Below are 57,671 nucleotides of genomic sequence, written 5' to 3'. Positions count from 1 at the left end.
CTTGCTCCAAATGTTAACACTATAGCAAATGATTTTCCTATATACTTTTGGGATAAATCTACAGTAGTTGAAGAAGACTTTGTAAGAGCCTCTAATCCGCCTTTAGTAATTCCAAATCCTATAACTTGAGCATAGCTTACAAAAATAAAGAACAATCCAGTTACTATAACCGTACTTGCAAGAGCAAAAGGTATTACTTTTTTAGGATTTTTACTTTCCTCTCCTAAACTTGATGCTCCTTCAAAACCACCAAAACATAAAAGTGCAACAACTCCAGCACTACCTATACTTCCAATGCTATTTCCATTAAGTTTAAAAGGCGCCAAGCTTAAGCCTGTAGTCATAGCAGTTTTTGCAATTATTACAACAGAAAGCACAAGTATCATTAATATTGTTATGCCTTCAAATGCTAACATTACCCTTGTACTTATTGCTACTTCGTTAATTGAAATGTACCACATAGTAATGCCACATATTATTGCAACTGGTATCCATGGGAGGTTAACTCCGCTAACTTGATTTATAAATTCTGTAAAAAGTCCAGAAAAGGCACAGCAGCATCCAGTAAAGAACATAAAATATGCCAAAAGTAGTATCCATCCCGAAGCTGTTCCTGCTTTCTTACCCAAGGATTTTTGAACAAAAGTATAAACAGAACCTGCAGTTGAAATATACTGATTAAATTTTACAAAAGCTATAGCTACACATCCTATCACAAGTGTGCTTACAAAAAACACCAATCCAGTTGAATATGAGGCAATACTAGCCATTAAAGTTACATTCATAGACATAGCAAAGGTTGGCGCTATAATAGCAACAGATAGTGCTACTACCTCAAGATAATTCAATTGGTTTTTCTTTAATTCATTCTTAGCCAATGCAATTCCTCCCTTAAATTTAATATCTTAATTACTTAACACTTGATTTCATTAATACAAGGATTCTGTAACCTTAATAATATTGGTAAGTGTACTATTTATAGGTGTTAAAACATTGTACTTTTTGCCAAGCTCTACTACTGTCCCACCAAAAATCTCAATCTCTGTTTTTCTCTTAGCCAGCATATCCTGGCACATTGAAGTTTTTCCCTCAGGTGACAGTTTATTTAAAACCTTCACCCAGTCTTCTATATCTTCTTCTGTAAGATTAACTCCTGCCTTTTGAGATACTAAAATAACTTCTTCCATAGCATTTCTCATTATATTTATGGCAGCTTGTTCTCTTTGAAATACACCATAATTTGCCTTTAAAACAGCTGAGGTTTGGTTAATGCCTACATTAACCATGAATTTCCACCACAATGATCTAAGCATATCCTTTGGAATCTTGTTTTCAATTTTAGACTTATTGAAAAATTTTTTAAGGGTTTTTACCTTATCCGTTAATGTATCATTTCTTTCTTCACCAAAATCTATATATCCAATATTTTTAAAGTTTACATTTTGATGCCCTTCCCTCACAGCATCTATTCCTGCTGATATTGAATAAAGCACTTTATTTTTTCCATAAACTTCTCCAAGTATCTCTTCACTGGTAATTCCATTTAACAGAGATATTATAATGGTATTATCACCTACATGATTTTTAATCTGAGTAACTGCTTCTTTTAATTGATTATACTTTACCGCAACTATTATTAAATCTGCAGCCTCACATTTTTCATCTGGTTCTGCAACATCATAAAAGTATTTCTCTCCATTTATTACAAAGCCACCTTTCCTATACCTCTCAGCTCTTTTTCCTTCGGCAATTATCTTTACGTTAATATCTTGTATATTTTTAAAAATTTGGCTTGAATAAGCACATCCCATTGCACCCATTCCAATTATAGATACATTTTTTATTTCTCTAATCATTACAATAGGAACCCCTTTTATTTATTTATTTGAAAATGCCTTATTACTCATTAACTATTGCAAAAGCACGTACTGGAAATCCTGGAGCATTTTTAGCCTTTGGAACCACACAGAAAATTATTGATCCTACTGGCGGAACCTTATCCAAATTTGTCATTACTTCGATTTGATATTTATCTTGATTTAATATATAATTTTCACCTTTAAAACCATATTCAACTTGTCTTATTGGAGCATCTGTATCAAATGGTTCATGTCCACTTGCTGCTATCTTTCGTGTTTCATACAAAAACTCCAATGTTTCATATGCCCATCCTGGATAATGAAGATTTCCTTCACTGTCTGCATTTGAACATTTTTCTTGATCTGGCCAATTTTTACCCCAATCCGTTCTCATTGCCACAAAAGAACCTTCTGGAATAATGCCGTACTCAGCTTCAAATGCAAGCAAATCTTCAAGCGTAAGTTCATAATCAGAATTTTCTTTAAATTTTTCTGAACAATCAATAACTACAAGAGGAAGAACCATTTCTTTAAGTTCTATATCCTCAATAAGTCTTTTACCTTCTGCAAAGTGTCCTGGGGCATCCATATGTGTTCCATACTGTCCTGGAAAAGTATATTGATTGACAAATATACCATCCTTCTCAATTGTAAAAAGAGTTTCAATTTTTTCAGCCTTAAAGCCAGACCACTTTGGCGTATCTGAACCAAAGGCATGTGTTAAATCAACCCATTTGCATTTTTTTAAATCAATTAATGTTTTCCATAAATCTACATTTATTGTCATTTTTCATCTCTCCTTTGCATTTTTATTCATATTTTGTAAAATATTCACGAATCGTAAATCTTTATTATAATATATATCCATTTATCAAAATAGTCAATACTTTTTTGATAAATTATCACTATTAGCTTATATAAATTTTGCTATTATTAAAAAATGCATAGTTACATTGATAATCAGCAAATGTAACTATGCGTTATAAATTAATATATATCACTATATTTTATATAATTTTTTAGACATACTAAAATGATACTGAATTGATTCCAAGTTCCAGCACTTGTATTTCCATTTCATACTCATATTTGGTTTTTGCCCTTAAATCAAAACGTTCAAAAATCTGTATAGCCGTATCAGATAAATTAATTCCATTATTGCTTGCAAATTTAATAAGTTCATATATAACCTGACAGGAAAGTTTCTCCGAATATCTAAATTTACAACATAAATAGCGACCTTCAGGTAAAATGACATATTCTATATTTTTAAGACGTTTATCTGTAAAGTATCCAATCTGTGATACTAGTAAATCATGGGTCTCAGGTTTATAATCTTTTTTCTTGTATATATAGCACATTGTATTTCCTTCGGCTGAAATAGCACTTTCAAATAAGTCTTCATTTCTTCTACAATATAAATCGATATCATAAATTGAAACATTGACATTTTTAACTGCAACATGGCGTGACATAAGATATTGCTCATATATTTTCAAATCCATAGCACTGTTATCTCTATTTTTAAGGTTATTAATTGCCTCTGTAATAACTTCATTTGAATATTGCAGTTCTTGAATCTTTTTCTCAACAGATACTTTATGCTTAGATAAACACTCTAGAAGGATTTCATAATCATCAGAAGAATTCAACATAAATTTAATCTCTTCTAACGATACTTTTAAACCTTTATTCATATAGCGAATCAAATCAATATAAAAAAACTGATCATAAGCATAGTAACGATAATGTGTATTTTCATCAATACGAAAAGGTTTTAATATACCCATTGAATCATAAAGACGTAATGCTTTAATAGGTATACTCATTAGCCTAGATACTTCACCCGTAGTATATAAATCTTTCAATTCAGATACCTCCCCTGAAAGCAAATTCATCTAATCTTTATTATATAATGCTTTATTTCCTTAATCAAACCATTTAAAAAATATATAAAAAGCTATTGACTCTTCCCCTGGGGCAGACTATATAGTTTAATTGTTAAAACAATAACTTAACAACTTGATGAAATATAATGAAAATGGAGTGAAAACTATGAACACAGTATCAATTACAATTGATGATTATACGTTACAAGTGGATTCAGAAAAAAGTATTCTAAGTGCATCACTGGAAGCAGACATATACATTCCTCATTTATGTCATCATCCAGATCTACCTGACATTGGTGCATGTAGATTGTGTGTTGTTGAAATTGAAGGATGTAACGAAATAAAAACAGCATGTACTACTAAGGTAGAAGACGGAATGATAATACACACAAAAACAGAAAAATTAAATGCAATGAGAAGATTATCAATGGAATTAATGTTAGCCAATCATGTTGACGATTGTACTACTTGTCCTAAATATCTAAAATGTGAATTACAATCATTAATTCAATATTTGGGAGTAAGTACTTCTCGTCTAAGAAGAACACTAAACAGTGTACCTGTAAACACATCTAATCCGCTTATTGTAAGAGATCTAAATAGATGTATATCCTGTGGACGATGCGTAAGAATGTGTAAAGAGGTTCGAGGAGTAAACGTTCTTAACTATGAAATAATGGAAGATGATAGAATCATGGTTGATATTCGCAACCATAATTCTTTAAAAGAAGAAAACTGCCGCTTCTGTGGAGCTTGCGTAGAAGTATGTCCTACAGGTGCACTTCAGGACAAAGAAGGAGTATTCAAGAAAAATTTAAATCGTGAACTAAATCTTATCCCGTGTAAAGCAGAATGCCCAGCAAATATTGATGTTCCAAAATATATTCGATACATTAGAGAAGGAAAATATCAGGATGCTATTGCAGTTATTCGTGAAAAAGCACCTTTTCCACATTCATTAGGGTATGTGTGCATGGCATTTTGCGAAAGTTCCTGTAGAAGAAAAGAAATCAATAAAGCTTTATCAATTAGAGAATTAAAAAGATTTGCAGCAGAGCATGATGAAGGTCTATGGCGTGATAAAGTTACCTTTAAGCCTAAAACTAATAAAAAGATTGCAGTTGTAGGCAGCGGACCAGCAGGTTTAACAGCAGCATACTATTTATCAAAGTGCGGACATGAAGTTACAGTATTTGAAAAATTACCAGCAGCTGGAGGAATGATGACATCTGCTATTCCAGAATATCGTCTTCCAAGAAAAGCCGTTCAGGATGAAATTGCAGAAATAGAACGTGCAGGCGTTACTATATTGCCTAATACAAAAGTAACTTCACTTGAAAATTTAAAAAGTAAAGGTTTTGATAAGATTTTATTGGCAATAGGAACAGGAAAAGGTGTCCGATTACCAATTCCAGGAGCTAACTATAAAAATGTATACGAAAATATAGAATTTTTACAAAGCGTTTCTCTTAAAAGACCATTAACTGTAGGAGAAAAAGTAGTAGTTTTAGGCGGTGGAAATGTAGCATTTGATTGTGCAAGAGTAGCAAAAAGGTTAGGAGCAAAGGATATTACAATAGCTTGTTTAGAGAATAGAGAAGCTATGACTGCAAGCGATGATGAAATACAACAAGGATCAGAAGAAGGAATTAAAATTCTTAATTCTAGGACATTTATTTCCATCGAAGGCAGCTGCAATATTACTGCAGGAGTAAAGTGCCAGGAAGTAGCATCCTTTAGTTTCGATGAAAATAAAAGATTGAAGCTTGAAATAGCACCTGATTCAGAACATATAATACCCGCAGATACAGTTATTTTTGCTGCAGGTCAAAGACCAGAAATACCAGAAGAATGGAATATAGCTACTGGACGTGGAAATTCAATTGTTACTGAAGATGGAATGAAAATCAGTGATAGTAATATGTATGCAGTTGGCGATGCAGTATATGGAACAAATTCCATAATTAGAGCAATAGCAGCTGGACGTAAAGTTGCATCTGCTATAGATATTGAACTAGGTGGAGACGGCGTAATTGAAGATAAATTAACAGAAGATATTGTTCCTAATCCTTATATAGGTAAAGACGAAAATTTCTTATCCATAGAAAGAGCAAAAAATGAATGTGAAAATGTCCAAAGTCGTATTAAAAATTTCAAGGAAGTAAATCATTGTTTAAGTGAAACTTCAGCTTGTAAGGAATCAAATAGATGTTTACAATGCGATTTACGTACACAAATTAGGAAGCCAAAATTATGGGCTCAGTATAAAGTTAAATAGAAAGGAGTGGAAAAGTATGGCATTAATGCAAAGAAAGTTGTGGAAACAGGCATCTTTAGAAGAAATAAAAAATTTTATAATTGAAGAATATAAAAAACAGTCAAAAAATCCATGTTCTGTTGATAAAATGAGAGTATTTACTGATAGTACAAGACGTACAAGCTGTGGAGAATGTGTAATCTGTCGAGAAGGAATATTACAACTTAATGTAATAACAGAAGCAATTTCTCAAGGTAAGGGTCGTGATGAAGACATTGAAATCATAACTGAAATATCAGACGATTTAATCCTAGGATCATGCTGTGACTATGGTAAGGAAGTTGGAAAAATTACTAAGAAAATAATTGAAGAAAGCAAAGAAGAATTTGAGAAGCATATAAAAAGAAAAAGATGTGATGCTTTAGTATGTAAGAAATTTTTCAGTTATTATGTTGCACCAGAAAAATGCAGCGGCTGTAATAAGTGTGTAGAAAAATGCCCTCAAAAAGCAATTGCTGGAGATAAGAATTTGATTCATGTAATAAATTCAGATATTTGCGATAAATGTGGAAAATGTACAGTAATATGTGAAAAAGCAGCAATTCAAAAGGCAGGCACAGTTGTACCTAAGCTTCCACAAGAACCAGTACCAGTTGGAAGTTTTAAGGCTGAACCACAAAATGGTGGAGGATTAATGGCTGGCAGAAGAAGACGCAGAAGAAGCTAATAATACAAATTTCATATATCAATAATATTATTAAAGGAGGAAAAAGTAATGAGAGAATTTGAAACAGATGTTGTTGTTGTTGGAGGAGGAGCATCAGGGCTTGCTGCAGCAGTTACCGCTGCTGAAAATGGTGCAAAAGTAATGGTGCTTGAAAAAGCTAATACTACAGGTGGATGTGCTAATATGGCAATGGGTCCTCTAGGTGTTGAAACAAGAATGCAAAGAGAAAGGCTCATAGATATATCTGTGGATAGAGCATTTAATAAGTTCATGGAATATTCTCACTGGAGATCAGATGCAAGATTGATAAGAAGATATTTAGAGCAGTCAGCAGGAACTATTGAATGGTTAGAAAATATGGGAGTAGAATTCGCATTACCTTCAAAATATTTTCCAGCTTCAGAAGCAACCTGGCATATTGTCAAACCTAAAACCGGAAAACCAGGACTCCGTGCAGCTGCTACTATGATTAAAATTATGACAGAAAGAGCAGAAGAATTAGGCGTTAAAATATTATTAGAAACACCTGTAAAGAGTATTATTAAAGATCAAGGAGAAGTAATTGGCGTAACAGCTAGTGATAAAGATGGTGAATTAGAAGTATATGCTGGAGCAGTTATAATTGGTACAGGCGGATTTGGTGATAATCCAGATTTTATTAAAAAATATGTTGGACTTGAATGGGGAAAAGATTTGTTCTCATATAGAATTCCTGGATTAACTGGAGATGGAATCCAAATGGCTTGGGATGCTGGTGCTTCAAAAGATTTTATGACTATGGAAATGGTATTCTTTGCTCCTAACACTGGTGGATATGCTCCTATAGAGTTACCTTTCCGTCAACCTAACCTTTTAGTTAACTTGGATGGTGAAAGATTTATAAATGAAGAAGTTATAGAAAATCCTGTATTTACCGCAAATGCTATCGAAAAACAAAAAAAGAAAGTTGCATATTCTATAATAGATGAAGAGCTAATCAAACATTATGAAGAAAAAGGATTAGATCTTATAAATGTAGTTACTTCTAGTATGGATATGAGTTATTTTAGACAAGAAGAAGAAGAAGCAAAGAAAAATGGAAGTGATGTATTATTTATTGCTGATTCTATAGAAGAGTTAGCTGAAAAAACAGGCATTGATGCAGAAAATTTAAAAAATACCATTGATACTTATAATTCCTATTGTGATTCAAAAGATGAGTTATTCCATAAAAATCCTAAATACTTATTACCAATCAAAGGCCCTAAATATTATGCATTAAAACTTGGTTTAAGTGCATATGGAAGTGCTGGCGGTATAAAAATAAACTATAATACTGAAGTTCTTAATGATGATTTAAATGTTATAAAGGGACTTTATGCTGCTGGAACTGATGCTAATTCACTATATAATCCTGATTATGCTTTCGTACTACCTGGAAATTCCCTAGGTTTTGCTTTAAACAGCGGAAGAATAGCAGGGGCTAGTGCTGTTGAATATATTAAAGCAAATCTTGTGGAAGAACAATAAACTTCATATAAAATATGCATATTTAACCTGTAATCCAAATTTATGAGCGAATAATGTCCGCCTATTGCCAGTTAAGGCTTAGTGTGATGTTATTCGCATTTTTTGCTACTTATTAAAATTAACGGCACTAATCTTGTTATTGTTGATTATATAATAATATAATGATATCATTTATATGGACTTCAGTTACGTTTTCTAGTAAAGATCTTACTAAATCGGAGGAAATTTATGTTATCTAAAAAAGCTATAACTACTTTAATAATTTCTACAGCACTAATATTTTCAAAAACTACTGTAATCAATGCTCAGTCTCAAAGTCCAACTATAACAAGATTATCTGGCCCGAACAGATACTCAACTAATATGAAAATAGCTGACTATGGCTGGAGTGGTCACTCTGATTGTGCGATTATTGTTTCAGGTGAAAATTTTCCAGATGCAATTTGTGCGGCACCTTTAAGTATCAAGTACAATGCACCTTTATTAATGACATATGGAAACACTTTAAGTCCTGAAATACAATATAAATTGACAAGCCTAGGTGTTAAAAACATATTTTTAATAGGTGGGACAGGTGCTGTTTCAAATGAAATAGAAAATGAATTAACACAAAAAAATTTGAATGTAAAAAGATTAGGTGGAGCTACGAGAATTGAAACTTCTATTGAAATTGCAAAAGAAATCGGCGGTAATCAATTATTTGTTGTTTCATCAGAAAGTTTTGCAGATGCATTATCCATTTCATCCTATGCTTCAAGTAAAGCCGAACCTATTGTTTTAACTCCTAAAAGTGGTGTTCCTGATGTACTTAAGGACTATGTAAATACTTTAAAGCCTTCAAAAACCTATGTGATTGGTGGACAAGGTGTTATTCCTGACGATACAGCTTCTTACTTTGGCGATTATGAAAGACTAAGTGGTCAAACTAGATATGATACAAATGCAAATGTAATTAAAGAATTTTATAATCTTTCAAAAGCACAAAAAATATATGTAGCAGCAGGAATAAATTATCCAGATGGACTATCTATTTCTCCTCTAGCTGCCAAGAATAACTCACCCGTAGTACTCGTAAATGACAATATGTCTTTCGACCAGATTAGAATGGTTAGAAGTAACAAGACTACACTAAAAGAATGTGTAGTAGTAGGCGGAGAAGATGTTACTCCAAACTATCTATTAAATAGATTTTTTACAGATTCACAAAATATTACGCCTAATGACTTCATAGATTCTTATAATAAGCAAGCTTCTTCTGATGAACTAGCTGCTTTTAAGAATATAGTTTTAGGTATTTCATTATATCCTAACGATTATAATTTAAAGATGGCTTTTGACCATGACGCATATAATTTATTAGATACTGCAGTAAACATTCATAATCAGGGAAATTATGATTCAGCTTTAAACATCTATAATTATTTACTTCAATTACCAGTTCCTCAAAATATTAAAATTAATGCTACTATATATAAAAATGTTGCATTGTCAAAAAATCCAATAGCAAGTAAGTATGTTTATAAAGAAAGTTCTAAAGCAATAGTTCAAAATGCTGTTGAAGTATATAAGAATTTTAATTTTAATTTTGATAATCTTGTTAAATATGAAGCTATGTCAAAGTATATAAATTCTATAAGCACCAATTTATTAACATTTGATAACAATGGAATTCCAATGGTTAATTATAGAGAATGTGGAAATCAATATAATTTTGCTACCATATGTCAATATGCACTTTATCTGCATACAAAATATTTAGATGGGGATACTTCTGTATTAAACCAATTCATAAAATGTGCTGATTTTCTCATAGATCACATGGATACTGATGGAAGTTTCAGATATGAATTTCCTTACTATTCATATGAATCACTTGGAGTTGGTTGGACATCTAGTATGACTCAGGGACAGGCTTTAAGTGTCTTTTCCCGTGCTTATGAAATAACACAAAATCAGAAATATATAACAGCAGGAAATAAGACATTTAACTATTTAATAACACCGATAAGTCATGGTGGAGTTATGGATACTCTTGGAAGTTTTGAACCTAGATTTAAAAACGATATTTTTTTTGAAGAATATATAAATACAATACCTACCTATACCCTAAATGGATTTATGTTTACATTACTTGGTATATATGATTGGTCCCAGCTTTCAAAAACAGTCCCTGCCATCAGTAGTGATGAAACAAATTATTACTTCAATGAAGGCATTAAAACCTTGAAAATAGTATTACCTTATTATGATATAGGTGGTTTCACCAGTTATGATTTAAGCCATCTAATGACATCTAGGGATGCTAATCCTGCTTTAGATTATCACAAAATTCATATAGATTTACTAGAAGCAATTTACTCTATAACAAGTGATAATTACTTTATGAATATTAGAAATCAATGGGTTAACTACATTAAACATTAATTCACAATGCACTATGCACAATTCACAATTAAGGATAATTTTCTTCCGTTAAAACTTCAGAGAATCTAAAATATAGCACTATTGAAGCAAAGCTTCAATAAGCTTAAAATTTTAAATTTTTCGCAGCACAACGGAGAAAACTCTACCAAAATTGTGCATTGTGAACTGTGAATTGTGAATTACCTTTGGGGGTAATAGAATGGATGTAATACTGGACTTTGATTTTAAATTAAACAAAGATCAAGTAATGCAAACTTTAAAGTCCTATGGTAGTATAATAAAAAATGAAGAAATGGAAGGTTTATATGAGAAACTTCTTCCTATTTTATATGAAAATATAGAACCAACAGGAATATTTGAAATAGAAAAAAAGGAAGATAACTTTAACTTTGAAGCTGTAAAAAATTATGAATATATCGTGTATTGCATTATAACTATGGGTGATAATTGTACAAGTAAAGTAAATGAATTCTTTTCATATGGAAATATGAAGGAAGGTATGATGCTTGATGCTATGGCTTCATCTTATTTGTTTGAACTCAGCTCACAACTCTTTAGCCACATATATACTAAAGTTAAAGAGTTACACCTAGGATTGAGCTGTAGAATATCTCCTGGAGATGGAGAGATTCCTCTTAAATGTCAAAAGTATATACTAGATAAACTAGATGCGGAGAATTTCTTAAATTTGACTGTAAATGAAGACTATATGCTTTCTTCCATGCGTTCTATGGCATATATATATGGAGCTGATAAAAATATAAAATTAAGCAAAAAAGATCATGACTGTTCCAGATGCCCAAATAGGAATTTGTGCAATATGAGAAAAAGTTAATGCTAAAAGGTCTGTACAATTTATATACAGACCTTTTAGCATTAACTTTTACTTTTTCTTATCATTATGTTTAAATCTCGTTCTTTTATATATAAAATCCCAGGTAATACCTACAAGTAAAACTGCTGGTAACATTATTTCTAGTCTATTACCAAATGTAGGATTTATAAAAATAATTAATTGGAATATTAATATTATTCCTCCTAGTATAATTAAAAAATTAGCCTTAAAATTAACATATTTTTTATCTACACCTTCTGCATCTAATTTAAATTTTGTCCTCACAGCTTTGCTATATTTCATTCCAAGTCCCTGCATAACACCCATGAATCCCATAAACATAAGTAATCCTGTCATAGCTGAATCCATCTAAAATACCTCCATTTAAAATTATCTTAACGTAAAAATACCTATTAAAAATTATATCATTATAAATCCTTAATTTCAAAATTTCATTTCATATTGGGAACTATATTTGCTTTAAAGATAAAATATGTTATCATCTATGTATGCAAAATAATAATTCAAATATTTCAAGGAAGTGTTTTCAATGACTTTAAATAAGATAAAAGGAAATACCTATTACATAGATGCTCCCACTAACTGTGGAGTATTCATATTTAAAAATAAAAACTGCCTGATTGTAGATACAGGCATAAACAACACTGAAGCAAAAAAAATAGAGAATTTGCTTATAGAAAACAGCCTACATCCCAAATACATAATAAATACACACAGTCACTTAGATCACTGTGGTGGAAACTTATACTTTAAGAAAAACTATCCAGGCTGTCTAGTGTATACATCTAAATTAGAAAAATTATTTATGGAAAACACAGAGATCTTCCCATCTATTCTTTCCTCATCCTACCCTTCAAAAGCATTTGATAGGAGTAATAAACCTCTAGAGGTAGATTTCATTTTAGAATATGGTATAAATAAATTGAATGACGAGAAATTTAACATTATTTCGCTTTCCGGACATTCAATAGAGCAAATAGGAATAGTAACTCCTGAAAAAGTATGTTTCCTTGGAGATTCCATATTCAGCAGCGAAATACTGGATAAATACTCCTTCCCATACTTATATAATATAGAAAATAGCCTCCTGTCATTGAATAAAATTAAGGACATTGATGCAGATTACTTTGTAATAAGCCACTCCAAAAAGGTACTGAATAAAAGTGAAATAAATTCTTTAGTAGATAAAAACATCAAAAATATAGATAAATATAAAAATCAAATTCTAGATCTTTTAGATCAACCGCTCACTAGAGAAAACATATTGGAAGACATAACTATTTTAAACAATTTATCTTTAAATTTTCATGAATATCATTTGAATTTTGGAGGAATATCTGCATTCATATCCTATTTATACAATGAAAAACTCATAGACTATTCTATAGAAGACGGTAACTTATACTATTTTAAATCCAACTAAGGCATTTTCAAAGAAATAACTAGCATAGCCGCTAGTTATTTTCTTTCAAATGTCTAAAATAGACTATTTGTTAGCTTTTTGCCATCCTGGCTTATTACTCCATATTTATATACAGATATAAAATTTCCTGAATACTTGGTAACTTTGCCTGTAGTAATATCTTTTACCTGACTATTTTTTGAATCATTTATATATATATTGCCACTTCTTGTAACATATATATTATTTTTATTTACAGCACCTGAAAGCGTATATTCCTTCCAGCTGCTTTTATTAGTTTTAAGATTTGCCACAAATATTTTATTAACTTTATTGTCTTCCCCATTTCCTATGTAAATATTGTCGTTGTTGTCTGTGTTCAACAAATAATGCATAGCATTTTCACCGGTAGCTATTATTCCACCCCTGCTAGTTCTTATTCTATTGGAAGTCCTGTCTTCATATATAAGTTCATCACCATTTGTGCCATTTATAGCAGCCATATTTCCAAGCTGGCATCTTACAAAATTGACTAAATTCATCCTGATCATTACATCAATTCTATATATTCTACTGCTGCCCTCTCCATTAGTAGCACTGCTGACATAGATTACATTGCTAGCTCCAGAAAAAGCTATATGTTTTACATTATAAGAATTATCTGGAAGTAATATTGAAAGTTCCTGCTTCTTTTCCTCATTTTTTAGTGGATAAGTTGAATCACGTTTTGCATCATAAGTCTCAAATTTTAAATTTCTTGATTCTGATCCACCACTTGTCTTTTCTGCTATAAGTATGTTATCTGTATCCAAGTTCCAGGTATAATAGGATAAATCATTTTGTAAGTCCACTTCTTTTTTGTTATTTTTTAATGTATCAATTACTTGTAAAGATTGGCCATCATAATATGATATGTAATTTCCACTGTGAGATACTTTTACCATCTTTGCATCTTCAGGTATTTTTACACTAATTTTGTTAGCTGTCTGTTTTGAAGTAGTATCTACCTTTTTTATATTGAAATTAGAATCGCCACCAAAATAAAATTTATCTACTAATAAAAGGCCTGCTAATTCCATAACTATAGGAATCATTGTCCACACAATTATTCTCTTAAGTTTTTTCATCTACCACACTCTCCTCTAAGGTTTTACATATATAGCTGTAGCTACAGTTCTCTCACCGTTCCAATCACAAGGATTATTTATTACTTCTCCATTAAAGTACATTGTAGTGGATGAACCTCCATCTAAATTGCTTGCATTAATTACACCTTGCTGCAAAAGTATATTTTGTACTTCTTTTAATGAAGCTCCCATCTTCAATCCTTTTCTACCATCTATAGCCAGCATGACTATTGTTCCATCTGCCTTCTGACCTATAGCTGTTCTAGGATTTAAACCTTCATTTTCTACTGATACAGTCTTGCCATTTATTATAAGTGAGTTTCTAAAAGAAATTGCCTCCGTTACACCATCGGCAAGGAGTTCCTTAAGTGTGTGGTCTCCAACTATAAGTCTTCCAGTTGGAGTAAAAGCTGTAACATTTATTTTCTCATTAGATTTTACATCACTGTATATTACTTTACCACCAGATATTATAATTCCCTCTGGATAACCTCCTGTTCCTACCCAATATTTTCCACCAGATTTATCTGTAAATCCACCTCCATTTATAGCTGCAACAGCTCCATTTCTCTGGGCTATTTCACTTGTTCTTTCTCCAACTTCCCTCAATTTACTAGTATATCCTATACGTATTCTCTTAGGATCTTTTATCTCTAAAATATAGCCATCAAATCTTGTGCTCGGTATATCATACCTTTTTATCTCCTTATCACCTACATGATTTATATTTACATCATTTAAATCTTCAGCTTCCTGGCTAGTAGTTTGACCACTCTTGCCTTCTTGAAGTATTTTATTTATTTCATCCTTTGACAAAAAAAGAGTAGCTATGTATTGATGAGTAAAAGTAGCCATAGCCGTACTTACTATCTGGTTTTTTACATTTTTAAATGGCCCATAAAATACTAGTAAAGGGCTAGTAACTACAACTACTATAAGCTCATAAATTATAAACAAAAAGAACAGTCTAGGAGAAAACTTTTTCTTTCTCTTTATATTTTTCCTTCGTCTATTTCTCGAATCATTCATTTAAATTAACCTCCATACAGTATAGAACTATTTTACTATTATTTTTAAATTATTTCCACTGAAAAATCTTTTACATTCTGTTAATTTAAAAAAATGACCTGCCTTATGAAAATTAAGGTAGGTCATTTTTTCTAAATTTTTTACTAAAATTATAATTTACTTTCCTATATCTGTTCTAAAATACATACCTGGAAAACTTATTTTTTTCAAATTACAGTAAGCAACTTCCACAGCAGAATTCAAATCATTTCCAACTCCATAAGCTACTAAGACCCTTCCACCAGATGTCTTAAACTGTCCATTTTCCTTTTTAACCCCTGCTGCAAAAACATTACTGGACTTTTCTATACCTTCTATTTTAAAACCAGTATCATACTTTAAAGGATACCCTTTAGACGCAGCTACAACACAGCAGGAGGCTCCCTTTTTCCATTTCAAATTAAATTTATCAAGTTTTCCATCTATAGCATTTTCTATAAGTTCCACAAAATCACTTTTCATAAGTGGAAGTACAGCTTGAGTTTCAGGATCACCCATTCTAACATTATACTCTAACAAATAAACTCCATTTTTTGTTATCATAATGCCGAAGAAGATTATTCCCACATAATCTAAGTTTTCCTGCTGTATTCCTCTTAAAGTAGGTTCCATTATATTTTTCTCAAAGTCTTTTGAAACTTCCTCCGTGCAGTATGGATTTGGAGCTATAGCTCCCATTCCACCTGTATTTGGTCCTAGACCCCCATCATATATTTGCTTATGATCCTTTGAAGATATAAATGGAAGAATAGTATTTCCATCTGTTATTGTAAGTATTGAAGCCTCTACTCCCTCTAGGAATTCTTCAATAACTACATTTTTTCCTGCCCCTTTAAATACGTCCTTTACCATAAAATCATTTAATGCAATACTTGCTTCCTCATAATTCTGGCATATGGAAACACCTTTTCCTGCTGCTAACCCATCAGCCTTTATAACTACCGGATATCTACAATTTTCTATGTATTTTAAAGCACTGTCTTTATCATCAAAAGTGCAATACTCAGCAGTTTTAATTCCATACTTTTTCATGAAATCCTTGGAATAGATTTTACTTCCTTCAAGCTCAGCAGCTTTTAAACTTGGTCCAAATATTTTAAGTCCCTTACTTTTAAATTTATCCACTATACCCTCTGTAAGTGGTCCTTCCGGGCCTACCACAGTTAAATCTATATTTTCTTTAGATGCAAAATCTATAAGCTCATCCATATCTGTTATGTTTAGATTGCTGCATTTATCTACTATATCCGTTCCTCCATTTCCTGGAGCGCAAAATATTTTATCCACCTTGGGACTTTGAGATATCTTCCAACAAATAGCATGTTCTCTTCCGCCGGAACCTATTACAAGTACCTTCATTATATAAAATCCCCCTTTTCATAGTAGGCATTTTCAAATAAATAACTAGTCAGTATACTGGCTTATTTTTCAAATGCCTTAAGAACTAATGTTTAAAATGTCTTACCCCTGTAAACACCATAGAAATTCCATTTTTATTACATTCATCTATAGAATCCTTATCTTTTATGGAACCTCCTGGTTGTATTATAGATTTTATTCCATGTTTTGCTGCTTCACATACTACATCACTAAATGGGAAAAATGCATCTGAGGCAAGTACTACCCCATCTCCTGCCCTATCAAGTGCCTGGCATGCAGGCCATATTCTATTTACCTGTCCTCCGCCAATTCCTTTAGCCATAAAGTCTTTAACTACTACAATAGCATTTGATTTTACATATTTACAAACCTTCATTCCAAATATCAAATTGTCCATCTCTTCTTTTGAAGGTTCCTTTTCCGTAACTACTTTAGTCTCATCTACCAATTTATCATCAGAAGATTGTACAAGTATCCCACCATCCAATTTTGATATTTCAAAACTATTAGTAGGTTTTACATCACATTTAATTATTCTCAGATTTTTCTTTGCCTTTAATATTTCAATTGCATCCTTATCAAAATCCGGTGCTATGACTATTTCAACAAAAATTTTAGCTATTTCCTCCGCAGTCTTTGCATCTAATTTTCTGTTTACAGCTATAATACCTCCAAAAATAGAAGTAGAATCACATTCATAAGCTTTTACATAAGCTTCATGTAGGTCTTTTCCAAGAGCCACACCACAAGGAGTATTGTGTTTAACTGCAACGCAGCATACTTCCTCAAATTCATTTACTGCCTTCCAGGCCATATCCATATCTCTCATATTATTATATGAAAGTGCTTTACCATTTAACTGTTCAAAATCTTTCATAGGGGCTTTTCCTACAGTTTCTGTGTAATAAGCTGCACTTTGATGTGGATTTTCTCCATATCTTAAGCTTTGAGATTTTTTATAAGACAAGCTTAAGTATTCTGGATATTCATCTTCAAGTAGGAAATTACTTATAGCTCCATCATAAGCAGACATCAAATTAAATACCTTACCTGCAAGTTTTCTCCTAAATTCATATTTTACGTCTCCAGAAGTTTCTATTTCGTTAATTATTTGTGAATAGTCATTTACATCTGTAACAACTATTACATCTTGAAAATTTTTGGCTGCAGCTCTTATCATAGTTGGACCACCAATATCAATAAATTCTATCTTTTCATCAAAAGTTATGTTATCACATACCTTGTCGAAAAAAGGATATAAATTTACGACTACCATATCTATTGGTTTTATGTTCTTGCTCTTTATAGTGTCCATATGTTCTTTATTATCTCTTTTGGCAAGTATACCGCCGTGTATAACTGGATGAAGTGTCTTTACTCTGCCATCTAGTATCTCGTCAAATCCAGTAACTTTAGATACTTCTGTAACCTTTATATTATTTTCTACAAGATATCTATAAGTTCCACCTGTAGATATTATTTCAACTCCCCTATTTATCAAAAATTTTGCTAAATCCAATAATCCATTTTTGTTATAAACACTTATTAATGCACGATTTATCATAATTTGCGCCTCCAATTATTTTAATTACAAACTTTTACTATTCTGTTTTTCACCACTATTTTGTTTTCAGAAATAAGTTTGATAACTTCAGGAAGGGCTTTATGCTCTTCTTCTAATATTCTCTTTTGAAGCATTTCTGGAGTATCTTCAAAATGTACAGGAACTGTCTTTTGAATTATTATAGCACCGCTGTCTGTACCCTCATCTACAAAGTGTACAGTGCAGCCTGATACTTTAACTCCATACTCAATTGCCTTTTCATGAACCTTTATGCCATACATACCATCTCCGCAAAAGGATGGTATTAAAGAAGGGTGTATATTTACTATTTTATTTCTGAATTCTGAAATCAGCTCTCCTTTAAGTATGGAAAGCCAACCTGCACATACTATTAAGTCAACTTTGTCTTTAAGCATCTTTAATATTTCCTGAGAAATATTAGACTTATATATTTTCTTATCTAATACATAGGATTTTATATTATGCTTTTCAGCTCTTTCTAAAGCATAAATTCCAGGTCTGTCACCTATTACAGCTTCTATACTGCAGCTTTTTATATATCCGCTCTCAACTGCATCTATTATAGACTGAAGGTCAGTACCTCCTCCAGAAACCAAAACTGCTATTTTAAACATACTGCTTTTTCCCCTTTTTTTACGCTTCCTATTACATATGCCTTTTCACCCATTTTATTTAATTCTTCCACTACGTTTTTAGCATCTTTATTATCTACACATAGTACAAATCCTATTCCCATGTTATACGTATTGTACATCTGTTTTTCTTCTACTCCTAATTCCATTAAATGCTTAAATATAGGTGGCACTTCAAAGCTTTTCTTATCTATAACTGCAGTAAAATCATCTTTAAACATTCTAGGTATGTTTTCAAAGAATCCCCCTCCAGTTATATGAGCCATGGCCTTAATTTTAAATTTATCCAGAAGTTTAAGTACAGGTTTTACATATATCTTTGTAGGTGTCAAAAGTACTTTTCCTATAGGCGTACCTAAAAAGTCCTCATCAAAATCTTTTACAATTTTCCTTACTAATGAATATCCGTTACTGTGAACTCCACTAGATGCTATCCCTACAAGAACATCTCCTTCTTCTACTGTACTTCCATTTATTATATTATCTCTTTCCACAACTCCTACAGTAAATCCTGCCATGTCATAGTCTCCCTTGGAATAAAAGCCAGGCATTTCAGCAGTTTCTCCCCCAATTAGGGCACAACCTGCTTGAATACATCCATCTGATACGCCTTTAACCAAATCTGCTGCAACTTCTGCTTCCAAATTAGAGCAAGCTAGGTAGTCTAAAAAAAACAGGGGTTTTGCACCATGACACAAAACATCATTTACACACATGGCCACACAATCTATTCCCACTGTATCATACATTTTCATTTGAAATGCTATTTTTAACTTTGTTCCTACTCCATCTGTTCCAGATACAAGTACTGGATTTTTACATTTACCAAGTTCAAACATACCTGCAAAACTTCCAAGTCCATTTAAAACTCCTGGTATAAAAGTCTTAGATGAATATTCTTTCATAAGTTTTACTGACTTATATCCTTCTTCAATATTTACACCGGAATCTTTATATGTTACCACAGCAAATCACCTCTTACTCTAAATAATTTTTATCTTTTTCTATAGGTACAGATATTGGATATATTCCATTAAAGCACCCTAAGCAATATCCTTTTGACTCAGTACATTGAAGGGATTTTAAAATCCCATCTATACTTATATAACCTAAACTGTCTGCTCCTATTTTATCTCTTATTTCCTCTATTTTTGCATTAGACCCTATAAGTTGAGACCTATAAGGGGTGTCAATACCAAAATAGCAAGGATATTTAACTACAGGAGATGAAACTCTAAAGTGCACTTCAGTAGCTCCAGCTTTTCTAAGTATTTCTACAAGTTTTCCACTGGTAGTTCCTCTAACTATGGAATCATCAACAATTACTACTCTTTTTCCTTCTACATTTACCTTTAAAGGGTTTAATTTTACAGCTACTGCTTTAGACCTAAGTTCTTGGGATGGAGCAATAAATGTTCTTCCTACATATTTATTTTTTATGAATCCTATAGCATAAGGTATTCCCGATTCTTCTGAATATCCAAGAGCTGCTGGTATCCCCGAATCAGGAACACCTATAACTACATCTGCCTCCACTGGATTTTCTCTATAAAGTATTCTTCCTGCTTTAACTCTTGACGTATATACATTTATATCATCTATAGTACTATCTGGTCTTGCAAAATATATATATTCAAAAGAGCAGGTTTCACATTTTGTCTTTTCTGCAAAATTTATAGATTTAATTCCATCATCGTTTATAATTACAATTTCTCCAGGCTTTACATCTCTTATAAAATTTGCTCCTATAGAATCCAGGGCACAGCTTTCAGAACAGAGTATATAATCTCCGTTTATTTCACCTATACAAAGCGGTCTTATCCCATTTGGATCTCTTACACCTATAAGTTCATTTTCCGTTAAAATAGTAATTGCATAAGAACCTTTCACTGCCTGAACTGTATCTACTACAGCTTTACCTATATCTCTCCTAGCCTCTCTTGCAATAAGACTTAAAATAACTTCTGAATCTACAGATGTCTGAAAGATATATCCTGCATCTTCTAAAAGTCCTCTTATGACATCTGCATTGACCAAAGTACCATTGTGTGCTATAGCAATAGATCCAAGTTTATACTTCACCATAAGCGGCTGGGCATTGTTTAAAGTACTTGAGCCTGCTGTAGAATACCTTACGTGACCTATAGCACTTTTTCCTTTAAGTCCTTCTAATACATCCTTATTAAATACATCTGCTACAAGTCCCATCCCTTTATGATACTTAAATTCACTTCCATCAGAGACCACAATACCTGCACTTTCCTGTCCCCTATGCTGGAGAGCATATAGTCCATAATAAGTTAAAGATGCTACATCTATATTGTTCTTAGAAAATATTCCAAATACACCGCATTCATCCTTGAATTTATCTTCCTCCAAATCAATACAGGAGCAAGTATTAAATTTATCATTTAAAGTGCACATCAAAAATTCTCTCCTTTTAACCATAAAATTAAGGCAGCTGCTAATTTTTACTTATTCTCTTCAATATTTCTACATAAGCTTCTTTTACATTTCCCATATCTCTTCTAAATCTATCTTTATCTAATTTTTCATTAGTCTTTGCATCCCATAGTCTGCATGTATCTGGTGATATCTCATCAGCTAAAACTATTTTTCCATTAAACTTACCAAATTCCAATTTAAAATCTATCAATTTTATTCCCTGTTTCAAGAAAAATTCTTTTAAGATATTGTTTATGGATTCAGTCATCTTATATATAGTTTTAAGCTCATCAAAAGTAGCAGCTCCAATTCCAACTGCATGATAATCATTTATAAGAGGATCTCCAAGTTCATCATTTTTATAGCTTAATTCATATACTGTAGTTTTAAGTGCGCTGCCTTCCTCTAATCCCAATCTCTTTGCCATACTTCCTGCTGCTACATTTCTAACAATTACTTCTAAAGGAACTATTTCTACCTTTTTACAAAGTTGTTCTCTATCATTTAATTTTTCTTCAAAGTGGGTTTCTATACCATGTTTTTCAAGTAACTCAAAGAGCATTGAAGTAATTGTATTATTTAATACTCCTTTATCTGATATCTGTCCCTTTTTCTCTCCATTAAAAGCTGTAGCATCATCTTTATAATAAATTATTACTTTGTCCTTGTCTTCTGTTTCATATACCTTTTTTGCTTTTCCTTCATATATCATTTTTCCTTTTTCCATTTTATAATTCCACTCCTTTTCCGTTTTCACTTATAAACTTTTCTTTCATATTTTTTCTATATTCAATTAATTTCTTTTTAATTTCAGAATATTTAAGTGCTAAAATCTCTACTGCCAGCATGCCTGCATTGTAACTGTTATTTATTCCAACTGTAGCTACAGGTATGGATTTTGGCATCTGTACTATTGAAAAGAGAGAATCAAGTCCAGAAATAGCTGCATTAAGTGGAACTCCTATAACTGGAATAGTTGTATTAGCTGCAATAACTCCTGGAAGATGTGCTGCAAGACCAGCACCTGAAATAATACATTCACAGCCTTCTTCTTCTAATTTTTTTACAGTTTCCAAAAGCTTTTCCGGAACCCTGTGAGCTGATAAAATATATGCCTCATATTGAATATCAAATTCTTTTAAGGCTTTGGCAGCTCCTTTCATCTTGTCAATGTCGGAACTACTTCCAAATATAATTGCTACTTTCATATTCGTCCTCCTTAAACAACAAATGTTAGATTATATTACCAAAAGTATAATAAAAAGGTTTCAATAAAATCTACAATTGAGAATCTATGTGAAACCTTAAGCTAGTAACCTTAACTAAAACTTGATATAAAAATATCCAGCTTTAAATAAAGTTATCCATAGCTGTGAGAATTTTACGGTTCTCTGTAGATACTCCTAAACCTCATTATTAGGATTATATGGATATTCTATTCATTTATTTATGATATACTTATATTATCATATCAAATTGTATAATTCAATACGTTTAAACTAATTCACTACATAATATTCGTATATTTTAAGATTGTAAGGAAATATATGATAGTAATGTTCATACCATATCGAACATTATTTTACGTTTTAAAAATTGAAAGGAGATGGCATAACTATGAAAATGGTATGTATAGGAGACAGCTTAACTGCTGGATATGGTGTTTCTAACAGTGAATGTTTTGTATCCATTCTAAAAGAAAAACTTCAAATAGATATTTTAAACAAAGGAGTATGTGGAGATACAGCTTCAGGATTGTTGTCACGTTCTTATAAAGATATAATTCAAAATAGCCCTAGTCATGTACTCATTACAGTTGGATGCAATGACTTTATGACTGGAAGGACTCTAAAACTAGTAACAGATAATTTAAAGGAGCTCGTAAAGGAATCCCTATCTTCAAAAATAATTACAATAATAGGTATAGAACCTCTTGTATACAAAAAATTAGCTAAGGAAAAATGGGATAGCACTTTAGATTATGAGAAAGTAAGTAAACTAGAAAGTGAATACAGAAATTGGATAATAGATTTTTGCACTAAAAATAATCTTTTTTATGCAGACTTTTATAGTTGCTTCCAAGAAAAATTAGGAGCAAACACCAATGACGATTTATTTATAGATGGAATTCATCCTACAGCACTAGGCCATAAATTAATGGCCGAATGTATACAAAAAACACTTACTCTAATAGAAGCACAAAATGTATATAAAAAACTACTTTCTTTCAAAGAATCACATAAAAAATAGTGTGCTATAGGCTAGTCTTTATTGAATTTTTTTGCGCATAATGCTATACTAAATATAGGAATTCAGCATATGTATTACACTTAAAAAGTTATATGTCATATAATATATTAAATGTTAGTACTATATTATAAGGGGGATTTGTTAAAATGAATACTACCTACTGTTTTTCTAAAATACCAGAGGACTTACAAAAAGAAATTGAAGGTTTGATAGAAAAATCCGGAATGCCTGCAAAAGAATTCATAAATGCATTAGCTGAACACTATGATGTAAACTATTCCAATGTATCACCTGTAGCAATTGATTATTCAAATTACTGGAATAGTTTTGTAGACTAAAATATATAAAGACTTTACTTCGAAAAGTTTTTAAGTTGATAGTTGATAGTGGACAATTGACAGTGAAGGAAGATTTTTTGTAGTGTAACGAAAAAAATCCACATTAACTATTAATTCTTCATTCTTAACTATTAATTAAAAAAATAACTGGTTAGAAAACAAATTTTTCTAACCAGTTATTTTTTATCTTCAATTATGAAAGCATAGCAAATCTAAATATAAATAGAGCTGCAAGTACATATACTATTGGATGAACTTCCTTATATTTTCCTGTAACTATTTTAACTATTGGATAAAATATTATTGCTGCTGCTATACCATTTGCTATACTGTAACTAAATGGCATAAATGCTATAGCAAAGAAAGCTGGAAGTCCTTCTGTAAAATCACTAAAGTCTATTTTAGTAACTACTCCTATCATAAGCGCCCCTACAATTATAAGTGCTGGAGCTGTAGCTTGGGTAGGAACTATTCCAACTAGTCCACTAAAGAATAGTGAAAGTATAAATAATATTCCGACAACACATGATGTAAGTCCTGTCCTACCTCCTGCAGATACACCTGAAGTGGATTCTACATATGTATTAACAGTACTTGTTCCTAACATTGAACCAATAGTAGTTGCAAGGGAATCTGCAAAAAGAGCCTTGTGCATATTTTTAACTCTTCCATTTTCATCAACCATGCCAGCTTTTTCAGCTGTTCCAACAAGTGTTCCTATAGTATCAAACAAATCTACTAAAGTAAATGTTATGACTACCATAATTATGCTAGTTAAACCTCCTACTACACCTGCTTTTCCTATTCCCAAAAGTCCTTTAAAATCAAAAGCAAAGAATGTAGGTGCAAGTGATGGTGGTGCACTTATAACCTTTATTCCTGTAAGATGTGTCACTCCTAAAGGTATACCAACTATAGTAGTTAATATTATTCCTATTAAAATTGATCCTTTAACATTTCTTGCCATAAGTATAACTGTAATTAAAATACCTATAATTGACAGTAAAACAGGTGCACTAGTTAGTTTTCCAAAAGCAACCAATGTAGAAGGATCTGATATTACAATTCCTGCATTTTTTAATCCTATAAGAGCTATAAAAAGTCCGATACCTCCTGATATAGCAAGTTTTAAATTAAATGGAAGCGCATCTACAATTTTTTCCCTTATAGAAGTTACCGTTATTATAATAAAAATTATTCCTGATACTAAAACTGCTGCCAGTGCTTGATGCCATGTATAGTGCATACCTAAACAAACACTGTAAGTAAAAAATGCGTTAAGTCCCATTCCTGGTGCCTGTGCAAAAGGTAGATTTGCATAAAGTGCCATTATGAAAGTTCCAACAGCCGCTGCTATGCAAGTTGCCGTAAATATAGAGCCTACAATAGGGTCGTTTATTGCAGATACCCCAGCTTTAACCGCTGCATCTCCCATAAGCCCATGTACATTCATTCCTGCCTGCATAAGTATAGTTGGATTTACAAAGATTATATAGGCCATAGTAATAAAAGTAGTAACACCTGCTAAAATCTCCGTCCTTACAGTAGTATTGTTTTCCGGCAATTTAAAAAATGATTCTAAAAAAGATAAATTGCCACCGTCATTTTTGTTCGCTTTTTCAACATTCATGTAATTCCCTCCAAAATTAAAAAATTTCTAACATGAATTATGGGATAATCCAAGTTAGAAAATAGTTAAAAAAAAATACCATTTCCACGGAATCCACTCATAGTCAAGGATTTTTGGTACCTTGGTAGATACTCTTGAACCATATTATCAAGATTATACGAATGTTCTGTTAAAAAGTTTATTTAATGTACGTTTTTATATTATCATCTTGTTCATAATAAGTCAACATTTTTATAAATAAAAACTATTTCTTACTAAAATGTAAAAATCCAAGTATAACAACAAATATTAAAAAAGGTAGTGAAAATACTATTTTAAAAACAAATCCTATAATAGCCATTATAAAAGCTAGAAATATAACTATACCTACAAATGGAAGCACTATAATCCCTAACAAAGAAAATACAATAAATATAGCAAAAACCGCAAATAAAATGCCAAATAATGTTATCACAAATTATTCCCCCTATCACCTATTTTATTTGGATACTTATTAAATCTAGAATATATTAGAACTTAAAATTTTTCATATTCTTCACCATCCTTAATAAATATATTAGGGAGAAAATAACTAAAAATCAAGTACTTTTTTGTATGCAGAATGTAAAACAGCACATATAAAATTTTTAAATTGTGAAAGTTGAATTAATTTTTTTCAATATCACTTAATATAATACTTCTATAATTATTATCAATATTATATAATTCAAATATCTTGTCATCTAACATTTTCTTCAACATATCTCTTTCATCATTATCATTCATAATTTTATGAACTAATTTTTCTATATCTTCTTTAGTTTGTCTGCTGCAGTGTCTTATTGGTATTTCATCCAAATTGCATTTTTTAATTTGTGGAATAGAATTAGAGTTAGTAATTAAAAAATTTAAATAATACCACTGAATTAGCTCTGAGTTCAATATTGCCAAAATATACTGTGGAGAAACTTCCTCATTTGTGCTTATTATTCCATATAAGGATTGTTCTATTATACGTCCCTTATCATCCATGGCTGCTATTAAATTTTTCCCAGTTTTCCTTATTACTATTTTATTTTTAAAAGTAAGCTTTTCTATATTCTTAGTCCCACCTATTATGTTTTCAGGTACAAAATCATAATAATAATTGTTTAAAACTTGAAATTTTTTTATGTTTTCCCCTTTTAATACTTCAACCTGATGTTTATTTTTTTTAACAGAAGTTATTTTTTTACTATAACCTATAAATCCTGTAAAAGTATTACAAATGTTTTCTAATTTGCTGCTATTTTTCTCTATACAATCCTTTATGTTTAAGTTTTCATTATAACAACAATATGTAAACTTAAATTTTGAATTTCTCAGATATTCATGCTGATACATTTCATATACTCTTTTTTTATAAATATCTATTTTCATTTTATTTACTTTTTTATGCTTATTCTCTACTATTATAATCATAGAATCTGTATTTATTTCCGGAAAATCTATCTCAAATACAAGATTTAATATGTTGTACTTTTTGAGTAAACTCTTTCTAAGTTCACTGTATTGAAGATTTCGTGACAGCCTATCAGGAACTACAAAGCCAAACCTTCCTCCAGATTTTAATATTTCCATAGACCTTTTTATAAAATACTCATACAAATTGGGCAAATATGTATTTCCATTATAATTTTCACTATAATACTTTAATAATTCATCCTCTATATTCATCTTATTCTTTCGACTTAAAGATACCCAGGGAGGATTTCCCAGTACATAATCATATTTTCTGCTCCAAAACTTAATAGCAGATTGAATATTAGATTTCTTGTATTTTCCCATATTATCAATTTCATTCCACTTTATAAGACTGTTGCAGCATATTATATTGTCCTTCATATTAATGTTTATACCACTGACTTTACTTAAATTAATTTTTGTAAGCTCTACAGCGGTACTGTCTATATCTGCACCATATATACATTTCTTTAATATATGAAAGCTTAAATTTTCCTGCTGCCAATAGTGAAATCCGTCTATACTCTTTAATCCATCTTGAGTTTCAATGGTATAAGTTTTATTTTTAAAAGTATTTCTAATGGTCTCTAAATTTTTACTGAATTTTTCCATTAAAATTTCATATACTCTTACTAAAAAATATCCACTTCCACAAGAAGGATCTAATACTTTTATACAAGGATTTTTCTTAAGATCTAAATTTGACATAATATTTTTCACTATATAGTCAACTATGTAATGAGGAGTATAAAAACTCCCCTTCCGTTTTCTTTCTTCCTTTTCCATTGATCTTTCATACATTTCTCCAAGTATAGATGAATCACACCACTTATGCATACCATACCTCTCTTTTTTAATTCACAGTTAACAGTTCACAATGCACAATTATTGCGAATTGATTACTTTGCACATTATGCAGATATTTCTGCTGACTTCACATTTTCTTTTTCATTTGAATTTAACTTTTTAATTTCAAAATATAAAAACAAAGCCGTCAATATGGAAGCTACAGCATCGGATACAGGAGCTGCCATCCATACTCCATTTAGCTTAAATATTCTTGGAAGTATAAGAAGCATAGGGATAAGAACTATTACCTGTCTTAAAAGTGCCAAAAACATGGAAATTTTAGCTTTTCCTATAGCTTGAAAAAAGTTAGAGCTTACTATTTGAAATCCTATTATAGGAAACATAACCATAAATATTTTTATTCCATTTACAGTTATATTAGTCAAATTCATATCAGACTTATTAAACATATCTACTAAAGCTGTAGGGAAAATTTGAACTGCAATTCCTCCTGCAGCAGATATAACAGTTGCTGCTCCAATTGCCAGTAGTAATGCTTTCTTTACACGTCTATTCAATCTAGCTCCATAATTAAATCCAATTACTGGCTGTGATCCTTGATTTATTCCAAATATAGGCATAAGTATAATAGTAGCTATACCATTTATTATACCCATAGCACCTATAGCTAGGTCTCCGCCATATATTCCTAAGCTCTTGTTCAATATCACATTTACCAAACTTGCAGCAATCTGCATTGCAAAAGGAGACATTCCTATAGAAAAAATACTTATAACTATATCTTTGTTTAAACGAAGATACTTCTTTTTTATTCTAAGCATACTATTTCCCTTTAAGAAATAATAAAGTACCCATATCATATTTATCCCCTGAGAAATTGAAGTAGCTATAGCGGCTCCCCTTATTCCAAAATGAAGTATATATATAAATAGGAAGTCCAATATTATATTACATATACCTCCTATAAGCATTGTATTCATTGCTGTCTTAGGATCACCTTCCGAACGTATTACATTATTTAATCCAAAACCTACAGTTTGAAATGTAGAAACAGAAATTAAAATAGTTATAAACTGCTTAGCATAACCTATAGTGTTATCACTAGCTCCAAACCCCCTCAACATAGGGTCCACAAAAATAAGTCCCAAAATTGTAATTGCTATAGAAACTATAATCAAAAGTACAAATGCATTTCCTAATATGTGTTCTGCTTCATCTTTATTATTTTCTCCTAGCCTTATGGATATTCTTGCTGCAGCACCTATTCCTACAAGCATACCAAAAGCCATTATAAGTATGGATATAGGGAAAGTCAAACTTACACCTGATATAGCCATAGCTCCAACAACTCTTCCTATAAATATCCTATCTATTACAATATAAAGTGAGTTAACTAGCATACCAATTATAGCTGGTATAGAAAATTCCAATAATAATTTACCAACCTTTTCATCTCTTAATTTTACTGATCGTTCCAAATTAATTCCTCCTATAAAAATAGTTAATAGCCTAAATATTTTAGGCTGTCCTACAATAAATTCTTATTCAATTTTTTCAGCCAGGAAAGCATAAGCTGCTTTTCTTCTTTTGAAAACCCATTACTTAAGATTGCCTCTATTTCATCGTTTGCTGACATACATTTAAGCCTTATGTTTTTTCCTTCTTCTGTAAGATAAATTCTATTTATTCTAGCATCTTTAGTGTCCTCTCTTCTGTCTATCCATCCCTTTGATACTAAAGTATTTACAAGTCCTGTGATGGAAGCTGGTCTTAATTGAAGTTCTTCGGCTATTTCCTTCTGAGTTAACCCATCTTCTATCCATAAATGTACAAGTACTCCTACTTGTGATGTAGTCAAACCATATTTAGCAAGTTTACTATTATGTAAATTTGTCATATTTCTATAAATTACCCTAAGCCAATATGTTACAAATTTATCACAGGGTTCACATTTTACTTTGCTTTCCATTTAGTTAGCCTCCTAATTAATTGCCCAACCTATGTTATAATAATAAATAAGTATTGTCAATACTATTTATTAAAATTTGAAGCAAAATTGTCACAACTCATTAACACTTCTGTCATACAACTGTAACAAAGCAACTCTATTATATATACATGAAATAAATAATAAAATTTTTTAGGAGGTACTTACATGGGTAATTTCAACAATGAATATGATACTTCAAAAATAAGTTTAAAAACTAAATTCAAAGATAAACTTAAAAGAAGTAAAAAATTTATGTCTTATATAGCTGTAGGATTAATATGCAGTATACTAGGTGGAAGTATTTCAATTGCAGGTGCCTTATATTTCATACCAACATTAGGTATGTTTAAGAGCACACCATTATATCAAAATCTAGCTTTACAAAATACAGGAAGTGAAAAACCTTCTACTATAAATGCTTCCCCTGTATCAACTGCGAAAGGTGGCCTTACTGTATCAGAAATTGCAAAGAAAGTAGGTCCTGCTGTAGTTGGCGTATCTATAAAAACTGCTTCACAGTCTGATATTTTGGGATTTTCTGATGGAAATCAATCAAATGATAACAGCAGCCAAGACGATGGCATGGGTTCAGGTATAATAATAAATGAAAGTGGATATATACTTACAAACTATCATGTTATAGAATCTGCTGAAAAAGTAACTGTAATATTTAACAATAAAAAAGAAGCACCTGCAAAAGTAGTAAATTATGATGCAACACTTGATTTAGCTATAATTAAAGTAACTAGTAATGTAAAAATGCCAGCCGTAGCAGAATTAGGTGATTCCAAAAATCTTCAGGTAGGTGATTCTGTCGTAGCTATAGGAAATCCTCTTGGTAAAGACTTATTAGGTACTGTAACTACTGGTGTTATAAGTGCAACAAATAGGGATATTAAAGTTGGCAATAATACTCAAACCTACCTTCAAACAGATGCTGCCATAAACCCAGGAAACAGCGGTGGTGCCCTTGTAAATTCTGCAGGCCAAGTAATAGGTATAAATTCTGCTAAAGTAGGCGGAAGTGGAGTAGAAGGAATTGGATTTGCAATACCAATAGACACTGTAAAACCTAAATTAAGCGGTCTTTTGAAACCTATTTTGAAGCTAGGCATTGCATGTAGAGATATAAATTCACGGCTCTCTCAAGCATATAATATGCCTGAAGGCGTATATGTAGCAGAAGTACAAGAATTTAGTGCCGCAGAAAGATGTGGACTTAAGGTTGGAGATGTTATTCAAAAATTTGACGGTAAATCTGTAAAGTCTATAAGTGAAATAAATGATATAAAAGCTACTCACAAATCTGGAGATACAGTGGAAATTGTAGTAAACAGAAATGGCAGTAAAAAAACACTGAATCTAACATTGACAGAATAAAACCTGTAAATCAAAATAGATATTCTAAACAAAAATAAGATTATGCTCCGAATGTTTTTTACATCATTCAGCTCTTTAAATATTTTGATAAGTCTAAGTAAAACATTTTGAAAAAGCTAAGGACTTTTGAAAACTCGTACCTCAAACAATTCAAAAGTCCTAAGTTTTTCAAAAACTTTTTACTAAGACTTATATACAAAATATTTAAATGTGCTTCATTATTGTAAAAAACATATCTACGCATAATCTTATTTTTTAGTTAGAATACATCTTTATAATACAGTAAATGTTTAACATCTATAGATAGAATTTATGACTAAAAGTTGACTTATCCTTGGGAAATATGCTGACAAAATTGAAATCACGTTTAAAAACTTTTTTACAAGTTTTAGACTTATTAAAAGTTTTTATGGTGATGAAATTTGTCAGCATATGACCGATTATAAATCAACTTCAGTGATAAATTCTACAATGAGTTCATATTTTTCTTGTGCTTTAAATATATGAAAAAACCTATGCTAAATATAACTCCTGTAAGACTAACTAACTGTGCTACTCTTATACTTCCAAGCATTAAACTGTCAGTTCTAAGTCCCTCTATAAAAAACCTTCCTAGTGAGTACAAACCTATGTATGCTGATATTACAGAACCCCTATCATGATTTCTTCTCAAAATATACACGAGAATTATACACACAGTTAAATTCCACAAAGATTCATATAAAAAGGTAGGGTGATAATAAGTTCCATCTATAAACATTCCCTTTTGTATAAATAGCGGAAATTTGCTTATAAATTGATAGCTTACAGGTCCACCATGAGCCTCTCCGTTAAAAAAATTCCCCCACCTTCCTATTGCCTGAGCAAGTATTATAGAAGGTGCTACACAATCAGCTAATTTTATAAAATCTATTTTTTTATGTCTAGTATATATGTACGCAGCTGTAAGACCAAATATAAGCCCTCCGTGAATAGCAAGACCTCCCAGTCTTATATTGAACACGTCTATTATATTATCCTTATAGTCTTGAAATTGAAAAATAACATAGTAGGCCCTAGCTCCTATTATAGCAAAGGGAAAAGATATTAAAAAAGTATCTACTATATCGTCAAAATTGTAATTCTTACTTCTACAATTAAAATTAGCTAAAAAAAGTGCTGCCATGACTCCCAAAGCTATCATTATGCCATACCATCTTATTTGAAAGCCATTAATTGAAAATGCTACTGGATTCATAAAACATTACAACCTTTCTAAAATATAATTTTGTTATTATAATCTTATATCCAATTGTACCAATGTTTTTAATTAAATACAATTTACCGACAAAAAATAAGCACTGCCAATTATCAGTGCCTATTTGAATAATAGAGGGGACTATTATTTTACTATTATTAAACTTTACCTAAGTACATTTATTATTTTATACAATTTATGTGACAGCAATATGTCACACATATTAAATAATTGTTTAGTTTCTTAATATTGTATTAACTTTTAACTTAATTTTACCTTTACTTAGGATTTATCCTACATACTTTTTATCATAATAAGTAAAGATATATATATCTTTTAAAATTTAAGGAGGATGTCCATGCAAACTAAAAATTTACAAAAGCTGCTGATAATAATAGGTACCATAGCAATATTTACAATTATATTGTATTCAAATAATTGTTTAAAATCATCCTTAAATTCTCCACCACCTCAAGCCACAAGTTTTTCAAGTAATACTGTGATGTCTGAAGATACAGATATACTTAAAAGTATAAATTTGGACTCTAAAATTTATTCTGAGTATTACATTGAAAAAGTTACAACTTATGTAAATTCATACAGAGAACAAGGTAAAATAGTATTTTTAGGAGACAGTCTTACAGACATTGGACAGTGGAATGAACTGTTAGATAATCCTGATATATTAAACCGCGGCATTAGTTCTGATACTACTTCTGGAGCTTTAAACAGATTAATCGAAATTACAAAATTAAAACCCAGAAAAATTTTTATTATGCTTGGAATAAATGACATTGACAAGGGATTATCTATAGAAGAAATTATTAAGAATTATTCTAAAATAATACAAAATATAAAAACTGATTCTCCTAACACTTTAATATATGTAGAAAGTGTTCTTCCCATAAATAAAGATATATATAAAACTAGAACAAAATATAATCAGATAACAAATTTAAATGCATCCTTAAATAATCTTTGTAAAAATTCAAAAGTACAATATATAAATCTGTATCCCCTCTTTACTTTGCCAAACCAAAACAAACTTTATAAAGAATATACTATAGGTGGATTACACGTAAACGGGAAAGGCTATAAAGTATGGAGGGATGCTATAAAGCCTTACTTATAGCAATAAATTCCAATAAATTTATACAAATTAAATCTATTGGAATTTTTTATATTTGGGTATAGCACCAATACATGATATGATAAAATAAAGGATGTGTGAAAAAATGAACTTGTTAACTGCAGAAAATATAAGTAAAAGTTACAGCGAAAAAATATTATTTAAAAATATATGTTTAGGTATAAATGAAGGAGATAAAATAGGTGTTATAGGTGTAAATGGTACCGGGAAATCCACACTTTTAAAAGTAATTGCAGGATGCGAAACATCAGATGGAGGCAAAATTACTAAATCAAAAGAAACTTCTATAGGATACCTTCCCCAAAATTCTGATTTTGCAAACAGTAATCTAACAGTACTTGAGCAAATTTTTAGAGGAACTTCTCCTGTTATGAGCCTTTTACGAGAATATGAAAAAACTCTTAAACTCATTGAAAAAAATCCAGAAGACAAAAGTCTTCAAGCTAAAATTGGAACCTTAAATTCCAAAATGGATGCACAAAATGTGTGGGAAATTGAAAGTCAGGCTAAAACTATTTTAACCAAACTTGGAATAAATGATTTTAATGAAAAAATATCTGTGCTCTCTGGAGGTCAGAAAAAAAGAGTAGCCCTTGCATCTGCTCTTATAACCACTTCAAATCTTTTAATACTTGATGAACCTACAAACCATCTTGACGATGAAACCATAGAATGGTTAGAAGAGTTCTTAACAAAACGAAATGGTGCCCTACTTATGGTAACCCATGATAGATTTTTTTTGGACAAAATAACTAATAGAATGTTTGAACTTGATAGGGGAAAACTCTATAGTTATATGGGAAACTATAGTAATTTTCTTGAAGAAAAAGCTGAAAGACTTGAAACTGAAAATGCCAATGAAAGGAAACGTCAAAATCTTATAAGGAAAGAACTTTCCTGGATAAGAAGAGGCGCAAAAGCAAGAAGTACAAAGCAAAAAGCCAGAATAGAAAGATTTGAACAATTAACTACAGAAGGTACATCCTTGAATAAATCAAAACTTAACATTAGTCTTCAGAGTACACGAATTGGTAAAAAAGTCATAAACCTGAATAACATAAACAAAAGTTTTGGTAAAAAAACATTAATTAGAAACTTCACTTATAACGTACTAAATGATGACAGAATAGGCATCATTGGCCCTAATGGAAGTGGTAAATCCACTCTTATGAATATTTTAGTTCAAAAAATTCTGCCAGACAGTGGTAATATAGATATAGGCGAAACAGTAAAGATAGGATACTACTCTCAGGGAATTTCTGATATGGATATGAATGAAAGAGTAATTGAATACATACGTGGGACATCAGAATATGCCTCAACTTCATCGGGTGAAAAAATAAGTGCTTCTGCTGTACTTGAAAATTTTCTATTTGAACCTTCAGTTCAATGGACTCCCCTTGGAAAACTTTCAGGAGGGGAAAGAAGAAGATTATATCTTCTAAAAATACTGATGAATTATCCTAATGTACTTTTACTGGACGAACCAACAAATGATCTTGATATAGAAACACTTACAATTCTTGAAGATTACATCAATAACTTTGAAGGAGCTGTTATAGCTGTATCTCATGACAGATACTTCCTTGACAAAACAGTTGATAAAATATTCTCTTTTGAAGGAAATGGTAAAATCACTCAATATACAGGAAACTACTCCCATTTTCACGAAACTGCAAAAATACCCGAAGAAAAAATAAGCATTAAAAACAATACAGCTAAAAACAATTATAAGTTGCAAAAAGAAAAATCTTTAAAATTTACCTATGCAGAACAAATGGAGTTTGACAAAATAGATGAGGTAATCGAAAATCTAGAAAAATCTATATCTGAAAAGAAAATAGAAATGGAAGCTGCTTCATTTGATTATATACTTCTTGAAGATCTCTTATCCGAAAAAAATTCACTGGAAAAAGAACTAGAAGAAAAGATGGACAGGTGGACTTACCTAAATGAACTCAATGAAAAAATTGAGCAAGATAAAAAACACTAGACATTGTTATTAGCACTGTCTAGTGTTTTTTTCTATCAATACTTTATTTTTCAACACTTGTTATCTCATCATTTCTATCTTGCACTTCCATATTATAGAAACTTTCATTTTTAGGAAGCTCCATTCTAAAGCAGGAACAGTTCTGTACATAAGCCTTTGCACTTTCAATAGAAAATTCGCTTATATGTCCACCAAATTTCTTATCTTTATTTATGAAATGAAAATGATATCCAGGGACATTAAGACCTTCAACATAATCTGGACATCTAAATCCAACCACATATCCATAAACATCATTATATTCAAACATAGGCTGATCTTTAACAACTTCAGCCATAGGCTTATAGGGCACATTCTGTTTTACAACAGTACGTGTTTTTACATAATTAAATTTACCCTCCATATAGAAAGCATAAAATATATTTTTGCTTTCTATAAAGCTGTCCAATTCTTTTCTTATATCTTCATAAGAAGTACAATTTTGAATATTATAAGTATTATAATTTTCCAATTCAGTGACTACAGCAAAAGGAACAGATACGTTTTGGGAACATACATATACACTGCCATCAGGTTTGGTTCTATAAAAAGTTCCATTTAAGAGAGTTAGTTCACCATCTAGACCTTTAAAAGTACCTATACCAAAGTTTCCTTTTTTAAGAAGTTTAGATAATGAAACACATCCATCATATAGTCCCGAAACAAGTGCATTTATTGTAGACATTTGATATATATGGTTTGGGACTTTCACCTCATCATCCATCTTACATTCACCTCTATGTCATTATATCATAGCAAATTCCTACTTTCTACTCTAAGAATCTATCACTACAATTAAACACACATTTGTTTAAACTAATTAGAGGGTTGACCAAATTTACAAATCTGAAAAATTTAAATTCATAACATTTAGAAATAAATTTCTTTACTGTTAACCTATGCTAAATTTCTTTTGGTCTCTTCTTCAGTTTTCTTTTTTGATTTAAATATCCTGTAAATCACCCCAAGCATTATAAACCATACAGGTGTTACAAATAGAGCTACACGAGTTTCATTATTAAGTGTTAATGTAACTATAACAAAAGCAAAGAATGCTAGAATTATATAGTTCATGATTGGATAAAGTGGCATTTTAAATTTGTTCTTGGCAGCAAGTTCAGGTTTAGTTTTACGATATTTCATGTGACAGATAACTATAATTGCCCAGATATATATGTAGCAAAATGTTGATATACTTGTAATTAGTACAAATACTTCACCTGGCATAATATAATTTAAAATAACTGCAATTAAGATAATGGCTGCAGAAAATATTGCAGCATTACAAGGTATATGATTAGAAGTTAACTTTTTCATTGACTCAGGTGCATTATTTTCTTTAGCAAGAGAGTAAACCATACGGCTTGTACTGAAAATACCACTGTTACAAGCAGATGCAGCTGACGTTAGTACAACAAAATTTACAATGCTTGCCGCTGCTGCAATTCCAACTGAAGCAAATACCTGTACAAATGGACTTTTAGCTGGATTGATTGAATTCCATGGATATATTCCCATAATAACAGCAAGTGCTCCTACATAGAAAATAATAATTCTAATTGGAATGTTATTAATAGCCCTTGGAATAACATGTTCTGGATTTTCAGTTTCACCAGCTGTTAAACCAACCAATTCAATTCCAGTGAAAGCAAATACAACCATTTGAAATGAAAGTATAAAACCATTTACCCCATTCGGTAACCAACCGCCGTGTCTCCAAAGGTTTGAAAAACTAGATGCACCAGCATTTGTAGAAAATCCTTTAATAATCATAAATGTACCAACTATAATAAGCGCCAAAATGGCAACAACTTTAATTAATGCAAACCAGAATTCCATTTCACCAAACAATTTTACTGCAGTAAGGTTCATAATTAGTAAAACTACAAGAACTATAAGGCTTGGCACCCATCTAGGTATATTCGGAATCCAGTATTGTACATAAAGTCCAGTGGCAGCTACATCGGCCATAGCAAGTGAAATCCAGCAGAACCAGTATGTCCATCCAGTAATGAATGCTGCTTCTTCTCCTAAATAATCGTACACAAACTCTACAAAAGAATGGTAGTTTAAATTAGAAAGCAATAATTCACCAAGGGCACGCATTACAAAAAATAAAATAATTCCTGTTATAGTATATGCAAATAAAATAGATGGACCAGCCAAGTGAATAGACCTGCCTGAACCAAGAAATAATCCAGTACCAATTGCACCTCCAATTGCAAGTAATTGGACATGACGGTTTTTTAGTCCTCTTGATAAATTTTGATTTTCTGATGTTAATTGATCCATTTTATCCCTCCACCTTAGCTAAAAAGCATGTACTAAAAATGCCTTTTCCTATATAAATATTTTGTGATTGGAGATACAAATGGGAATAGATAAGATCCAAATGAAGTAATTGATTATGTATTACTTTTTATAAGATATGTTACCTTTCCCCTGTCCTTTTACCTGAGAGTTTCGCCCTGCGACTTTCTCCTTCGGTGCTCAATAAGAGTCTCTCCAAGGATTCATCTAATAGCGGTCATCTCTATAATTAAATAGGTACCTGAAAGATTTACTTCTTCGGTGAATGGCAAAAGCCATAACTCTCCCACTATCTTCATCTGAATTATTAATTTTATTATATACTAATACATATTTAATAAAATTGCAACAACTTCTTCACTTTTAATAAATATAAATTACATTTATTCATAATTTTAAAAAGTATTTATACTAAAGTGACCATACTAAGTTAAAACTAAATAAAATTGGAGGAATGAAAATCCTTTTCTATTTAATTAATTCAAATCTCCATTTTTGGCTTATTTCAGGATACTTTTCATGATCTACTTCACTAACAAACATGTCTATTGGTCTTGCGAATACACCACAGTTACCGTAAAGAGCTTTATATATAACTAATTCTTCTTCTGTCTCAGTATGTGTTGCAAAATCTAATATTAAGTAATTTTTATTTTTGAAGTGTCTAACCATCTTTCCTTTATGATTTCGTAATTCTATTTTTCTTTTTTCTAATTCGTCCATATATTTCACACTCCCAAATACATATTAATAATCTTCTTTACTAACATCATTTACCCACTGCAACATCAGGTCAGATTACTTATCGTAGTTGCATAATTGATATTATAATTTTATGGATAATACCTCAACTAATATTTTAATAAAAAAAATCGTAAGTACAATTATAATTACAGGACGTACTATTTTTGATCCGCTTTTTGTAAAATAACCAGAGCCAATGTAATTTCCAGCAATACTAAATAAGCCTGCGACCAAACCCAAAACTAAAAATACTTTTGCATTTATAATAAATGTTACTAGACTAGCTATATTTGATGATAGATTTATAGCTTTTGTAATTCCTGCAGAAGTATTCATTTTCAAATTTGCAATGCTCGTCAATAATAGAAGTAAAAATGTTCCTGTTCCTGGGCCATAAAACCCATCATATATCCCTAAAAAAAATGCAATTAGCATACATATTATGTAAGTTTTATAATTAATTGATGCTTCCTGTTTATTATCTTCAAAATTATGCTTATGCAAAACATAAAATGCTGTTACAGGCAAAATGAATAACATTAAAATTTTGAAATAGAAGTCTTCTATTCTTAAGGAAATAAGAGCCCCAAGCGGTGACCCAATCAAAGCACAAACTGCACTACAAATTCCCAGTTTCAACTTTATATATCCATTTTTAGCATAGCGACATGTAGCTATAATTGTCCCCATACAAGAACTCATTTTATTTGTACCAATAGCAAAATGAACCGGAATACCTGAAATCATATATGCCGGAAGTGATATAAGTCCTCCTCCCCCTGCAATTGCATCTACAAAGCCCGCAATAAAAACTAGTGGGCATACTATAATATATGTAATCATTTCTAACCTCCCCATAAATTCATACAATATTGATATTACCAACTTTTTAATATATAATCAAATTTATATATTTTACTTATCATATAAATTAAATTTATATAGAGGTGAAAAATTTGTTTAAAAATATGAATTATGTTTACGAAGTATATAGGTCTGGCAGCTTCTCCAGGGCAGCAGAAAATTTATATATAACACAGCCTGCCTTAAGCATTGCAATCCGTAAATTGGAACACCAACTTGGACAACCTTTATTCGAAAGGGGAAAATTGCCTCTTAAATTAACAGATGCCGGACAAATGTATATTGAAAAGGTTGAAAAAATTATGGATATGGAAAAAGAATGTACTGATTATTTTCAGGAATTAAATGAATTAAAAGTAGGGAAAATTATAATCGGCGGAGCTATAATTTCTATGACATATTTGCTTCCTGAACTTATTGTAGAATTTTCTAAAAAATACCCTGGAATTAAAATTGCAGCAAAAGAAGCTTCACTCCCTATCTTAAAAAATATGCTTGCAGATGGTGCCATCGACTTGATTTTAGATACTGACTGGTTTGAAGAAGATGTTTTTTCTTCCATACCTTTATTTAGTAATCAGATTTTACTTGCTATTCCTACAAGCATTAAAATAAGTAAAAAAATTTTTAAATATGGCATGACCTCTGCTCAAATAAAAAACAATGAGCATCTTTTTGATAGTCAATCTGCAGTTGACTTATATGAGCTAAAAGATCTTCCATTTCTCTTATTAGAACCAACCAATGAAATTTTTAGAAGAACTGAAGCAATTTTTAATTATTATCAAATTACACCTTTTGTAAAAATGTCATTTAACCAACAGATGACTTCATTTGAATTTGCTTCAAAAGGTCTTGGAGCTGTTTTTATTTCAGATACGTTAGTTAAATATTCGCCAAATGCAGAAAATCTTCGCTTTTACAAACTAATTTGTCCTATGCCAAAACGAGGAGTTTCTATTGCCTATAACAAAAATCAATATCTTTCTAATGCCTCTAAAAAATTTATCGATTATACTATTAAATTTTATCAATGAATTTCTATGGTTATTTTTGACATATAATAAGAAATATTATATACTAAAGAATAGAATATGTTGACTAACTAGTTAGTCTAATTTTAACTTGTATAAATAGGAGGTAAAAAGGATGCATAAATTGATCGATTTAACAATCAATGAAGAACAATTGAAAAAAACAGCAGCTAGTGCCAAAGAAAAAAACATCATTATTCCAACACTAGCACAAATGAAAGATTCCAGCAAGGTGCCTGCAAAAATTAAAGCTAGATTAAAAGAAACAGGATTGTGGGATATAGATCCCATTAATTTATTTAGAATTTCCTGGTATAATGAGCCTGTAGCAAAAGGTGGTTTGTACAACAAATTACCAAACTACATTGAAATTCCTCCTGAAATTTCTGGTGTTAAAGCTAGAATTTTTGCTATGGCAGGAAAGTTCTTTCCAACAGGAGCTCACAAAGTTGGGGCAAGCTTTGCTTGTCTAGTTCCACGTTTAGTAACTGGTCAATTTGATCCTACTTACCATCAGGCAGTATGGCCTTCAACTGGTAACTTCTGCCGTGGGGGAGCTTATAACTCAGCATTACTAGGTTGCAGTTCAATCGCTATCTTACCGGAAAATATGAGTAAAGAGCGTTTTGATTGGCTTAAAAAAGTAGCTGGAGAAGTTATTGCTACCCCTGGTTCTGAAAGTAACGTAAAAGAAATCTATGATAAAACATGGGAACTAAGAAGAACAAGAGATAATGTTGTTATATTTAATCAGTTTGGTGAACTTGGTAATCATTTATGGCATTATGAAGTTACTGGCAGTGCCATGGAATCAGTTATTAAAGCTGAAGCTGGTGAAAAAGGAAAACTTGCTGGCGTATGTTTAACATCTGGATCAGCTGGAACTTTAGGCAGTGCAGACTATTTAAAGGATCAGTATCCAAACGCTAAATTTGCAGTTGGTGAGGCATTACAATGTCCTACTCTGCTTAACAATGGTTTTGGCGAACACAGAATTGAAGGTATTGGAGACAAACATGTACCATGGATTCATAATATAAGAAATACAGACATGGTCATTGCAATAGATGATAATGATAGTTTAGCTATGTTCCGTCTATTTAATGAACCTGCTGGACAAGAATATCTAAGGTCTGCAGGAGTTAAAGAAGATGTAATTAAAAAGCTTTCATGGGTTGGCATATCAGGTGCAGCAAATATACTTTCATGTATAAAATTTGCAAAATATTATGAATTAAATGAAAATGATATGGTAATAACCGTTCTTACTGATTCAGCAGAAATGTATCAATCGAGACTACAAGAAATGAGTGCTGAAAGAGGAAGAGATTATGAAGTTGTTGATGGTGCTATAGATCATAATAGAAATATTTTAGGCGTTAGAACTGATAGTATGGAAGAATTAACATATCAAAGTAAAAAGCGTATTCATAATCTTAAATACTATACATGGATTGAGCAACAGCAATATGATTTAGAAGAATTAAACGCACAATGGTATGATTATGATAATTATTGGGGTAAGCTGCACCAAATGGGACCAGAACTTGATAAATACATTGAGGCCTTTAATGAAAGAACTGGTTTAACAAAGAATCTATAATGCTTAGTAATAAAAGTTGTATGTTAAGGGAGGTATATTGTACATATCTCCCTTTTCTTGTTTCCTAAATTAACCATTGATAATAATCCTAAAGGCATTTCTACTACCGCAAATATATATTCCCATGTAAATAAAAAAATGCAAAAGCAGGCTACGGATAGCATTTCAAAATTGATTGATGGCTAATAGTATGGCAAGAGTATGGCAAAATAAAAAAGCACCAGGCACAAGCCTAGTGTTTTCTAGTGGGTAAGCAAATCTATAAGCCGAGTTCTGTATTAGACAATCATCTATCTAGGCCCATTGTTACCAGTGGGCTCAAGCGATACTACCCGAAAGCAAAGCGGGCCGCTTTTATATGCTTTCCTATTCGATCTTGCTTCAGATGGGGTTTACATAGCCGCAAAGTCACCAATGCGCTGGTGAGCTCTTACCTCGCCTTTCCAACCTTACCGAAATAAAATTTCGGCGGTATATTTCTGTTGCACTTTCCTTCAGGTCACCCTGACTGGGTGTTACCCAGCACCCTGCCCTATGAAGCCCGGACTTTCCTCTCCTGTATTTCTACAGCAGCGATTGTCTGACTTACTTACGAATTACATAATATCATAACTAATAAAATATTACAACAAAAATTTTAATTTTTTAATGTAACTTAGGCATTTGAATGGTTATAATGTACTATTCTACCGCAATTATCGCAATAAACTATATGCTTATTTTTTTTAATATCATCTACAGTAACAGCAGATACCTTCATTTTACACCCAGAACAGACTCCTTTTGAAATTACAGCAGCTCCTGTTCCCTTAATAGAACATAGTTCATTGAACTCATCCAAAAGTTTTTTAGGAATACGTTGCTCAAATGCCTTAATATTACCTTCTGCCTTAACTATATTCTCTTTAGCTCTAACTCTGTTTTCACTGCTACTTTCCTTACAATTATAAAATTTTTCTTTTAAATCCATTAACTTTTTTCTACTTTTAGACCTTTCTTTTGATGTATTCTCTTCTTCATACATAAGATTTAAACTATCTTCTTCCAGTTTCTTTATATCATTTTCTTTCAACTTAATAGACTTCTCCAGTGTTTCCATAAACTTTAAGTCATACTTCATGTCTCCATATAACTTATTCTCATCTATCTTTATATCCCCTTTTAGCTTACTTATTTTTTCTTCTAGTTCTTTTATATTCTCTTTTATCTTTCTAAATTCATTTTCTATATTTTTGTAATTTAGCTTTTCTGCATCAAATTCTTTTTTCATCTCTTTCAACAAGCTAACATTTAAATCTTCTTTTATATCTTTCTTATTCTTCTTTATAATCCCCATATTTTTCTGAATTTCAATAAGTAAATCTATCATATCTTCCTCCCATTAATTTAAATAAATTTTTTAAATATAATTCTAGAGTAAATGGAACCACACTGTGAAATACTTTCCATATTTATTTTAAAAAAAGTAGAAATGAATCTAATTTTCATTTCTACTTATATTTATACGGACTTTTATTTACTTTTGACAAAATTACATTATTCTCAAATCCTCTTACTTTTATTTCATTTCTTAGAAAATTAGCTACAATTTCCATAGCAGGCCATTCTGTTCCGAAATGTCCTGCATCAATTACAGCTATACCTTGTTCTTGAAAATCACTTACATAATGATAAGTAGTATCACCTGTAATAACACAATCTGCACCTAATACTTTAGCTGCATCAAAATAATCCTGACCACTTCCATTTATAAGGGCTACCTTATTTATAATTTTAAGTTCATTCCCTGAATATCTAACCGAAGAGATATTCAAACGTTTCTTTACCTCATTACAAAACCTAGCCAAAGTCATAGGTTCGGTAAGGCTTGCAATTCTTCCTATACCACAATCATTTTCACCATAATTCTTAATTCTAGAAGGCTCAATAACCTTATGATTGATAAGTCCAAGCTTTTCCATAATAATATCATTTATTCCACCTTTTACAGAATCAAGATTAGTATGACTTGAATATACATTTATATTGTTTCTTATTAACTCTATTATTTTTTTTCCTATTAGAGTATCAGTAGTTATGGTATATGGTCTTTTAAAAAGTAGTGGATGATGGGTAAATATAAGATTACAATCATTCCTTAAAGCTTCTTCTACTACTTCTAGTGTACAATCTAAAGCCACAAGTATAGATCTTACTTCGCATTTCATATTTCCTACCATAAGTCCTACATTATCATAGCTTTCTTTAAGTATGGAAGGTGCTCTTTTTTCCAATATATCATGTACATCCTGTACTCTTAAATACATTCTATCAACTCCTGCAGCTTCTTTATTTTATTACATAAATCTTCTTTTCTACTTCTCGCTAGCTCCGTATTGTCTTTTATATTTAAAATTATTTTATTATAGGATTGAATCTTACTTTTTATAAATTTTAAAAGAAGCTTATGCTTTTTATCTATCAAAGCCTTTCCCACTTCATAGAATATACTATCTACTTCTTGTTTTTCACTATCATATCTTACTTTTATTATCTCATAAAATCTGTTTTCGTCAATACATAATTCTTCATCTATTATTTTAAAACCACTTTTGTATATATATTCTCTAAGAACTTCAGAATTTCTCATAGGTTGAAGTATTAGAGCGTCTGACTTTTTAAATACCTCCATACCTGCAATAATTATATCCCTTATAAGATTACCTCCCATACCTGCAATTATCACATGCTGAGCTTCTCCAGGCTTTATAGGAGCAAGTCCACTACCAAGTCTTACATCTATTTTATTTTCCAATCCATGAAGTTTTATATTAAATTTGGCTTTTTCTACAGGACCTTTATTTATGTCTGAAGCTATAGCCCTTTTGCACACTTTACTTTCTACTAGATAAATAGGAACATATCCGTGATCTGTACCTATATCCGCTGCACATTCACAATTATCTACCATACTTGATACAGTTTTAAGCCTTAAACTAATTTCCATATAATTCTCCATTCCAAAATAATATTAGGCATTTTAAAATAAACAACTAGTCACTACTAGCTTATTTTCTTTCAAATGTCTTATCTAAATGTACAAAGTATTCTTATCTGCATAATTAAAAAAAATGCTGCTACCACTAACGCAGTATATATAAACTTATAAAAAACTTTTTTATCATATTTAGAAAAAATATATGCAGCATAATACATACAAAACAGCAGCCCCATATTCAAAAGTCCATATGTCATTTGTTTAAATGCAAACTGCTTTCCTGTTCCAAATTCTACAGCTATAAAATTGGGATTAAAGCTTAAAGGCATTCTATCCGGTAAGTTTCCATAAAGATACATGATTATAGGATTTAATGTAATCATTAGGACTGTAATTGCTGCAATTATAAATGGTACAAAAAATTTTGGTTCTTTTCTTAATTCAACACCCCTATTTAATTTATTTTCCCACTGTAAATTTTCTATACGTCTTTCTTTCATTTTTAATTCAAATTCTTGAAAGTTTTCCGGTGATATTCCATAAGTTATATCATCCGTCTTTAAGTATATAACATTTTTAGTTGAAGTAACAAACATATATGTTCTACCTACTTTATGAATAAACGACCTTCCTATGGCAAATTTATTTTTTCCATATCCTGATAGTTTTACTCCTTTAATGTATCCATTAGATTTTTGATACATTCTTATATCTTCAAAAGGAATTTTTTCATTCTTAAATTTAAACATACTGGTTATATACAAATTTTCTTCATCAATAGAGTATTTTAAAGTTCCACAAATTATAATATAATAAATTTGGTACGTATTTACAGCTATAAATGCTAGTTTAAAAAGATTAAATATTTCATAGGAATTTATAAAATTTATAAGAACTATCATAAATACATTGTATATAGCTGTTATGCCTGCTATAGCCCATACTCCTACTCCTTTTGCAGATTTATAAGTAGTTTTCATATTTGCTCACCTTCTTTATTAAACATTATATCATAAAGTTATCTGATAGCTAGCTACTGTTATTTCCCACTTCTATCAAATTGGAAAATAACAGTAGCTACGCCCCTAGATAATTCATCTAAAATTAGTGTGAGAAACAAAACTCTAAAGAGAAAGCAACTATCACCAACTCAAAGATTTGGGATATCTGCTTTTCCCATTAAGTAAGATTCATTGATATTCTACTCCTATTTGAAAGTTTGCAAATTAGTTTTCCAGACAAGTAAAAGCACCTTGGAAAGGGTGCCTTAATCTAAATAATCTTTCAATTTTTTACTTCTACTTGGATGCCTTAGCTTTCTAAGAGCCTTAGCCTCTATCTGCCTTATTCTCTCTCTAGTTACATTAAACTCTTTTCCAACCTCTTCTAGAGTTCTAGCTCTTCCGTCATCTAACCCAAACCTAAGTCTTAAAACTTTTTCTTCCCTTGGAGTTAATGTATCTAATACATTTATAAGCTGTTCCTTAAGCATCGTAAAAGCTGCTGCCTCCGCAGGTGCTGGTGCCTCATCATCTGGTATAAAGTCTCCAAGGTGACTGTCTTCCTCTTCTCCAATAGGGGTTTCAAGAGATACAGGTTCCTGTGCTATTTTCATAATCTCTCTTACTTTATCTACAGGCATCTCCATTATTTGAGCTACTTCTTCTGGATGAGGTTCTCTTCCAAGTTCTTGAAGCAACTGTCTTGAAACTCTTACAAGTTTATTTATGGTTTCTACCATATGAACAGGTATTCTTATTGTTCTTGCCTGATCTGCTATTGCCCTTGTAATTGCCTGCCTTATCCACCATGTAGCATAGGTACTAAATTTATATCCCTTTCTGTAGTCAAACTTTTCTACTGCCTTTATAAGTCCAAGATTTCCTTCTTGAATTAAATCTAAGAAAAGCATTCCTCTACCTACATATCTTTTAGCTATACTAACTACTAATCTCAAATTAGCTTCTGCTAACTTTTTCTTGGCAATTAGGTCTCCCTCTTCTATTCTTTTTGCAAGGGATATTTCTTCTTCTGGTAAAAGCAGTGGTACTTTTCCTATTTCTTTTAAATACATTCTTACAGGATCATCTATTGCAATTCCATCAGGAACCGATAAATCTAAAGTTTTCTCATTTGATTCTGTTTCATGTTCATCACCAGTTACTTCTATTCCCATGGATTCAAGGGCTTCATATATTTTTTCTATTTGCTCAGGACTTAAGTCCACCTCTTCTAATTCGTCCATTATTTCTTTATAAGTTAAGGTGCCATTTTTTTTACCTTTTTCTATGATTTTTTTAACTAGCTGTAGCTTTGCACTCTTACTTTTCATTTTATTGCCTCCTTTTACCATTACTGCATTTCACCAATCCTTTTTTGTATTTTAATTAATTCTTGTGCCAGTTTTAGAGATTCATTCAAATTTCCCTGAGCTTCACATTCTTTTATTCTATTTATAATGTGCTCCTTGGATTTTTCCAATCTATGTCTTTCTATTTTATCTATATAATTATCTATCATATCTTTATAATTGCTGTTGTCATATTCTATTTTAGTTTCCATAATGTTAACCCATTCTTTAGAAGTATCTACATCATGGCAATTTAACTCTATAATTTTTTTTCTTTTTTCTATATCATATTTCACATTTTCCACTATATAACTATATATTTTTTTATGACTTTCTAATATAATATTATCAACTTCTATTTTATCTAACGCATATTTAAACACTTCTTCATTTTCTAAAATAAGTTTCAAAAGAGCCCTCTCAGCCTTTAAATATGCTGGCTCTAAATATAATTTTTGTCCAAAAGCATCATCTATATTCACTTTTTCATTTTTTTTTACATTTTTTTGAATATTATCATTCAACATATCATATAGTACTTGATCTCTTATTCCCGTTTCTTCCGATATCTTTTTTATATATATTTCTCTTTCTATAGGATCTAATTGAGACAATATTTTTAGTGCTTTTTCTACATACTTTATAGTATCTTCAGAATTATTAAAATTCATGTTATTTTTTATACTTTGAATTCTATACTCTATAAGGGGAAGAGCTTTATCTACAAGTTCTAAAAAAGCATCTCTTCCATTATTTCTAATAAATTCATCAGGATCTTTTCCTTGTGGCACTACTAAAACCCTTATTTCCAATCCTACACTCTTTAGTATATCTAGGCCTCTAATCGTAGCTATTTGACCTGCTGCATCTGCATCATAAGATATTATAACTTTATCAACATACCTAGCCATAAGTTTTGCCTGATTTATAGTAAGAGCTGTACCTAGAGAAGCCACTGCATTAGTTATACCATACTGATGAAGAGATATACAGTCCATGTACCCTTCCACAATTATAAACATTCTAGAAGTATTATTTTTTATGGCAAAATTTAATCCATAGAGATTAATACCTTTTTTAAATAGATGAGTTTCTGGAGAATTTAAATATTTGGGTTTAGAATCATCTAATACTCTACCTCCAAATCCTATAACTTTTCCCCTAAAATCAAATACGGGAAAAATTATTCTGTTTCTAAATCTGTCATAGTAATTTCCCTTTTTACTTTTAATTATAAGTCCATCTGATAGCATATCCAGTTCAGTAAATCCTTTTTTCTTTAAGAAAATCAACATATCATTCCAACTGTCAACAGAATATCCAATGCCAAATTTATTCATGGTTTTTTCTGTTATTCCTCTATTTAACATGTAGGATTTAGCTATTTTATTTTTATTTAAACAATTATAAAAATATCTGGCAGCTTCTATGTTTAGTCTATAAAGTTTTTCATAAGTATTTTTTCTATTACTGTTTTTATCACCATTTTCATCCAGATCTATATTTGCTCGATCAGCCAAAATCTTCAATGCTTCGGGAAAAGTTAACTTTTTCAGTTTCATAACAAACGTTATTACATTCCCTGCCTCACCACAACCGAAACATTTATATATTTGCTTATCCACAGATACACTAAAAGATGGGGTCTTTTCTTGATGAAAAGGACATAATCCTAAATAATTTTTACCTGCCCTTTTTAACTTTACACTTTCAGATATGATATCTACTATATCACTTGCATCTTTTATTTTTTGAATGACATCTTCCGATATCACTAACGAATCCCCACCTATCTTAAATTATTATGTTCAAGAATAAATATATTCGACATAAATTACTATATTCCTTCTTCAAAAATAAATATTTTTTTTCTCAAATAAGGAATATACTATATATATTCTTTACAAAAATTAAATATCCTTCAATAAAAAAAATTTTTAATTTTAAAACTGCACAATTTTACTTATAAATATATAATATATAATATAATTCTGTAACTTTACTGTAAATGCTATATATTTATTTCTATTTTACCCACATACTAGTAAAAATTATTCTTCTCTATATGGGAAATTTGTTATATTGTATTTTGTGAAATTTCTTTTTTTAAGAATAATGTATATTATAAAAAGTATCTTAATATTATTATAGAGGAACAACTTTTGAGGAGTTTTTGTATGGATTTGTTATCTGAAAAAACTGTAAAAAAATATGTACTTCCCTATTACAATATGAATAATGCATCTATAGATAGAATCAAATTTAAAAATACAGATAAACAGAGGGCAGTATATAAAATAAGTCATCTAAATAAAAATTACTGTTTAAAGAAAGTATATTTCGATGAGGCAAATTTACTTTTTGTATATTCTGCCATAGAATGGCTTTTTAGAAATAACATTAGAGTTCCTAGAATATTGCCTACAATTTATGGAGGTCGATATGTAAAATATAACGATATGCTTTTTATGCTTACTCCCTGGATAACGGGTACTAAATGCAATTATAACATTAAAGATCATCTTTTAGCGTCCATCTCTAATTTAGCTAAAATGCATAAAGTAAGCAAAAACTTCACCCCCATTAAAGGTAGTATTGAAAGAATTAATTTTGAAAAAACATATATATCCTTTGAAAAACATTTTAAGCAACTGTTAAACTGCTCAAATTTAGCAGTTAAATATAAAGATAAATTCTCACAATTGTTTCTACAATATTTTGAAATCAACCTTATGCTATCACAAATGTCCACTAGAATATCTTCTTCTATAAACTATGATAATTTAAATACCTGCCTATGCCATCTAGATTACGTAAATAAAAATATAATATTTGATGATAACAATAAAATTTGGATAATAGATTTTGATAAATGCAGCACAGACTATTGTGCCCATGATATCTCCTATTTCTTAAGAAGATTTCTAAAGCGAAATTCTACTAATTGGCAGCTAGATATAACATTAGAATGTTTAAATTTATACGAAAAAACTTTGCCATTAACATTGGATGATTATAAATATATAATATCTTATTTAGCTTTTCCTCAAAAATTTTGGAAAATATCTAGAGATTATTACAAAAACATATCAAAATGTAATCATAATTCTTTTTACTATTTACTAAAAAAGTGTTCTAATAATATTAATCAGCTTAAATTTATTATAAGTTTGGGGAAATACGTAGAAAAAAAATTTCATACTATTATTATTTAATAGTATGAAATTTTTATTTAAAAATCAATTAACTTTAATAATTAACTTTTTACTAAAAATTTTTTCAAAAGACGGAGCACACTCTAATGCCTGATTTATTTCTAAAAATGGATCTGTTTTGGATTCAATACTCATGATTACAGTATCAGATTCTATATCACAGGATATACTGCTTACATTGCTATTTACGCCACCATCTAAACTCTCGCAAATTCGTACTAAAATAGCTAGTTTTTCAATAACTTCAACATCCTTTTCATTTACTACTTTTTTATATTTTTCTAAATTTATTTTAAAATCCTTTTTCCTATGAAGGGCGGCTATATATGCAGCCATAAGCTGTTCTTTATGCGATAAACCATTTATTTTGGAGTTTAAAATCATATAAAAAGAATGAGCATGGTGATTATAATAGCTTATACGTACTCCACAATCGTGAAGAAGGGCAGCAGTTTTTAAAATTTTATAGCAATCATCATTTATATTTAATATTGATTTAAGGTCATTATATAAAGATTCAGTAAGTTTCCATACTTGCTTGGCATGCTTTAAATTCATTTCATAATTAAGCATATAATTGTTTATTGAAAAATCTAAAATATTCACTATAGGTATTTTACTTTTCAAAATATATTCATAAATAATTCCTTCTCTAACTCCACATCCACTTACATAAAGTTCATTTAATTCTAAAAAATCAAACAAAGTAACTACAGCACCAACAGCACCTAAAAATATATCTGCTCTATTTTTCGATAATCCTTTTATTTTTTTTCGTTCTGCACAATCCTTTAATTTAACCATGTTGTATATATCCATCACGTCTTCTAATGTAATTTGATAATTATGAAGGTTATCCATAGGATAATCATTCTTTTTTCGACTTATCTTTGCTATATTTCGAAACGTTCCTCCTATCCCAATTAAAGGAATATTTCCTATTTTTCTTAACCATGTCACTTCTTTATAAAAAGAAAGTATGAATTTTTTCAAATCCTTTTCTGTTTTTTCATCTATAGTTTCATTTAAATAAAATCTTTCTGTCAAATTTATTGCACCAAAAGGCAAACTAATAGAATGCTTAAGTTTTCTGTTTTCCACCCAAATAAGTTCTGCACTACTTCCTCCAATATCCATTAAAAGTGCATTAGAAATATCAATGGTATTTATATTTCCAAAATAATCATAATAGGCCTCTGATGTACCTGATAATACCCTTATTTCAATACCTAATTCTGATTTAACCCTATTTATAAACTTTAATTGATTTGATGCTTTACGCACTGCCTCTGTAGCTACTGCTATAATTTCTGTAATGCCTTGTGCTTCACATAAACATTTAAAAAATGATAATGTTTTTATGGCCTTTTCAATTTTTAAAGGATTTAACTCTTCGTAAATAGTCATATCTTTTCCAAGACGTACAGTTTCTTTTACTTCATCTATTATGCTGAAACAATTATCTTCATTAATCTGCACAAGTACCAATCTTATTGAGTTTGAGCCTATATCAATAATAGCTATTCGCTTCATTTTTCTCTCCTTTTCTTACGCATCTAGAAAACTATACATTCGCCTATAACAAGAAACACAGAATACCATTATCTCTAATTTTATTGAATAACTAAAATATTTGCAACAACTTAACTACGCTAGAACATAATAATTTTTTAGTATAGTGTTAATTATAGGTTAAGTATGTTTAAGAAATGTAAAGTTTCGACAACAAGTCCTAAAAGTATACTATAATTAGAGAAACGAAGTGTAGAAATTGTCATAATAAATGTACATTTATTATGACAGGAAAGCTTTATGAAGAAAATCAATTTATTCTAATTTAAATTCTAAAGAAGATATTATTTTAGAAGGATGGAATTTTATGCATAATTCAGATTTTTTCGAAGAAGTATTAGGAATAAAACCTATAATATAATTTGAGAAAGAAAGGAAGAGAAAATGAATATTTTCAATTTGCCTAAAAATTTCATAAATAGGGAATTAAGTTGGATAGAATTCAATAAAAGAGTTCTAGAAGAAGCTCAGGATACCAGTAATCCACTTTTTGAAAGATTAAAATTTGAATCCATTGTAAGTTCTAATTTAGATGAATTTTTTATGATTCGTGTAGGTTCCTTATCAGATCAGATTTCTGCTGGATTCAATAAGCCAGATGCTTCTGGATTGACTCCAATAGAGCAAATGAATAAAATATCTATACATGTTCATAAATTAGTTTATGAACAATTAAATTGTTATAATCGATCTTTGAAATTAGCTTTAAAGAAACAAAATATATGCTTTTTTAAAGCTAAAAATCTTAATAAACAACAACATGAATATGTTGAAGATTATTATTTAAAAAACATTTATCCCGTATTAACACCTATGGTAGTTGATAATAGCAGGCCATTTCCATTAATTTTAAATCGCAGTTTAAATATTGCAGTATTACTAAAAAAAAGTGAGGGCATTAATGAATACACTTTTGCTACCATACAGGTTCCATCTGTATTAGAAAGGATTATTGAGATCCCTTCCAATGTTGGAAAAGCTTTTATCTTTCTAGAGGACATCATTAAGATGAACTTATGTTCTCTATTTAGTAATCATAAAATCATAACTTCAAGCTGTTATCGTATTACACGTAATGCTGATTTAACCTTAGATGAAGAGGGAGCAGAAGACTTATTAGAAGCTATTGAAGAATCGCTAAAGCAGCGTAAATGGGGAAATGAAGTAAGACTAGAATTTGAAATTGGTATAGATAAAAGGCTGCTTCATATTCTTGAAAAGGAACTAGAAATTTCAAAAGATCAAGAATATAAAATCAGCGGTCCTATCGATTTAACTTTCTTATCGAAACTTACTGAAAAATTAGGATATAGTCATCTAACTTATGATCCCATGGAACCTCAAATTGCACCTGAATATTTGAAAACCAATGATATTTTTAAGGCAATTTCGAAAAAAGATATTTTATTACACCATCCTTATGAATCTTTTGATCCAATTATTAATTTAGTAAAACAAGCAGCTGTAGATCCAAATGTGTTAGCAATAAAACAAACTTTATACCGTGTAAGTGGGAATTCCCCTATCATAGAATCTCTAATTAATGCCGCCGAACAAGGTAAACAAGTTACAGTTTTAGTTGAATTAAAAGCAAGGTTTGATGAGGAAAATAACATTCTCTGGGCAAAACGTCTAGAAAAAGCAGGCTGTCATGTAATTTATGGATTGGTTGGACTTAAAACTCATTGTAAAATATTACTTGTTGTTCGTAAAGAAAGTGACGAAATTAAACGTTATGTTCATTTAGGTACAGGTAATTACAATGATGTTACAGCTAAATTATATACAGATTTAGGATTATTTACCACAAATCCTTACATAGGTTCAGATGCTTCCACTATATTTAATATGTTATCTGGTCACTCTCACCCAACTGACCTATACAAATTAAGCTTAGCACCTTTAAATTTAAGGGAACGATTTCTATATATGATATCTCAAGAAACAGAAAATGCAAGCATGGGTAAACCTGCCAAAATCATTGCAAAAATGAATTCTTTAGTAGATACCAAAATTATTAAGGCTTTATACAAAGCTTCAAGTGCAGGAGTAAAAATCAATTTAATTGTACGTGGAATTTGCTGTCTAAGACCAGGTATTCCAGGAATAAGTGAAAATATATCTGTAAAAAGTATTGTAGGAAGATTTTTAGAACACAGCCGCATTTATTATTTTTATAATGATGGAGATGAAACAATTTATCTTTCCAGCGCAGATTGGATGAATAGAAATTTAGATAGAAGAGTAGAATTGTTATTCCCAGTTGAAGATGAAGATGCAATAACTAAAGTAAAAGAAATTTTAGCTGTTTCCTTATCGGATACAATAAAAACCAGAATTTTAAATATGGATGGATCTTATACCCGAATCGATAGAAGAGGCAAAGATAGTATAAACAGTCAAAAATTTTTCTACAATGTTGCAATGAAAAGCAATTATGACAAGCAAGTTCTTTTACAATATAATAAAAACTATTGGATTAAAAATGGATTTAAGCCCAAGCTAGCTAATTCTATATAACAATAGAATATAAAAAGATGAATATATTAAATGTTGAATAATACAAAGGAGAGTATATTATGGTAATTAGTTGTGAAGAAATGTTTTTTCAAAAAATTAAAATCTTTGACAGAACTATGATTGAAGCTACAAAAGCTAATAAAGAGATATTTGAATTTGAAGACGAACAGTATGACATTTATTCGAACGGCATATTTGTACAAACTCTAATTAATGACAGAATACTATATCGTATTTTTATTGATGAATATAGGAATGATATTTCTGTACACTATGATTTATTAAAATGCTTGAAGCACTAATAATTTTAATTTTTAACAAAAATATGGCATTGTACTTAAAATCAATGGTGAGATTAAGTTACAATGCCATAGTACAGATAGCTTCAATTACCATTTTATAAGGTTTTTTAAGCTATTACTATACTTTTAATTACTTTCTTGGATTTTTTATTTGAGCTTGAGCTGCAGCAAGTCTTGCCACAGGTACCCTAAATGGTGAACAAGATACATAATCAAGTCCTACATTGTGGAAAAATTCTACAGAAGATGGATCTCCTCCATGTTCTCCACATATTCCAAGATGAATGTCAGGTCTAGTCTTTTTACCTAATTTTACAGCAGTCTCTACAAGTTTTCCTACTCCAACTTGATCTAACTTCTGGAATGGATCAAACTCATATACTTTTTTATCATAGTAATCATTTAAAAATTTACCTGCATCATCTCTTGAAAATCCAAAAGTCATTTGAGTTAAATCATTAGTTCCAAATGAGAAGAACTCAGCTTCTTTAGCTATTTCATCAGCTGTAATAGCCGCTCTTGGAATTTCTATCATAGTTCCTACTTCATATTTTAAATTGATTCCCTCTTTTTGTATTATTTCATCTGCTACCCTTACAACTACGTCTTTAACATATTTTAATTCTTTTATTTCTCCTACAAGAGGTATCATAATTTCTGGAACTATATCATACCCTTTTCTCTTCTTAACATCTATAGCTGCTTCTATAATAGCCCTTGTTTGCATTTCAGCTATTTCTGGATATGAAACAGTAAGCCTACATCCTCTATGTCCCATCATAGGATTAAATTCATGTAGAGAATCTATAGTATCTTTTAACTCTTGAAAACTTACTCCCATTTCATTAGCTAAAGACTCTACATCATCAGTTTCAGTAGGTAGAAATTCATGAAGTGGTGGATCCAAAAATCTAATTGTAACAGGTTTTCCTTCCATTGCCTCATACATTCCAATAAAATCTTTCTTTTGTCTTGGTAGTAATTTATTTAAAGCCTTTCTCCTCTGATCTTCTGTTTTTGAAACTATCATTTCTCTCATTTCCGGTATTCTATCTTCATCAAAGAACATATGCTCTGTTCGACAAAGTCCTATTCCTTCGGCACCAAAACTAATAGCCTGATTTGCATCTCTTGGTGTATCTGCATTTGTTCTAACTCCCAACTTCCTTATACTATCAGCCCATCCCATGAAGATTCCAAAATCTCCTGATATTTCTGGTGCTACAGTCTTTATAGGCTCTCCATATACATTTCCAGTACTTCCATCTAAAGATATGTAATCCCCTTCTTTATAAACCTTATCTAATCTTTTGAAAAGCTTTTCCTTTTCACTTACAACAAGATCCCCACATCCAGCTACACAGCACGTTCCCATACCTCTTGCTACAACAGCTGCATGAGATGTCATACCTCCTCTAACTGTAAGTATTCCTTCAGAAGCCGCCATTCCTTCTATGTCTTCTGGGGAAGTCTCTAGCCTTACAAGTATTACCTTTTCACCTTGATCATGATGTTTCTTAGCATCATCTGCTGTAAAATATATTTTACCACAAGCTGCTCCTGGTGATGCAGGGAGTCCATTTGCTATCACAGTTGCCCGTTTCAATTCATCACTATCAAAGTTTGGATGCAATAGTGTGTCAAGCTGTTTAGGTTCAACTTTAAGTATAGCCTCTTCTTTAGTGATGAGACCTTCATCTACCATATTTACTGCTATTCTAAGTGCAGCTTGAGCTGTTCTCTTACCGTTTCTTGTCTGAAGGAAATATAATTTCCCCTGCTCTATAGTAAACTCCATATCCTGCATATCTTTATAATGATTTTCAAGTTTATTCGCTATACTCATAAATTGAGAATAACACTCTGGAAGGTCTTCTTTTAGCTTTGTTATAGGTTGAGGTGTTCTTATTCCTGCAACTACATCCTCTCCTTGAGCATTTATGAGATATTCACCAAATATGGACTTTTCTCCTGTAGATGGATTTCTAGTAAATGCAACTCCTGTTCCTGAAGTCTCTCCCATATTTCCAAATACCATTGATTGAACATTTACTGCAGTTCCCCAATCACCTGATATATCATTTAGCCTTCTATAAATTATTGCTCTAGGATTTTCCCAAGATCTGAACACTGCAGTAACTGACTGAATTAATTGTTCCTTAGGATCTTGAGGAAAGTCTTCATTTACTTCTTTTTTATAAATATCCTTAAATTTCTGAATTATATTCTTTAAATCTGATGCATCTAAATCTGTATCGTATTTTACACCTTTAGCATTTTTTACATCATCCAGTACATCTTCAAATTCTCTCTTTTCAATTCCCATAACTACATCTGAAAACATTTGAATAAACCTTCTATAAGAATCATACGCAAATCTTTCATTTCCTGTCAGCTTTTTAAGTCTTATTACAGTATCATCATTTAATCCCAAATTTAATATAGTATCCATCATTCCTGGCATAGAAACTCTGGCTCCTGACCTTACTGAAACTAACAGTGGATTATCTATACTTCCAAATTTTTTTCCTGTTGTCTCTTCCACATTTTTAAGTGCATCATAAATTTGATCTATAACTTGCTGTGATATAGATTTACCATCTTCATAATATTTGGTACATGCTTCTGTGGATATAGTAAATCCCCCAGGAACAGGTATACCAAGATTGGTCATTTCTGCAAGATTAGCTCCCTTGCCTCCAAGTAAATTTCTCATGC

At 30.7% G+C, this 57,671-nt stretch carries 49 protein-coding genes, 1 other RNA gene and 3 riboswitches (2 of these 53 running past the window's edge); of the genes, 17 read left to right on the top strand and 33 right to left on the bottom strand.

The window, feature by feature from the left end:
• The 4 genes from DMR38_RS04130 to DMR38_RS04115 form a co-directional block, all read right to left on the bottom strand.
• Positions 1 to 878 carry the 5' portion of an APC family permease gene (locus tag DMR38_RS04130; protein WP_127720126.1) on the bottom strand. 514 nt of this gene lie to the left of the window's left edge, so 878 of the gene's 1,392 nt are visible here — the first part of the coding sequence; its start codon is at positions 876 to 878; the stop codon falls past the left edge of the window.
• 51 nt (positions 879 to 929) lie between these two features.
• Complete coding sequence (locus DMR38_RS04125; RefSeq protein WP_127720125.1) at positions 930 to 1,856, bottom strand: ketopantoate reductase family protein; 927 nt, start codon at positions 1,854 to 1,856, stop codon at positions 930 to 932.
• 43 nt (positions 1,857 to 1,899) lie between these two features.
• Complete coding sequence (locus DMR38_RS04120) at positions 1,900 to 2,646, bottom strand: cyclase family protein (protein WP_127720124.1); 747 nt, start codon at positions 2,644 to 2,646, stop codon at positions 1,900 to 1,902.
• Between the two features lie 241 nt (positions 2,647 to 2,887).
• On the bottom strand, positions 2,888 to 3,727 hold the full coding sequence (locus DMR38_RS04115; protein WP_175412915.1) for a MerR family transcriptional regulator: 840 nt from the start codon (positions 3,725 to 3,727) through the stop codon (positions 2,888 to 2,890).
• Positions 3,728 to 3,914: 187 nt separating this feature from the next.
• Here DMR38_RS04115 and DMR38_RS04110 point away from each other — a divergent pair, with 187 nt between their 5' ends.
• The 5 genes from DMR38_RS04110 (at position 3,915) to DMR38_RS04090 (ending at position 11,503) form a co-directional block, all read left to right on the top strand.
• On the top strand, positions 3,915 to 6,029 hold the full coding sequence (locus tag DMR38_RS04110) for an FAD-dependent oxidoreductase (RefSeq protein ID WP_127720122.1): 2,115 nt from the start codon (positions 3,915 to 3,917) through the stop codon (positions 6,027 to 6,029).
• Between the two features lie 16 nt (positions 6,030 to 6,045).
• Positions 6,046 to 6,735 carry an NADH-ubiquinone oxidoreductase-F iron-sulfur binding region domain-containing protein gene (locus DMR38_RS04105; RefSeq protein WP_127720121.1) on the top strand — a complete coding sequence of 230 codons (690 nt, stop codon included), beginning with the start codon at positions 6,046 to 6,048 and terminating at the stop codon, positions 6,733 to 6,735.
• Between the two features lie 48 nt (positions 6,736 to 6,783).
• Positions 6,784 to 8,244 (top strand): FAD-dependent oxidoreductase, encoded by a 1,461-nt coding sequence (locus DMR38_RS04100; protein ID WP_127720120.1) that lies wholly within the window; start codon positions 6,784 to 6,786, stop codon positions 8,242 to 8,244.
• 228 nt (positions 8,245 to 8,472) lie between these two features.
• Positions 8,473 to 10,668 carry a cell wall-binding repeat-containing protein gene (locus DMR38_RS04095; RefSeq protein WP_127720119.1) on the top strand — a complete coding sequence of 732 codons (2,196 nt, stop codon included), beginning with the start codon at positions 8,473 to 8,475 and terminating at the stop codon, positions 10,666 to 10,668.
• Between the two features lie 199 nt (positions 10,669 to 10,867).
• The gene (locus DMR38_RS04090) at positions 10,868 to 11,503 is read left to right on the top strand and encodes a 5-methyltetrahydrofolate--homocysteine methyltransferase (protein WP_127720118.1); all 636 of its coding nucleotides are present in this window, start codon (positions 10,868 to 10,870) and stop codon (positions 11,501 to 11,503) included.
• A gap of 48 nt (positions 11,504 to 11,551) precedes the next feature.
• Here DMR38_RS04090 and DMR38_RS04085 read toward each other — a convergent pair whose 3' ends face one another.
• On the bottom strand, positions 11,552 to 11,872 hold the full coding sequence (locus DMR38_RS04085; protein ID WP_127720117.1) for a hypothetical protein: 321 nt from the start codon (positions 11,870 to 11,872) through the stop codon (positions 11,552 to 11,554).
• Positions 11,873 to 12,053: 181 nt separating this feature from the next.
• Between DMR38_RS04085 and DMR38_RS04080 the strand changes: the two genes are divergently transcribed.
• Entirely contained in the window at positions 12,054 to 12,947 is an 894-nt protein-coding gene (locus tag DMR38_RS04080) for an MBL fold metallo-hydrolase (RefSeq protein ID WP_127720116.1), read from the top strand.
• Positions 12,948 to 13,000: 53 nt separating this feature from the next.
• On the opposite strand, the gene DMR38_RS04075 is transcribed toward DMR38_RS04080, so the two are convergent.
• The 9 genes from DMR38_RS04075 to purE all read right to left on the bottom strand — a co-directional run bounded on the left by DMR38_RS04075 (position 13,001) and on the right by purE (position 22,371).
• Complete coding sequence (locus DMR38_RS04075; protein WP_127720115.1) at positions 13,001 to 14,053, bottom strand: hypothetical protein; 1,053 nt, start codon at positions 14,051 to 14,053, stop codon at positions 13,001 to 13,003.
• A gap of 15 nt (positions 14,054 to 14,068) precedes the next feature.
• Positions 14,069 to 15,082, bottom strand: coding sequence for a phosphodiester glycosidase family protein (locus DMR38_RS04070; protein ID WP_127720114.1), 1,014 nt, complete (start codon positions 15,080 to 15,082; stop codon positions 14,069 to 14,071).
• A gap of 156 nt (positions 15,083 to 15,238) precedes the next feature.
• The gene (purD, locus tag DMR38_RS04065; RefSeq protein WP_127720113.1) at positions 15,239 to 16,480 is read right to left on the bottom strand and encodes a phosphoribosylamine--glycine ligase; all 1,242 of its coding nucleotides are present in this window, start codon (positions 16,478 to 16,480) and stop codon (positions 15,239 to 15,241) included.
• A gap of 85 nt (positions 16,481 to 16,565) precedes the next feature.
• On the bottom strand, positions 16,566 to 18,065 hold the full coding sequence (gene purH, locus DMR38_RS04060) for a bifunctional phosphoribosylaminoimidazolecarboxamide formyltransferase/IMP cyclohydrolase (RefSeq protein ID WP_127720112.1): 1,500 nt from the start codon (positions 18,063 to 18,065) through the stop codon (positions 16,566 to 16,568).
• Positions 18,066 to 18,085: 20 nt separating this feature from the next.
• Positions 18,086 to 18,700 carry a phosphoribosylglycinamide formyltransferase gene (gene purN, locus DMR38_RS04055; protein ID WP_127720111.1) on the bottom strand — a complete coding sequence of 205 codons (615 nt, stop codon included), beginning with the start codon at positions 18,698 to 18,700 and terminating at the stop codon, positions 18,086 to 18,088.
• Complete coding sequence (purM, locus tag DMR38_RS04050) at positions 18,688 to 19,683, bottom strand: phosphoribosylformylglycinamidine cyclo-ligase (RefSeq protein WP_127720110.1); 996 nt, start codon at positions 19,681 to 19,683, stop codon at positions 18,688 to 18,690. Before purM ends, purN begins: the two co-directional genes overlap by 13 nt.
• Positions 19,684 to 19,696: 13 nt before the next feature.
• Positions 19,697 to 21,142, bottom strand: a complete 1,446-nt coding sequence (gene purF / locus DMR38_RS04045) for an amidophosphoribosyltransferase (RefSeq protein WP_127720109.1) — start codon at positions 21,140 to 21,142, stop codon at positions 19,697 to 19,699.
• A 40-nt stretch (positions 21,143 to 21,182) separates the two neighbouring features.
• Positions 21,183 to 21,890, bottom strand: coding sequence for a phosphoribosylaminoimidazolesuccinocarboxamide synthase (gene purC / locus DMR38_RS04040; RefSeq protein ID WP_127720108.1), 708 nt, complete (start codon positions 21,888 to 21,890; stop codon positions 21,183 to 21,185).
• Position 21,891: 1 nt separating this feature from the next.
• Complete coding sequence (gene purE / locus DMR38_RS04035; protein ID WP_127720107.1) at positions 21,892 to 22,371, bottom strand: 5-(carboxyamino)imidazole ribonucleotide mutase; 480 nt, start codon at positions 22,369 to 22,371, stop codon at positions 21,892 to 21,894.
• 139 nt (positions 22,372 to 22,510) lie between these two features.
• Positions 22,511 to 22,613, bottom strand: a riboswitch (purine riboswitch).
• Between the two features lie 167 nt (positions 22,614 to 22,780).
• Between purE and DMR38_RS04030 the strand changes: the two genes are divergently transcribed.
• Together DMR38_RS04030 and DMR38_RS04025 are read left to right on the top strand one after the other, a co-directional pair.
• Positions 22,781 to 23,413 (top strand): GDSL-type esterase/lipase family protein, encoded by a 633-nt coding sequence (locus DMR38_RS04030; protein ID WP_127720106.1) that lies wholly within the window; start codon positions 22,781 to 22,783, stop codon positions 23,411 to 23,413.
• A gap of 146 nt (positions 23,414 to 23,559) precedes the next feature.
• Positions 23,560 to 23,751, top strand: a complete 192-nt coding sequence (locus DMR38_RS04025) for a hydrolase (RefSeq protein ID WP_127720105.1) — start codon at positions 23,560 to 23,562, stop codon at positions 23,749 to 23,751.
• A 193-nt stretch (positions 23,752 to 23,944) separates the two neighbouring features.
• Here the strand turns inward: DMR38_RS04025 and DMR38_RS04020 are convergent, their stop codons facing one another.
• The 5 genes from DMR38_RS04020 to DMR38_RS04000 all read right to left on the bottom strand — a co-directional run bounded on the left by DMR38_RS04020 (position 23,945) and on the right by DMR38_RS04000 (position 29,642).
• Entirely contained in the window at positions 23,945 to 25,381 is a 1,437-nt protein-coding gene (locus tag DMR38_RS04020; RefSeq protein WP_127720104.1) for an NCS2 family permease, read from the bottom strand.
• Positions 25,382 to 25,461: 80 nt separating this feature from the next.
• A riboswitch (purine riboswitch) is annotated at positions 25,462 to 25,562 on the bottom strand.
• Positions 25,563 to 25,625: 63 nt separating this feature from the next.
• The gene (locus DMR38_RS04015; protein ID WP_127720103.1) at positions 25,626 to 25,835 is read right to left on the bottom strand and encodes a hypothetical protein; all 210 of its coding nucleotides are present in this window, start codon (positions 25,833 to 25,835) and stop codon (positions 25,626 to 25,628) included.
• Between the two features lie 191 nt (positions 25,836 to 26,026).
• The gene (locus DMR38_RS04010; RefSeq protein ID WP_127720102.1) at positions 26,027 to 27,700 is read right to left on the bottom strand and encodes a TaqI-like C-terminal specificity domain-containing protein; all 1,674 of its coding nucleotides are present in this window, start codon (positions 27,698 to 27,700) and stop codon (positions 26,027 to 26,029) included.
• A 74-nt stretch (positions 27,701 to 27,774) separates the two neighbouring features.
• Positions 27,775 to 29,151 (bottom strand): MATE family efflux transporter, encoded by a 1,377-nt coding sequence (locus tag DMR38_RS04005; RefSeq protein WP_127720101.1) that lies wholly within the window; start codon positions 29,149 to 29,151, stop codon positions 27,775 to 27,777.
• Between the two features lie 50 nt (positions 29,152 to 29,201).
• Complete coding sequence (locus DMR38_RS04000; RefSeq protein ID WP_127720100.1) at positions 29,202 to 29,642, bottom strand: MarR family transcriptional regulator; 441 nt, start codon at positions 29,640 to 29,642, stop codon at positions 29,202 to 29,204.
• 186 nt (positions 29,643 to 29,828) lie between these two features.
• On the opposite strand from DMR38_RS04000, the gene DMR38_RS03995 reads away from it, so the two are divergent.
• Positions 29,829 to 31,043: a trypsin-like peptidase domain-containing protein gene (locus tag DMR38_RS03995; protein WP_127720099.1), complete on the top strand. Its 1,215-nt coding sequence runs from the start codon at positions 29,829 to 29,831 to the stop codon at positions 31,041 to 31,043.
• A 466-nt stretch (positions 31,044 to 31,509) separates the two neighbouring features.
• Here the strand turns inward: DMR38_RS03995 and lgt are convergent, their stop codons facing one another.
• Complete coding sequence (lgt, locus tag DMR38_RS03990; RefSeq protein WP_127720098.1) at positions 31,510 to 32,280, bottom strand: prolipoprotein diacylglyceryl transferase; 771 nt, start codon at positions 32,278 to 32,280, stop codon at positions 31,510 to 31,512.
• 358 nt (positions 32,281 to 32,638) lie between these two features.
• On the opposite strand from lgt, the gene DMR38_RS03985 reads away from it, so the two are divergent.
• Positions 32,639 to 33,412 carry a GDSL-type esterase/lipase family protein gene (locus DMR38_RS03985; protein WP_127720097.1) on the top strand — a complete coding sequence of 258 codons (774 nt, stop codon included), beginning with the start codon at positions 32,639 to 32,641 and terminating at the stop codon, positions 33,410 to 33,412.
• A 103-nt stretch (positions 33,413 to 33,515) separates the two neighbouring features.
• Complete coding sequence (locus DMR38_RS03980; protein WP_127720096.1) at positions 33,516 to 35,423, top strand: ABC-F family ATP-binding cassette domain-containing protein; 1,908 nt, start codon at positions 33,516 to 33,518, stop codon at positions 35,421 to 35,423.
• A gap of 43 nt (positions 35,424 to 35,466) precedes the next feature.
• On the opposite strand, the gene budA is transcribed toward DMR38_RS03980, so the two are convergent.
• The 4 genes from budA to DMR38_RS03960 all read right to left on the bottom strand — a co-directional run bounded on the left by budA (position 35,467) and on the right by DMR38_RS03960 (position 39,359).
• Positions 35,467 to 36,186 carry an acetolactate decarboxylase gene (budA, locus tag DMR38_RS03975; RefSeq protein WP_127720095.1) on the bottom strand — a complete coding sequence of 240 codons (720 nt, stop codon included), beginning with the start codon at positions 36,184 to 36,186 and terminating at the stop codon, positions 35,467 to 35,469.
• 173 nt (positions 36,187 to 36,359) lie between these two features.
• On the bottom strand, positions 36,360 to 37,754 hold the full coding sequence (locus DMR38_RS03970) for an amino acid permease (RefSeq protein ID WP_127720094.1): 1,395 nt from the start codon (positions 37,752 to 37,754) through the stop codon (positions 36,360 to 36,362).
• A 140-nt stretch (positions 37,755 to 37,894) separates the two neighbouring features.
• A riboswitch (glycine riboswitch) is annotated at positions 37,895 to 37,981 on the bottom strand.
• A 259-nt stretch (positions 37,982 to 38,240) separates the two neighbouring features.
• The gene (locus DMR38_RS03965) at positions 38,241 to 38,495 is read right to left on the bottom strand and encodes a DUF1653 domain-containing protein (RefSeq protein ID WP_347562539.1); all 255 of its coding nucleotides are present in this window, start codon (positions 38,493 to 38,495) and stop codon (positions 38,241 to 38,243) included.
• A 102-nt stretch (positions 38,496 to 38,597) separates the two neighbouring features.
• Positions 38,598 to 39,359, bottom strand: a complete 762-nt coding sequence (locus tag DMR38_RS03960; RefSeq protein WP_127720093.1) for a TSUP family transporter — start codon at positions 39,357 to 39,359, stop codon at positions 38,598 to 38,600.
• Positions 39,360 to 39,484: 125 nt separating this feature from the next.
• On the opposite strand from DMR38_RS03960, the gene DMR38_RS03955 reads away from it, so the two are divergent.
• The 3 genes from DMR38_RS03955 to DMR38_RS22480 all read left to right on the top strand — a co-directional run bounded on the left by DMR38_RS03955 (position 39,485) and on the right by DMR38_RS22480 (position 42,203).
• On the top strand, positions 39,485 to 40,417 hold the full coding sequence (locus tag DMR38_RS03955; protein WP_243124432.1) for a LysR family transcriptional regulator: 933 nt from the start codon (positions 39,485 to 39,487) through the stop codon (positions 40,415 to 40,417).
• A gap of 112 nt (positions 40,418 to 40,529) precedes the next feature.
• Positions 40,530 to 42,017: a pyridoxal-phosphate dependent enzyme gene (locus tag DMR38_RS03950; protein WP_127720091.1), complete on the top strand. Its 1,488-nt coding sequence runs from the start codon at positions 40,530 to 40,532 to the stop codon at positions 42,015 to 42,017.
• 57 nt (positions 42,018 to 42,074) lie between these two features.
• Complete coding sequence (locus DMR38_RS22480; protein WP_279230803.1) at positions 42,075 to 42,203, top strand: hypothetical protein; 129 nt, start codon at positions 42,075 to 42,077, stop codon at positions 42,201 to 42,203.
• A gap of 60 nt (positions 42,204 to 42,263) precedes the next feature.
• On the opposite strand, the gene rnpB is transcribed toward DMR38_RS22480, so the two are convergent.
• From rnpB to dnaG, 7 genes are all read right to left on the bottom strand, one after another.
• An RNA gene (rnpB, locus tag DMR38_RS03945) (RNase P RNA component class A) lies at positions 42,264 to 42,609 on the bottom strand.
• 63 nt (positions 42,610 to 42,672) lie between these two features.
• Entirely contained in the window at positions 42,673 to 43,386 is a 714-nt protein-coding gene (locus DMR38_RS03940) for a C4-type zinc ribbon domain-containing protein (RefSeq protein WP_127720090.1), read from the bottom strand.
• Positions 43,387 to 43,507: 121 nt separating this feature from the next.
• A complete protein-coding gene (locus DMR38_RS03935; protein ID WP_127720089.1) occupies positions 43,508 to 44,323 on the bottom strand; it encodes a Nif3-like dinuclear metal center hexameric protein in 816 nt (271 codons plus the stop codon).
• Positions 44,314 to 45,003 (bottom strand): class I SAM-dependent methyltransferase, encoded by a 690-nt coding sequence (locus tag DMR38_RS03930; RefSeq protein ID WP_127720088.1) that lies wholly within the window; start codon positions 45,001 to 45,003, stop codon positions 44,314 to 44,316. Before DMR38_RS03930 ends, DMR38_RS03935 begins: the two co-directional genes overlap by 10 nt.
• An 80-nt stretch (positions 45,004 to 45,083) precedes the next feature.
• Positions 45,084 to 45,974 carry a PH domain-containing protein gene (locus tag DMR38_RS03925; RefSeq protein ID WP_127720087.1) on the bottom strand — a complete coding sequence of 297 codons (891 nt, stop codon included), beginning with the start codon at positions 45,972 to 45,974 and terminating at the stop codon, positions 45,084 to 45,086.
• Positions 45,975 to 46,261: 287 nt separating this feature from the next.
• The gene (gene rpoD, locus DMR38_RS03920; RefSeq protein WP_127720086.1) at positions 46,262 to 47,347 is read right to left on the bottom strand and encodes an RNA polymerase sigma factor RpoD; all 1,086 of its coding nucleotides are present in this window, start codon (positions 47,345 to 47,347) and stop codon (positions 46,262 to 46,264) included.
• A complete protein-coding gene (gene dnaG, locus DMR38_RS03915) occupies positions 47,347 to 49,119 on the bottom strand; it encodes a DNA primase (protein WP_127720085.1) in 1,773 nt (590 codons plus the stop codon). Before dnaG ends, rpoD begins: the two co-directional genes overlap by 1 nt.
• A gap of 402 nt (positions 49,120 to 49,521) precedes the next feature.
• Here dnaG and DMR38_RS03910 point away from each other — a divergent pair, with 402 nt between their 5' ends.
• A complete protein-coding gene (locus DMR38_RS03910; RefSeq protein WP_127720084.1) occupies positions 49,522 to 50,559 on the top strand; it encodes a CotS family spore coat protein in 1,038 nt (345 codons plus the stop codon).
• 24 nt (positions 50,560 to 50,583) lie between these two features.
• Here the strand turns inward: DMR38_RS03910 and ppx are convergent, their stop codons facing one another.
• Positions 50,584 to 52,092, bottom strand: a complete 1,509-nt coding sequence (gene ppx, locus DMR38_RS03905) for an exopolyphosphatase (RefSeq protein WP_127720083.1) — start codon at positions 52,090 to 52,092, stop codon at positions 50,584 to 50,586.
• Between the two features lie 423 nt (positions 52,093 to 52,515).
• Here ppx and DMR38_RS03900 point away from each other — a divergent pair, with 423 nt between their 5' ends.
• A complete protein-coding gene (locus DMR38_RS03900; RefSeq protein ID WP_127720082.1) occupies positions 52,516 to 54,651 on the top strand; it encodes an RNA degradosome polyphosphate kinase in 2,136 nt (711 codons plus the stop codon).
• A 59-nt stretch (positions 54,652 to 54,710) separates the two neighbouring features.
• Complete coding sequence (locus DMR38_RS03895) at positions 54,711 to 54,953, top strand: hypothetical protein (RefSeq protein WP_127720081.1); 243 nt, start codon at positions 54,711 to 54,713, stop codon at positions 54,951 to 54,953.
• Positions 54,954 to 55,083: 130 nt separating this feature from the next.
• Here the strand turns inward: DMR38_RS03895 and ppdK are convergent, their stop codons facing one another.
• Positions 55,084 to 57,671, bottom strand: the 3' portion of a protein-coding gene (gene ppdK / locus DMR38_RS03890; RefSeq protein WP_127720080.1) for a pyruvate, phosphate dikinase. 46 nt of this gene lie beyond the right edge of the window; 2,588 of the gene's 2,634 nt are visible here — the last part of the coding sequence; its start codon lies off the right edge, out of view — the gene reads right to left on this strand; its stop codon occupies positions 55,084 to 55,086.

The sequence above is a fragment of the Clostridium sp. AWRP genome (assembly GCF_004006395.2).
GTDB lineage: Bacteria > Bacillota > Clostridia > Clostridiales > Clostridiaceae > Clostridium_B.
Note: the sequence above shows the minus strand (reverse complement) of the source record. Positions and strands in the feature narration are given on the sequence as shown.

Bases quoted from the DNA above. Each gene is read 5' to 3' on its own strand.
- DMR38_RS04125 (WP_127720125.1), bottom strand. From the start codon at position 1,856: ATGATTAGAGAAATAAAAAATGTATCTATAATTGGAATGGGTGCAATG.
- DMR38_RS04120 (WP_127720124.1), bottom strand. From the start codon at position 2,646: ATGACAATAAATGTAGATTTATGGAAAACATTAATTGATTTAAAAAAA.
- DMR38_RS04110 (WP_127720122.1), top strand. From the start codon at position 3,915: ATGAACACAGTATCAATTACAATTGATGATTATACGTTACAAGTGGAT.
- DMR38_RS04105 (WP_127720121.1), top strand. From the start codon at position 6,046: ATGGCATTAATGCAAAGAAAGTTGTGGAAACAGGCATCTTTAGAAGAA.
- DMR38_RS04100 (WP_127720120.1), top strand. From the start codon at position 6,784: ATGAGAGAATTTGAAACAGATGTTGTTGTTGTTGGAGGAGGAGCATCA.
- DMR38_RS04095 (WP_127720119.1), top strand. From the start codon at position 8,473: ATGTTATCTAAAAAAGCTATAACTACTTTAATAATTTCTACAGCACTA.
- DMR38_RS04090 (WP_127720118.1), top strand. From the start codon at position 10,868: ATGGATGTAATACTGGACTTTGATTTTAAATTAAACAAAGATCAAGTA.
- DMR38_RS04085 (WP_127720117.1), bottom strand. From the start codon at position 11,872: ATGGATTCAGCTATGACAGGATTACTTATGTTTATGGGATTCATGGGT.
- DMR38_RS04080 (WP_127720116.1), top strand. From the start codon at position 12,054: ATGACTTTAAATAAGATAAAAGGAAATACCTATTACATAGATGCTCCC.
- DMR38_RS04075 (WP_127720115.1), bottom strand. From the start codon at position 14,053: ATGAAAAAACTTAAGAGAATAATTGTGTGGACAATGATTCCTATAGTT.
- DMR38_RS04070 (WP_127720114.1), bottom strand. From the start codon at position 15,082: ATGAATGATTCGAGAAATAGACGAAGGAAAAATATAAAGAGAAAGAAA.
- purD (WP_127720113.1), bottom strand. From the start codon at position 16,480: ATGAAGGTACTTGTAATAGGTTCCGGCGGAAGAGAACATGCTATTTGT.
- purH (WP_127720112.1), bottom strand. From the start codon at position 18,065: ATGATAAATCGTGCATTAATAAGTGTTTATAACAAAAATGGATTATTG.
- purN (WP_127720111.1), bottom strand. From the start codon at position 18,700: ATGTTTAAAATAGCAGTTTTGGTTTCTGGAGGAGGTACTGACCTTCAG.
- purF (WP_127720109.1), bottom strand. From the start codon at position 21,142: ATGTGCACTTTAAATGATAAATTTAATACTTGCTCCTGTATTGATTTG.
- purC (WP_127720108.1), bottom strand. From the start codon at position 21,890: ATGGAAAAAGGAAAAATGATATATGAAGGAAAAGCAAAAAAGGTATAT.
- purE (WP_127720107.1), bottom strand. From the start codon at position 22,371: ATGAAAGTAGCAATTATATTTGGAAGTAGTTCCGACATTGACAAGATG.
- DMR38_RS04030 (WP_127720106.1), top strand. From the start codon at position 22,781: ATGAAAATGGTATGTATAGGAGACAGCTTAACTGCTGGATATGGTGTT.
- DMR38_RS04025 (WP_127720105.1), top strand. From the start codon at position 23,560: ATGAATACTACCTACTGTTTTTCTAAAATACCAGAGGACTTACAAAAA.
- DMR38_RS04020 (WP_127720104.1), bottom strand. From the start codon at position 25,381: ATGAATGTTGAAAAAGCGAACAAAAATGACGGTGGCAATTTATCTTTT.
- DMR38_RS04010 (WP_127720102.1), bottom strand. From the start codon at position 27,700: ATGCATAAGTGGTGTGATTCATCTATACTTGGAGAAATGTATGAAAGA.
- DMR38_RS04000 (WP_127720100.1), bottom strand. From the start codon at position 29,642: ATGGAAAGCAAAGTAAAATGTGAACCCTGTGATAAATTTGTAACATAT.
- DMR38_RS03995 (WP_127720099.1), top strand. From the start codon at position 29,829: ATGGGTAATTTCAACAATGAATATGATACTTCAAAAATAAGTTTAAAA.
- lgt (WP_127720098.1), bottom strand. From the start codon at position 32,280: ATGAATCCAGTAGCATTTTCAATTAATGGCTTTCAAATAAGATGGTAT.
- DMR38_RS03985 (WP_127720097.1), top strand. From the start codon at position 32,639: ATGCAAACTAAAAATTTACAAAAGCTGCTGATAATAATAGGTACCATA.
- DMR38_RS03980 (WP_127720096.1), top strand. From the start codon at position 33,516: ATGAACTTGTTAACTGCAGAAAATATAAGTAAAAGTTACAGCGAAAAA.
- budA (WP_127720095.1), bottom strand. From the start codon at position 36,186: ATGGATGATGAGGTGAAAGTCCCAAACCATATATATCAAATGTCTACA.
- DMR38_RS03970 (WP_127720094.1), bottom strand. From the start codon at position 37,754: ATGGATCAATTAACATCAGAAAATCAAAATTTATCAAGAGGACTAAAA.
- DMR38_RS03965 (WP_347562539.1), bottom strand. From the start codon at position 38,495: ATGGACGAATTAGAAAAAAGAAAAATAGAATTACGAAATCATAAAGGA.
- DMR38_RS03960 (WP_127720093.1), bottom strand. From the start codon at position 39,359: ATGATTACATATATTATAGTATGCCCACTAGTTTTTATTGCGGGCTTT.
- DMR38_RS03955 (WP_243124432.1), top strand. From the start codon at position 39,485: ATGAATTATGTTTACGAAGTATATAGGTCTGGCAGCTTCTCCAGGGCA.
- DMR38_RS03950 (WP_127720091.1), top strand. From the start codon at position 40,530: ATGCATAAATTGATCGATTTAACAATCAATGAAGAACAATTGAAAAAA.
- DMR38_RS03940 (WP_127720090.1), bottom strand. From the start codon at position 43,386: ATGATAGATTTACTTATTGAAATTCAGAAAAATATGGGGATTATAAAG.
- DMR38_RS03935 (WP_127720089.1), bottom strand. From the start codon at position 44,323: ATGTATTTAAGAGTACAGGATGTACATGATATATTGGAAAAAAGAGCA.
- DMR38_RS03930 (WP_127720088.1), bottom strand. From the start codon at position 45,003: ATGGAAATTAGTTTAAGGCTTAAAACTGTATCAAGTATGGTAGATAAT.
- DMR38_RS03925 (WP_127720087.1), bottom strand. From the start codon at position 45,974: ATGAAAACTACTTATAAATCTGCAAAAGGAGTAGGAGTATGGGCTATA.
- rpoD (WP_127720086.1), bottom strand. From the start codon at position 47,347: ATGGTAAAAGGAGGCAATAAAATGAAAAGTAAGAGTGCAAAGCTACAG.
- DMR38_RS03910 (WP_127720084.1), top strand. From the start codon at position 49,522: ATGGATTTGTTATCTGAAAAAACTGTAAAAAAATATGTACTTCCCTAT.
- ppx (WP_127720083.1), bottom strand. From the start codon at position 52,092: ATGAAGCGAATAGCTATTATTGATATAGGCTCAAACTCAATAAGATTG.
- DMR38_RS03900 (WP_127720082.1), top strand. From the start codon at position 52,516: ATGAATATTTTCAATTTGCCTAAAAATTTCATAAATAGGGAATTAAGT.
- DMR38_RS03895 (WP_127720081.1), top strand. From the start codon at position 54,711: ATGGTAATTAGTTGTGAAGAAATGTTTTTTCAAAAAATTAAAATCTTT.